General features: G+C 72.6%; 38 protein-coding genes and 1 pseudogene. 26 read left to right on the top strand and 13 right to left on the bottom strand.

Translation table 11 applies throughout. From position 1 onward, the window contains the following. Positions 1-103: 103 nt before the first annotated feature. The gene (locus V5O40_RS19620) at positions 104-859 is read right to left on the bottom strand and encodes an anti-sigma factor (RefSeq protein ID WP_332906823.1); all 756 of its coding nucleotides are present in this window, start codon (positions 857-859) and stop codon (positions 104-106) included. Continuing rightward, positions 813-1,415 carry an RNA polymerase sigma factor gene (locus V5O40_RS19625; protein WP_332906858.1) on the bottom strand — a complete coding sequence of 201 codons (603 nt, stop codon included), beginning with the start codon at positions 1,413-1,415 and terminating at the stop codon, positions 813-815. The genes V5O40_RS19620 and V5O40_RS19625 overlap by 47 nt, the downstream gene beginning before the upstream one ends. A gap of 230 nt (positions 1,416-1,645) precedes the next feature. On the opposite strand from V5O40_RS19625, the gene V5O40_RS19630 reads away from it, so the two are divergent. The 14 genes from V5O40_RS19630 (at position 1,646) to V5O40_RS19695 (ending at position 20,077) form a co-directional block, all read left to right on the top strand. Beyond that, on the top strand, positions 1,646-2,476 hold the full coding sequence (locus tag V5O40_RS19630; RefSeq protein ID WP_281580252.1) for a DUF4397 domain-containing protein: 831 nt from the start codon (positions 1,646-1,648) through the stop codon (positions 2,474-2,476). After that, on the top strand, positions 2,473-3,123 hold the full coding sequence (locus V5O40_RS19635) for a class F sortase (protein WP_332906824.1): 651 nt from the start codon (positions 2,473-2,475) through the stop codon (positions 3,121-3,123). The genes V5O40_RS19630 and V5O40_RS19635 overlap by 4 nt, the downstream gene beginning before the upstream one ends. A 60-nt stretch (positions 3,124-3,183) precedes the next feature. Beyond that, positions 3,184-4,359, top strand: coding sequence for a cysteine desulfurase family protein (locus V5O40_RS19640; protein WP_332906825.1), 1,176 nt, complete (start codon positions 3,184-3,186; stop codon positions 4,357-4,359). A 48-nt stretch (positions 4,360-4,407) separates the two neighbouring features. Beyond that, positions 4,408-5,481, top strand: a complete 1,074-nt coding sequence (gene mnmA / locus V5O40_RS19645; protein WP_332906826.1) for a tRNA 2-thiouridine(34) synthase MnmA — start codon at positions 4,408-4,410, stop codon at positions 5,479-5,481. Between the two features lie 109 nt (positions 5,482-5,590). Continuing rightward, positions 5,591-6,589, top strand: coding sequence for a uroporphyrinogen decarboxylase/cobalamine-independent methonine synthase family protein (locus V5O40_RS19650; protein WP_332906827.1), 999 nt, complete (start codon positions 5,591-5,593; stop codon positions 6,587-6,589). 36 nt (positions 6,590-6,625) lie between these two features. Then, complete coding sequence (locus tag V5O40_RS19655) at positions 6,626-6,994, top strand: VOC family protein (protein ID WP_332906828.1); 369 nt, start codon at positions 6,626-6,628, stop codon at positions 6,992-6,994. Positions 6,995-7,096: 102 nt separating this feature from the next. Then, positions 7,097-8,122: an ADP-ribosylglycohydrolase family protein gene (locus tag V5O40_RS19660; protein ID WP_332906829.1), complete on the top strand. Its 1,026-nt coding sequence runs from the start codon at positions 7,097-7,099 to the stop codon at positions 8,120-8,122. Positions 8,123-8,164: 42 nt separating this feature from the next. After that, positions 8,165-10,297, top strand: a complete 2,133-nt coding sequence (gene ligA / locus V5O40_RS19665) for an NAD-dependent DNA ligase LigA (protein ID WP_332906830.1) — start codon at positions 8,165-8,167, stop codon at positions 10,295-10,297. Positions 10,298-10,441: 144 nt separating this feature from the next. Continuing rightward, on the top strand, positions 10,442-12,880 hold the full coding sequence (locus V5O40_RS19670) for a putative bifunctional diguanylate cyclase/phosphodiesterase (protein WP_332906831.1): 2,439 nt from the start codon (positions 10,442-10,444) through the stop codon (positions 12,878-12,880). 158 nt (positions 12,881-13,038) lie between these two features. After that, complete coding sequence (gene gatC / locus V5O40_RS19675; RefSeq protein ID WP_088995614.1) at positions 13,039-13,344, top strand: Asp-tRNA(Asn)/Glu-tRNA(Gln) amidotransferase subunit GatC; 306 nt, start codon at positions 13,039-13,041, stop codon at positions 13,342-13,344. Next, a complete protein-coding gene (gatA, locus tag V5O40_RS19680; protein WP_332906832.1) occupies positions 13,341-14,816 on the top strand; it encodes an Asp-tRNA(Asn)/Glu-tRNA(Gln) amidotransferase subunit GatA in 1,476 nt (491 codons plus the stop codon). The genes gatC and gatA overlap by 4 nt, the downstream gene beginning before the upstream one ends. A gap of 219 nt (positions 14,817-15,035) precedes the next feature. Further along, on the top strand, positions 15,036-15,962 hold the full coding sequence (locus V5O40_RS19685) for a putative Ig domain-containing protein (protein WP_332906833.1): 927 nt from the start codon (positions 15,036-15,038) through the stop codon (positions 15,960-15,962). Between the two features lie 109 nt (positions 15,963-16,071). Continuing rightward, positions 16,072-17,571, top strand: a complete 1,500-nt coding sequence (gene gatB / locus V5O40_RS19690; RefSeq protein ID WP_332906834.1) for an Asp-tRNA(Asn)/Glu-tRNA(Gln) amidotransferase subunit GatB — start codon at positions 16,072-16,074, stop codon at positions 17,569-17,571. 148 nt (positions 17,572-17,719) lie between these two features. Next, entirely contained in the window at positions 17,720-20,077 is a 2,358-nt protein-coding gene (locus tag V5O40_RS19695) for a transketolase-like TK C-terminal-containing protein (protein WP_332906835.1), read from the top strand. Between the two features lie 170 nt (positions 20,078-20,247). On the opposite strand, the gene V5O40_RS19700 is transcribed toward V5O40_RS19695, so the two are convergent. Together V5O40_RS19700 and V5O40_RS19705 are read right to left on the bottom strand one after the other, a co-directional pair. Then, the gene (locus V5O40_RS19700) at positions 20,248-21,867 is read right to left on the bottom strand and encodes a metallophosphoesterase family protein (protein WP_332906836.1); all 1,620 of its coding nucleotides are present in this window, start codon (positions 21,865-21,867) and stop codon (positions 20,248-20,250) included. Positions 21,868-21,933: 66 nt separating this feature from the next. Continuing rightward, positions 21,934-23,157, bottom strand: coding sequence for a PQQ-dependent sugar dehydrogenase (locus tag V5O40_RS19705; RefSeq protein WP_332906837.1), 1,224 nt, complete (start codon positions 23,155-23,157; stop codon positions 21,934-21,936). Positions 23,158-23,195: 38 nt separating this feature from the next. On the opposite strand from V5O40_RS19705, the gene V5O40_RS19710 reads away from it, so the two are divergent. Continuing rightward, positions 23,196-24,122 carry a 2-hydroxyacid dehydrogenase gene (locus V5O40_RS19710; RefSeq protein ID WP_332906838.1) on the top strand — a complete coding sequence of 309 codons (927 nt, stop codon included), beginning with the start codon at positions 23,196-23,198 and terminating at the stop codon, positions 24,120-24,122. On the opposite strand, the gene V5O40_RS19715 is transcribed toward V5O40_RS19710, so the two are convergent. After that, positions 24,116-24,493, bottom strand: coding sequence for a PH domain-containing protein (locus V5O40_RS19715; RefSeq protein WP_332906839.1), 378 nt, complete (start codon positions 24,491-24,493; stop codon positions 24,116-24,118). The two genes, V5O40_RS19710 and V5O40_RS19715, sit on opposite strands and share 7 nt — an antisense overlap. 303 nt (positions 24,494-24,796) lie before the next feature. On the opposite strand from V5O40_RS19715, the gene V5O40_RS19720 reads away from it, so the two are divergent. Then, positions 24,797-26,983, top strand: a complete 2,187-nt coding sequence (locus tag V5O40_RS19720) for a bifunctional diguanylate cyclase/phosphodiesterase (protein WP_332906840.1) — start codon at positions 24,797-24,799, stop codon at positions 26,981-26,983. A 22-nt stretch (positions 26,984-27,005) separates the two neighbouring features. Here the strand turns inward: V5O40_RS19720 and V5O40_RS19725 are convergent, their stop codons facing one another. Beyond that, the gene (locus V5O40_RS19725) at positions 27,006-28,028 is read right to left on the bottom strand and encodes a LacI family DNA-binding transcriptional regulator (RefSeq protein ID WP_332906841.1); all 1,023 of its coding nucleotides are present in this window, start codon (positions 28,026-28,028) and stop codon (positions 27,006-27,008) included. 397 nt (positions 28,029-28,425) lie between these two features. On the opposite strand from V5O40_RS19725, the pseudogene V5O40_RS19730 reads away from it, so the two are divergent. Both V5O40_RS19730 and V5O40_RS19735 read left to right on the top strand, forming a co-directional pair. After that, positions 28,426-28,518 (top strand): annotated as a pseudogene (locus tag V5O40_RS19730) (carbohydrate ABC transporter permease); the annotation flags it as partial. Further along, positions 28,515-30,980 (top strand): glycoside hydrolase family 2 protein, encoded by a 2,466-nt coding sequence (locus V5O40_RS19735; RefSeq protein WP_332906842.1) that lies wholly within the window; start codon positions 28,515-28,517, stop codon positions 30,978-30,980. The pseudogene V5O40_RS19730 and the gene V5O40_RS19735, both read left to right, overlap by 4 nt. Positions 30,981-31,127: 147 nt before the next feature. Here the strand turns inward: V5O40_RS19735 and V5O40_RS19740 are convergent, their stop codons facing one another. Beyond that, on the bottom strand, positions 31,128-31,586 hold the full coding sequence (locus tag V5O40_RS19740; protein ID WP_332906843.1) for a DUF2690 domain-containing protein: 459 nt from the start codon (positions 31,584-31,586) through the stop codon (positions 31,128-31,130). A gap of 140 nt (positions 31,587-31,726) precedes the next feature. Here V5O40_RS19740 and V5O40_RS19745 point away from each other — a divergent pair, with 140 nt between their 5' ends. From V5O40_RS19745 to V5O40_RS19765, 5 genes are all read left to right on the top strand, one after another. Continuing rightward, the gene (locus V5O40_RS19745; protein WP_332906844.1) at positions 31,727-32,677 is read left to right on the top strand and encodes a helix-turn-helix domain-containing protein; all 951 of its coding nucleotides are present in this window, start codon (positions 31,727-31,729) and stop codon (positions 32,675-32,677) included. 187 nt (positions 32,678-32,864) lie between these two features. Beyond that, entirely contained in the window at positions 32,865-33,488 is a 624-nt protein-coding gene (locus V5O40_RS19750) for a hypothetical protein (RefSeq protein ID WP_332906845.1), read from the top strand. Between the two features lie 192 nt (positions 33,489-33,680). Continuing rightward, on the top strand, positions 33,681-34,742 hold the full coding sequence (locus V5O40_RS19755; RefSeq protein WP_332906846.1) for an AbfB domain-containing protein: 1,062 nt from the start codon (positions 33,681-33,683) through the stop codon (positions 34,740-34,742). 140 nt (positions 34,743-34,882) lie between these two features. Beyond that, positions 34,883-35,254, top strand: a complete 372-nt coding sequence (locus V5O40_RS19760) for a YciI family protein (RefSeq protein ID WP_332906847.1) — start codon at positions 34,883-34,885, stop codon at positions 35,252-35,254. Further along, positions 35,242-36,489 carry an RNA polymerase sigma factor gene (locus V5O40_RS19765; RefSeq protein WP_332906848.1) on the top strand — a complete coding sequence of 416 codons (1,248 nt, stop codon included), beginning with the start codon at positions 35,242-35,244 and terminating at the stop codon, positions 36,487-36,489. The genes V5O40_RS19760 and V5O40_RS19765 overlap by 13 nt, the downstream gene beginning before the upstream one ends. Before the next feature lie 31 nt (positions 36,490-36,520). Here V5O40_RS19765 and V5O40_RS19770 read toward each other — a convergent pair whose 3' ends face one another. Genes V5O40_RS19770 through V5O40_RS19780 form a run of 3 tightly spaced genes read right to left on the bottom strand, consistent with a single transcriptional unit; the run spans position 36,521 to position 37,898 of the window. After that, complete coding sequence (locus tag V5O40_RS19770) at positions 36,521-37,117, bottom strand: maleylpyruvate isomerase family mycothiol-dependent enzyme (RefSeq protein WP_332906849.1); 597 nt, start codon at positions 37,115-37,117, stop codon at positions 36,521-36,523. Further along, entirely contained in the window at positions 37,114-37,554 is a 441-nt protein-coding gene (locus V5O40_RS19775) for an SRPBCC family protein (RefSeq protein ID WP_332906850.1), read from the bottom strand. Before V5O40_RS19775 ends, V5O40_RS19770 begins: the two co-directional genes overlap by 4 nt. Continuing rightward, positions 37,551-37,898 carry an ArsR/SmtB family transcription factor gene (locus tag V5O40_RS19780; protein ID WP_332906851.1) on the bottom strand — a complete coding sequence of 116 codons (348 nt, stop codon included), beginning with the start codon at positions 37,896-37,898 and terminating at the stop codon, positions 37,551-37,553. The genes V5O40_RS19775 and V5O40_RS19780 overlap by 4 nt, the downstream gene beginning before the upstream one ends. A gap of 213 nt (positions 37,899-38,111) precedes the next feature. Here V5O40_RS19780 and V5O40_RS19785 point away from each other — a divergent pair, with 213 nt between their 5' ends. Both V5O40_RS19785 and V5O40_RS19790 read left to right on the top strand, forming a co-directional pair. After that, entirely contained in the window at positions 38,112-38,516 is a 405-nt protein-coding gene (locus tag V5O40_RS19785) for an AraC family transcriptional regulator (protein WP_332906852.1), read from the top strand. A 35-nt stretch (positions 38,517-38,551) separates the two neighbouring features. After that, positions 38,552-38,971 carry a VOC family protein gene (locus V5O40_RS19790; protein WP_332906853.1) on the top strand — a complete coding sequence of 140 codons (420 nt, stop codon included), beginning with the start codon at positions 38,552-38,554 and terminating at the stop codon, positions 38,969-38,971. Between the two features lie 70 nt (positions 38,972-39,041). Here the strand turns inward: V5O40_RS19790 and V5O40_RS19795 are convergent, their stop codons facing one another. The 3 genes from V5O40_RS19795 to V5O40_RS19805 form a co-directional block, all read right to left on the bottom strand. Then, on the bottom strand, positions 39,042-40,286 hold the full coding sequence (locus tag V5O40_RS19795; protein WP_332906854.1) for an endonuclease/exonuclease/phosphatase family protein: 1,245 nt from the start codon (positions 40,284-40,286) through the stop codon (positions 39,042-39,044). A gap of 226 nt (positions 40,287-40,512) precedes the next feature. Then, positions 40,513-41,733 (bottom strand): TolB family protein, encoded by a 1,221-nt coding sequence (locus V5O40_RS19800; RefSeq protein WP_332906855.1) that lies wholly within the window; start codon positions 41,731-41,733, stop codon positions 40,513-40,515. 523 nt (positions 41,734-42,256) lie between these two features. After that, positions 42,257-46,633, bottom strand: a complete 4,377-nt coding sequence (locus V5O40_RS19805; protein ID WP_408631910.1) for a S8 family serine peptidase — start codon at positions 46,631-46,633, stop codon at positions 42,257-42,259. A 289-nt stretch (positions 46,634-46,922) separates the two neighbouring features. On the opposite strand from V5O40_RS19805, the gene V5O40_RS19810 reads away from it, so the two are divergent. Continuing rightward, the gene (locus V5O40_RS19810) at positions 46,923-47,138 is read left to right on the top strand and encodes a hypothetical protein (RefSeq protein ID WP_332906857.1); all 216 of its coding nucleotides are present in this window, start codon (positions 46,923-46,925) and stop codon (positions 47,136-47,138) included. Positions 47,139-47,196: the final 58 nt, after the last annotated feature.

Below are 47,196 nucleotides of genomic sequence, written 5' to 3' on the forward strand. Positions count from 1 at the left end.
CCCCCCCCAACCCCCCCCCCCCCCGCCGCGGGGGCCCGCGGCTGTGTCGTCGGTGGCACACGGGAGCTGCTCGGCGGGCCGGGGAGCTGAACCGGCCCGCCGATCAGCCCGTCAGGGAGCCCCGCAGGAGGCTGTCGCCGGAGTGGGCGGTGTCGTTGTCGAACTCCTCGGCCGAGACGTCGACGACCGAGTACTGCCCCAGGTCCACGTTCGGCGGCAACGGCAGCAGCACGTCGGAGCCGTCGCCGAGCACACCGACCGAGAACATCTCCATGTTCCGCGGATTGATGAGCCAGACCTCGTAGTACCCCGGTACGGCCGGGAGATTCGCCACGTGCAGATGCAACTCGCCGCTGCCCAGCACCCGCGCGTCACCCCGGGCCGTCGGCGGAGTCGAACCGTACGCCGCCAGGGGCGCGCTGGCCAGCACCGTCGGCTCGGCGGGCGTACCGCCGTCGCGCAGCACGGCGGCGGTGCCGATCACCGCGACGGTGGCGGCGGCGACCGCCGTGACCGCCGTGGTGGCCAGCCGGGACCAGCGGCCGCGCCGGGACCGGCGCGGCACCGACGGAGTGTCGGTGGTGACCGGGTCGGTCCCGCCCGGCCGCTGCCGGTCGGCGAGGCGGGGCAGTTCCTCCGCCGCCGTGATCTCGGCCATGATGCCCTGCCAGAGGTGCTCCGGCGGGTCGGGCAGATCACGCAGTTCCTGACCGGCGGCACCGAGGCCGGCGACGTGGCGCAGGCTGTCCAACTCGGCCCGGCAGTGCGGGCAGGCGTCGAGATGGGTGCGGTCGGAGACGTCCACCTCACTCTCACCGAGCGCCAGAAATACCAGCCGGTCGTGCTCCAGGTGCTGCACCGTCCACCTCCCATCTGCGCTTCAGACTCGCCATGCCCCGCCGGATGTGACTCTTGACCGTGCCGAGCGGCACTCCGGTCATCGTCGCGATCTGCTGGTGGGTCAGGTCGTCGAAGAAGGCCAATTCCAGCATGCGCCGCTGCTCGTCCGGCAGCCGCGCCAGTTCGTCGGCCACCACCAGCCGGTCGACCACGGTGTCCGGGTCGCTGCCGGCGGGTGCCGGCTCGGGCAGTTGGCGCACGGTGTCGACCACCCGGTTCTCCCGGGCGGCGGACCGGAGCCGGTCGATCACCTTGCGCCGGCCGATGCCGAGCAACCAGCCGACGAGCGAGCCCTTCGCCGGATCGAAGGTCTCCCGGCCGAGCCAGGCGGCGACGAACGTGGCCTGGGTCGCGTCCTCCGCGTCGCTGCGGTTGACAAGCGTGCTGGTGGCCAGGTGGAGAACTGCCCGACCGTAACGGTCGTACGCCTCACGCAGTGCCAGCTCGTCGCCGGCCCGGAAACGCTGGGCCAGCTCGTCCTCGGGTGTGCCCGGTTGCTGCCGGATCCCGGTCACGGGACGGTTCGCCTGGTTGGGGGCATGCCCGACTGTAGCTCGCACCGGCGCCGTCCCCTCTGTCAGCCCAGCGTCTTGTCGACCTCACTACGTCGGGCCGGTGCCTGGCGGATGCGGTTGCCGCCGCAGAAAGAAAGTCGCCGCCGCCCGCATCCGGCCGGCGAGCTGCCGGCGTAACTCGGGGTGCACAGCAAGCATGACGAAGTGGCACGAAACATCAGGAGGCAGACATGCAGTTCGCGTACCTTCGTCGCGTCGCCGCCGGTGGCGCGGTCGCCGCGCTGACCTTCGTCGGCGCCGGCATCGCGACGGCGACCCCGGCGTACGCCGCCGACTCGAAGGTCTCCGTCGTGCACGGCATCCCGGACACCCCGGTCGACGTCTACGTCAACGGGGAGAAGACCCTGGAGAACTTCGAGCCCGGTGACGTGGCCGGTCCGCTGGACCTGCCCGAGGGGCAGTACGACCTCGCGCTGACCAGGCCGGGTGAGCCGATCGGCGACGCCATCCTCACCGCCGACGACGCCGAGGTGCCCGGTGGGGCGAACATCAGCATCGCCGCCCACCTCAACGCCGACGGCGAGCCGACCATCACCCCCTTCGTCAACGACACCGCGAAGGTCGACGCCGGCAAGGCCCGGCTGATCGTCCGGCACACGGCCGCCGCCCCGGCCGTGGACGTGCGGGCCGGCGGCAGCCCGGTCTTCGAGGGCCTGACCAACCCGAACGAGGCCAAGGGCGACGTGGACGCCGGCAGCGTCTCGGCGGACGTGGTGCTCGCCGGCACCGACACCGTGGTGATCGGGCCGGCCGACCTCAACCTGCGCGAGGGCACGGCGACGATCGTCTACGCCATCGGCTCCGCCGAGGCGGAGAACCTCTCCGTCGTCGCGCAGACCATCGACGGCCTGCACTCGGCGCCGTCCGGCGTGCCGAGCGGCACCGGCGGGCAGGCCGACACCGGTCTCGGCACCTGGTGGTACGCCCTGGCGGGAACCGGCCTCCTGCTGCTGGTCGCGGGCGGGGCGCGGGCGGCTGTCGTCCGGTCGGGTCGCCGGTGACCGTCGGCAACCGTGCGGCGCTGGCGGCGGTGGCCGCCGGCGCCGCCGCGCTCGCCGTCGCGGCGGTCGTGGCGGTCGTGTCCAGGCCGGCGGGAAGCGTCGGCACCGAGCGGGCCGCCGCCCTGGCCAGCCCCACCCCGTCGCGCACCGGACCGGCCGTGGCGGTGGTCCCCGGCGCGCTGCCGGGCGACGCCGAACCGGTGCGCCCGGTCCGGTTGCGCATCCCGGCGATCGGGGTCACCGCGCGGGTCGACCCGGTCGGCGTGAACGAGCGCACCCAGGAGTTCGACGTGCCGCCAAGCGTCGACGAGATCGGCTGGTACCGCTACGGCCCCGGGCTGGAGGCCGAGTCCGGCTCGGTGGTGATCGCCGGGCACGTCGACAGCGCCGATCAGGGCAAGGGTGCCTTCTACCGGCTGCGGGAACTGGCACCGGGGGACACCGTGACGGCCACCGGTGAGGACGGGACCGAGCGGACCTACCGGGTGGTGGCCCGGGAGGAGTACGACAAGACGAAGATTCCGCTGGAGCGGTACTTCGCCCGCGACGGGCGTCCCCGCCTGACCCTCATCACCTGTGGCGGGCCGTTCGACGCCGAGGCTCGCCGCTACCGGGACAACATCGTGGTGACCGCCGCCCCGGTTTGACGTCCCGTCAGGCAATCCGGTCTGCGCTCGGCATCGGAGTGGTCGTTAGGCTGAATCGTGATGGCTTACCTGGATCATGCCGCGACCACTCCGATGCTCGACGAGGCGTTGGAGGCGTACGTCGCGACCGCCCGCGAGGTCGGCAACGCGTCTTCCCTGCACGCGTCCGGCCGGCGCGCCCGTCGCCGGGTGGAGGAGTCGCGGGAGCGGGTGGCCGCCGTACTCGGGGCCCGACCGTCCGAGGTGATCTTCACCGGTGGTGGTACCGAGAGTGACAACCTCGCGGTGAAGGGCATCTTCTGGGCCCGCCGGGCCGCCGAGGCCGGGCGGCGCCGGGTGATCTCCAGCGCCGTCGAACACCACGCCGTTCTCGACGCGGTGGAGTGGCTGGACCGGCACGAGGGTGCCGAGGTGGGCTGGCTGTCCGTCGACGGGTCCGGCCGGTTGCACCCGGACGCACTCCGCACCGAGCTGGCCGAACACGGCGACCGCGCGGCGCTGGTCACCGCCATGTGGGCCAACAACGAGGTGGGCACCGTCCAGCGGATCGCCGAGCTGGCCGCCGTGGCCGCCGAGTACGGGGTGCCGTTCCACACCGACGCCATCCAGGCGGTCGGGCAGGTGCCCGTCGACTTCGCCGCCAGCGGCGTCGCCGCGCTCACCGTGACCGGTCACAAGCTCGGCGGCCCGGTCGGCGTCGGCGCGTTGCTGCTCGGTCGGGACGTGGCGGCGGTACCGCTGCTGCACGGCGGTGGACAGGAACGGGACGTGCGTTCCGGCACCCTCGACGCGGCCGGCATCGTCGCCTTCGCGGTCGCCGTCGAAGCGGCCGTCAAGGGCCAGCAGGAGTACGCGGCCGGGTTGGCCGCGCTCCGTGACGACCTGGTGCGGCGGGTCCGTCAGGCGGTCCCCGAGGTGGTCTTCAACGGTGATCCGACCGATCGGTTGCCCGGCAACGCGCACTTCTCCTTCCCCGGCTGCGAGGGGGACGCGCTGCTGCTCCTGCTGGACGCCCAGGGCATCGCCTGTTCGACCGGCTCGGCGTGCTCGGCGGGGGTGGCGCAGCCCTCCCACGTGCTGCTGGCGATGGGCGCGGACGACGACCGGGCCCGCTCGTCGCTGCGCTTCTCCCTCGGCCACACCAGCACCACCGCCGACGTCGACGCGCTCATCGCCGCCCTACCGGGGGCTGTGGAACGGGCCCGGCGGGCGGCGGCGCCGCGTACGCCCCGTTGAGCCGGTGCCGGGCGGGGATAGGCTCGACGGGAAGGGAGAGTGGTCCGGGTGAGGGTGTTGGCGGCGATGTCCGGCGGCGTGGATTCCGCCGTGGCGGCGGCGCGGGCGGTGCGGGCCGGGCATGACGTGATCGGCGTGCACCTGGCGTTGGCGCGCAACCCGCAGACCTACCGCACGGGGGCCCGGGGCTGCTGCACGCTGGAGGACTCGCGGGACGCCCGGCGCGCCGCCGACGTGCTCGGGATCCCGTTCTACGTCTGGGACATGGCCGACCGCTTCCACGCCGACGTGGTCGACGACTTCGTCGCCGAGTACGCGGCGGGGCGTACCCCCAACCCGTGCCTGCGCTGCAACGAGAAGATCAAGTTCGCCGCGGTGCTGGACCGGGCGGTGGCCCTGGGATTCGACGCGGTGGTCACCGGTCACCACGCCCGGCTCGGCCCCGACGGCCTGCTGCGCCGCAGTGTCGACGCGGCCAAGGACCAGTCGTACGTGCTGGCCGTGCTCACCCGTGAGCAGTTGGACCGTTCGATGTTCCCGCTGGGCGACTCGACGAAGGCGCAGGTCCGCCAGGAGGCCGCCGAGCGCGGGCTCGCCGTCGCCGACAAGCCGGACTCGCACGACATCTGCTTCATCGCCGACGGCGACACCCGGGGTTTCCTGGCCCAGCGCCTCGGCGAGACGCCCGGCGACGTGGTCGACGCCACCACCGGTGCGGTGGTGGGGCAGCACGCCGGCGCGTACGCGTACACCGTCGGCCAGCGGCGCGGTCTGCACCTGGACCGGCCGGCCCCGGACGGCCGGCCCCGCTACGTGCTCTCCATCACGCCGACGACGAACACCGTCACCGTCGGCCCGGCGGAGGCGCTGGAGGTCGGCACGGTGCGGGCCGCCCGCCCGGTCTGGACCGGAGGGCCGCGACCCGACGGCCCGATCGAGTGCGAGGTGCAGTTGCGCGCCCACGGCGTGGTGGTGCCCGCCGCCGTCACGGTCGACGCCGACACCCTGCACGCCGACCTGCACCGCCCGGTGCGCGGCGTCGCCGCCGGCCAAGCCATCGTCGCCTACCGCCCCGACCCCGCCGGCGACATCGTCCTCGGCTCCGCCACCATCACCGACTGACCGCCATCTCTGGCGTTGATCAAGAAGTTTGCGTCAGCCGCAAGCCGGAATCGTGACCGGAACTTCTTGATCAACAGGTGGCTGAGGTGTCCACGGGTAGGCTGCGGCGGTGAGTGATCTGGGGTTGCCGTGGACGGTGGGTGCGGCGACGGGGCTGGGGTCGTTGCCGGGAACCGACATCGCCGAGGCGCAGCGGATCGTCCTCGGTGAGCTGCCCGCCCTTCCTCATCTGCCGGAGCTGCCGGCCCGGGGGCCGGGTGCGGACCTGGTCGGGCGCACCGGCGGTCTGCTGGTGGAGTTGCCGATCGAGCTGTACGCGGCGCGGTGGCGGGTGGCTCCGCGTCCCGGCCGCGACCTGCGCCGGGCCCGCGACCTGATGGAACGCGACCTGGACCAGCTCGCCGAGCAGGCCGAGGAGTACGCCGGCCCACTCAAGATCCAGGCGGCCGGACCGCTGACCCTGGCCGCCTCGATCGAGCTGCCGATCGGCGGTCGGATGCTGCGCGACCCCGGCGCGCTGCGGGACCTGACCGGCTCGCTGGCCGAAGGGCTGCGCGGCCACGTGGAGGCGGTGAGCCGTCGGCTGCCGCGCGCCTCGGTGCTGCTGCAACTGGACGAGCCGGGCCTGCCGGCGGTGCTGGCCGGCCGGGTTCCCACCGAGAGCGGCCTCGGTGCCTACCGGGCGGTGGAGTCGGGCGACGCCCGTACGTTGCTGAGCACGGTGATCGAGGCGGTCGGGGTGCCGACCGTGGTGCACTGCTGCGCCCCGGACGTGCCGCTGGAGCTGCTCCGCTCCGCCGGAGCGATCGGTGCCGCGCTCGACCTGAGCCTGCTCACCGACCTCGACCCGCTCGGTGAGGCGCTCGACGCCGGGTTCGGGCTGCTGGCCGGTGCCGCGCCGACGACGCCGAACGGTCGGGCACCGACCTCGGCCGACCTGGCCGACCGGGTTCGCACCCTCTGGGACCGCCTCGGGTTCCCGCGCCGCAGGCTCGCCGAGCAGGTGGTGGTGACCCCCGCCTGTGGCCTGGCCGGTGCCGACGCCGCATACGCTCGGGCGGTTCTGGCGGCCTGTCGGGACGCCGGCCGCCGGCTGTCCGAGCAGTGAGGTTTTCCGTCGTACCCACCGGGCACGATGCTCGCCATGATTGGACAGCTGCGTTCGACGGTGATCGACTGTCCCGACCCACGCGCGTTGGCCGGCTTCTACTCGGAGCTGCTCGGCCTGCCGCTGATCGGGGACAACTCCGACGATGACGAGTGGGTGGTGCTCGGCGGGCCGCCCGGCCACCAACCCCGGCTGGCCTTCCAGCGGGCCCTAGACCTGCGCCCGCCGGCCTGGCCGGATCCGGCGCGGCCCCAGCAGTTCCACCTCGACGTGACGGTCGACGACATCGAGGCGGCGGAGCAGGCGGCCCTGGCCCTGGGCGCCCGCCGGCTACCCGGCGAGGGCGAGGGCTTCCGGGTCTACGCCGACCCGGCCGGACACCCCTTCTGCCTCTGCTGGGACTGACCGCCCGGCCTGCCGTGCCGACCTCGGTCGGACCGGCAGGCCGACGGTGGTGGTCCGACCGGGTGCTGCGCGGACTTGCCGGCGGCGGGCATCATCACGGTCATGATCAGCCCTGCGCCGCAGCGCGTCGCCGGCTCGCTCTTCGGGCTCGCCTTCGGTGACGCCCTCGGCAAGCCCACCGAGTTCCTCACCGTCGCCGAGATCGACAGGCGCTACGGGCCCACCGGTCCGCGTGAGCTGGTCGGTGACCCGGCGCTGGTCACCGACGACACCCAGATGGCGTTGGCGGTGGGTTGGGCGCTGCACGACGCGCCGGCGTACACCGCCGAGGCCGTGGAGCCGCTGCTGCGCCGCCGGTTCCTGGACTGGGCGGCCAGCCCGGACAACAACCGCGCGCCGGGGATGACCTGCCTGCGGGCCTGCGCCGAACTGTCCCGGGACCTGCCCTGGCAGCAGGCCACCGAGGCCGGCTCGAAGGGGTGTGGCGCGAACATGCGGGTCACCCCGGTCGGGCTGCTCGACGTCGACCTGGACACCCTGGCCGGGCTGGCCCAGCTCCAGGCCGGCCTGACCCACGGACACCCGACCGGGCTGGCGGCGAGCGAGCTGACCGCGTACGCCGTGCGGCTGCTCGTCGACGGCGCTCCGCTGACCGACCTCCCCGGCCTGCTCACCGCCCGGGGTCGGCAGCAGCGCACGGTCTACCGGGCCGACTGGCTCGGTGAGCTGTGGCAACGGCCGGGCGAGCGGACGCCGCAGGAGTTCATCGCCCGCGGTTGGGACGAGTGCCTCCGGGCGCTGGGTCGACTCGACGCGGCCCTGGCCGCCCCGGATGACGGCGACGATCCGTGCCGGGTCACCGGTGCGGGCTGGATCGCGGAGGAGGCGCTCACGGCGGCCCTGTACTGCGCACTCCGGCATCCGGACGCCCCGGTCGACGCGCTGGCCCGGGGTGCGCGGAGCGCCGGAGACTCCGACTCGATCGCCGCCCTCGCCGGAGCCTTCGTCGGCGCGGCCCACGGGATGGCCGGTTGGCCGGCGGACTGGGCCGGCCGGATCGAGTACGCCGATCAACTCGCCGCGCTGGCCGCACGGTTGTCCCACCCGGGGGATACCGTGCGGGGGTAGCACGATCACGGGAGGTCGACAGCGGTGTCCGGAGGCGGCAGGGTGTCCGAGGAAGCGGTTCCCCAGCAGGTCGATGCGGCGCAGGAGGCCGCCGGTCCCGAGCCGACGCCGCAGGCGCGGGAGCGGCACACCACGCTCAGCCAGGAACTGACCGAGCACCAGTACCGCTACTACGTGCTCGACGCCCCGACCGTCTCCGACGCCGACTTCGACCGCCAACTACGCGAGCTGGAGGCGCTGGAGGCGGAGTTCCCGGCGCTGCGCACCCCGGATTCACCGACCCAGCGGGTCGGTGGCACGTTCTCCACCGACTTCACACCGGTCGCGCACGCCGAACGGATGATGTCGCTGGACAACGCCTTCGCCGACGAGGAGCTGGCCGCCTGGGCGGAGCGGGTCGAGCGGGACGCCGGTGGTCCGGCACCTTATCTGTGCGAGCTGAAGGTCGACGGGCTGGCGATCAACCTCACCTACGAAGGCGGCCGGCTGGTTCGCGCGGCCACCCGCGGCGACGGCCGCACCGGCGAGGACGTCACCGCGAACGTACGCAGCATCCGGGACGTGCCGGGTCGGCTGACCGAGTCGGCGGAGTTCGGACCGGCCCCCGAGTTCATCGAGGTGCGGGGCGAGATCTACTTTCCGGTGGCCGCCTTCGCCGATCTCAACGCCGGTCTGGTCGAGCAGGGCAAGGCGCCCTTCGCCAACCCGCGAAACGCCGCGGCCGGCAGTCTGCGGCAGAAGGATCCACGGATCACCGCCTCCCGCCCGCTGCGCCTGGTGGTGCACGGCATCGGCGCCCGCCGCGGCTTCCAGCCGGCCACCCAGTCCGAGTCGTACGCGGCGTTGCAGGGCTGGGGGCTGCCCACCAGCGACCGCTGGCGGGTGGTGCCCGACCTGGCCGGCGTCCGGGACTACATCGCGCACTACGCGGCGCACCGGCACGACGTCGAGCACGAGATCGACGGCGTGGTGGTGAAGGTCGACCCGGTGCCCATCCAGGGACGGCTGGGTTCCACCAGCCGGGCGCCACGTTGGGCGATCGCCTTCAAGTACCCGCCGGAGGAGGTCAACACCACCCTGCTCGACATCGAGGTCGAGGTCGGGCGGACCGGTCGGGTCACGCCTCGGGCGGTGCTCCAGCCGGTCCGGGTGGCCGGCTCCACCGTCGAGTACGCGACCCTGCACAACGCCCGCGAGGTCGAGCGCAAAGGGGTCCTGATCGGCGACACGGTGGTGATCCGCAAGGCCGGTGACGTGATCCCCGAGGTGCTCGGTCCGGTGGTCGACCTGCGTCCGCCGGACGCCCGACCGTTCGTCATGCCGACCACCTGCCCGGCCTGCGGGACGCCGCTCGCGCCCGCCAAGGAGGGCGACGTCGACATCCGCTGCCCCAACTCGCGCAGTTGCCCCGCGCAGCTGCGGGAGCGGGTGTTCCACCTGGCCGGGCGGGGCGCCTTCGACATCGAGGCCCTCGGCTACAAGAGCGGTGCCGCGCTGCTCGACGCGCAGATCATCACCGACGAGGGTGACCTCTTCTCGCTCGACGCCGAGCGGCTGGCCCGTGCGCCGTTCTTCGTCAACAAGGACGGCAGCCTCGGCAGCAACGCCGTCAAGCTGCTCGACAATCTCGCCACGGCCCGGGAGCGCGACCTGTGGCGGGTGCTGGTGGCCCTGTCGATCCGGCACGTCGGGCCGACCGCCGCGCAGGCCTTGGCCCGACACTTCCGGTCCATCGAGGCGGTCGACCGGGCGACCGAGGAGGAACTCTCCTCAGTCGACGGTGTCGGCCCGACCATCGCCGCCAGCATCCGCGAGTGGTTCGCCGTCGACTGGCACCGGGAGGTGGTCCGCAAGTGGGCCGAGGCGGGGGTCCGCATGGCGGAGGAGGCGGTGCAGGAGGGGCCACGTCCGCTGGAGGGGGTGACCGTGGTGGTGACCGGCACCCTCGGCGGCTTTTCGCGGGACCAGGCGGCGGAGGCGATTCAGTCCCGGGGCGGCAAGGTCAGCGGCTCGGTGTCGAAGAAGACCGGCTTCGTGGTGGTGGGCGACAACCCCGGCTCCAAGGCGGACAAGGCGGCGAGCCTGAAGGTGCCCGTGCTCGACGAGGAGGGCTTCCGGGTGCTCCTCGACGCCGGCCCCGAGGCGGCCCGGCAGGTGGCCCGGGTGGAGGAGTGACGATCTTTACGGCACTGTGCCGGATACCAACTTAATCACGACTACGACCGGTTCGTGACTGTCGCGCCGGGTTGATGGGCGGTGGGGCGTTTCATTGGGGCACGGCGCGTGAGACCACGGGCCGGTCTCGTGCCGGGAGGTGTGATGGAGTCGCCCGATCCGCGCAACCTCGTCCCGCCCGGGCGTACCGCGCAGTTCTCCACCTTCGTCGCGGCCGTACTCGCGGTGGCCGTGCTCGTCTCGGCCGGCGGGCTGGTGTCGTTCGTCTCGACCCTGCCCGACCTGCCGGCGGCGTTCTGGACGATGGCGGTGCTCGCCGTGGCCTGCGACGCGCGGCCCTTCCTGCCGCCCGGGCGGGGGCAGTCCTCCTCGGCCGTTTTCCCCTCGACCTGCTTCACCTTCGCGATCCTGCTCGGCTGGGGGCTCGGCCCCGCGGTCGCGGTGCAGGCGGTCGCCGTGGTGGTGTCCGGGGTCAGGATGCGGCACGCGCCCTGGCGGACGGCCTTCAACGCGGGGCAGTACGCCTGCTCGCTGGCGGCGGCGTACGCGATCACCCGGCTCGGCCCCGGCGGCATCTACGACGGCGCGGCGCTGGGCTGGACCGACATCGTCGCGATCGGCGGCGCCGGAGTCGCCTGGTTCGCGGTCAACTACGGGCTGGTCACCACGGCGGTGCGGCTGCGCTTCGGGGAGCGGTGGTGGCCCAACGCGTGGCACGGCCTGCCCTTCGAGCTGCTCTCCACCGGCTCGTTGCTGCTGCTCGCGCCGGTGCTGGTCACCGCCGCCAGGGCCAGCGCCGCCCTGGTGCCGCTGGTGCTGGTGCCGCTGTTCGCGGTCTACCGGATGGCCCGGCTCACCGTGGAGCAGCATCAGTTGGCCGCACTCGACCCGCTCACCGGCCTGCCCAACCGCAAGGCACTGCTGGCGGAGGTCAACGAACAGGTGCACCGGCACGCGGAGCGCGCCGCCCGGGGAGAGCCCGCGACGCGCCTCGCCCTGCTGCTCATCGACCTGGACCGGTTCAAGAACGTCAACGACGCGCTCGGCCACGCGGTCGGTGACCGGCTGCTGGTGGAGGTGAGCGCCCGGTTGACAAGCGTGGTCGCGCCGCCGCAGATGGTCGCGCGGCTCGGCGGCGACGAGTTCGCGATCGTGATGACCGGGCTCAGCGAGGTCGGCGAGGCCCGTTCGTTGGCCGACCAGGTCGTCCAGGCGCTCGCCGAACCGGTGTCGCTGGACGGGCTGCCGCTGGACGTCGGCGGGTCCATCGGCATCGCCCTGTTTCCGGATCACGGGGAGGACTTCGCCACCCTGATGCGGCACGCGGACGTGGCGATGTACGACGCGAAGCACCGCAACGACACCGTCGCCGTCTACACCGCCGAGTCCGACCACAACTCCGCCGAGCGGCTGGGGCTGCTGGCCGACCTGCGCCGGGTGCTGGAGGTCGGCGCGTCGGTGCGGCACGACGGGTCCGCGTCGGCCGGCCCGACCGCCGTGCGCGGCGGCGACGGCGCGGTGCTGCCCACCTCCGTGCCGGCGGAGGAGCCGGCCGGCACCCGATGGTGGGATCGGCGGCGACGCCGCCCCCGGGTGGTGCGGCACGACGACGAGCTGATCGCCCGGATCATCACCGGGGCCGACCCGACCCTGCGCCGGGCGGCCCGCGACGCCGATCCGGACGCCGCGACGGCCGGCGGGGCGGTGTGGTCCGGGGCACGCGCCGGTGACCAGTCGGACCTCGGCGATGGGACGGAATCCACCGCCGAGAATCGTTCCGGTGCCGAGCCGGGCACGGACGCGGGCGAGATCACGATGTATTACCAGCCGCAGGTCGCCATCGCCACCGGTGAGGTGGTCGGGGTGGAGGCGCTGCTGCGCTGGCGGCATCCGCGCCGGGGGATGGTCGACCCGGAGGAGCTGATCCGGGTCGCCGAACAGAGCGCGGTGATGCGGCTGCTCACCCGCCGGGTCGTCGACGACGTGGTGGAGCAACTCGCCAAGTGGTCCGCGGCCGGCCTCGGACTGCGGGCGGCGTTGAACGTCAGCGTGCGGGACCTGCACACCGGTGAGATCGCCGACCAGATCGCCGACCGGCTCACCCGCTACGGGGTGGCACCGGAGCGGCTGCAACTGGAGATCACCGAGGGTGCGCTGATGGCCGACCCACGTCGGGTGCTGACCACCATCACCCGGCTGCACCGGATCGGGGTGGGCATCGCGCTCGACGACTTCGGTACCGGTTACTCGTCCCTCCAGCACCTGCGCCGACTGCCGCTGTCGGAGGTGAAGGTGGACCGCTCGTTCGTCCTCGGCATGACCGAGGACGCCGACGACGCGGCGATCGTCCGCTCCACCATCGAACTGGCCAAGGCGCTGGGGCTCCGGGTGGTGGCCGAGGGCGTGGAGGACGAGCGGACCTGGCGGATGCTGCACGCGGCCGGCTGCGACGCCGCCCAGGGCTGGTTCTACGCCCGGCCGATGCCGGCGGAGGAACTGGCCGCCTGGCTGGCCCGGTACCGTCCGCTGCGCCCACTCGGCGGCCACGACGAGGCGGACATTCCCCGACGGCACGCCCGCTGATCCGGCCGGGCCGGGACCGGCCGCATCGGGTGCTCGGGGAGGCGGCAACGGCCGGCCGGGCGGGAAACAATAGACTCGCTGCGGTCACCGCGTGTCGCGTACCCGGCAGCGGTGGGCGCAGGTCCGGCAGACGCAGCACAGCCACGAAGGGGGCACCGATGGCCGCCATCTCCCGCGAGGAGGTCGCGCACCTGGCGCGACTGTCGCGGCTCGCCGTGACGGAGGAGGAGCTGGACACCTTCGCCGGTCAGCTCGACGTGATCCTCCAAGCGGTCGCGCAGGTGGGCGAGGTCGCCGCCGCGGACATCCCGCCGACCTCCCACTCGGTGCCGCTGACGAACGTGCTCCGCGAGGACGTCGTGACGCCGTGCCTGACCCCGGAGGAAGCGTTGTCGGGTGCCCCCGACGCGGAGGAGCAGCGGTTCCGCGTACCGCGGATCCTGGACGAGGATGTGGCCTCATGACCGACGTCACCGCAATGACCGCGACGCAGATCGCCGGGCTCGTCGCCACCGGTGCCGCCTCCGCCGTCGAGGTCACCCAGGCCCACCTGGACCGGATCGCCGCCGTCGACGGCCGGGTCAACGCCTTCCTGCACGTCGACACCGAGGGCGCGCTGGCCGCCGCCCGCGACGTCGACGCCCGCCGGGCGGCCGGCGAGGAACTGGGGCCGCTGGCCGGTGTGCCGGTCGCAGTCAAGGACGTCCTCACCACCAAGGGGGTGCCGACCACGGTCGGCTCGAAGATCCTTGAGGGCTGGCGTCCGCCGTACGACTCGACGATCGTGCAGCGGCTGCGCGCCGCCGGCACGGTGATGCTGGGCAAGACCAACATGGACGAGTTCGCGATGGGCTCCTCCACGGAGTACTCGGCGTACGGGCCGAGCCGCAACCCGTGGGACACCGACCGCATCCCGGGTGGCTCCGGCGGGGGAAGTGCGGCGGCGCTCGCCGCGTACGAGGCGCCGCTGGCGATCGGCTCGGACACCGGCGGTTCGATCCGCCAGCCGGGCGCGGTCACCGGCACCGTCGGCGCGAAGCCCACCTACGGCGGCACCTCCCGGTACGGGCTGGTGGCCTTCTCCTCCTCGCTGGACACCCCGGGCCCGTGCGCGCGTACCGTGCTCGACGCGGCGCTGCTGCACGCGGCGATCGGCGGGCACGACCCGCGTGACTCCACCTCCATCCCGGCCCCGGTGCCGGACGTGGTGGCCGCGGCGAAGCTCGGCGCGACCGGTGACCTGAGCGGGGTACGGCTCGGCATCGTCACCGAGTTCGGCGGCGAGGGCGCGGAGCCGGGCGTGATGGCCGCCTTCAACGAGGCCGTCGACACGCTCACCAAGCTCGGCGCGGAGATCGTCGAGATCTCCTGCCCGCACTTCCGCTACGCCCTGCCGGCGTACTACCTGATCGCGCCCAGCGAGTGCTCCTCGAACCTGGCCCGCTTCGACGGTGTCCGGTTCGGGTTGCGGACCGGCGACGACGGCAACCGGTCGCTGGAGGAGGTCATGTCGCTGACCCGGGAGGCCGGCTTCGGCCCCGAGGTCAAGCGGCGCATCATGCTCGGCACGTACGCGCTCTCCTCGGGCTACTACGACGCCTACTACGGGCAGGCGCAGAAGGTGCGTACGCTGATCACCCGCGACTTCACCGCCGCGTTCGAGCGGGTCGACGCGCTGATCTCGCCGACCACCCCGTTCGTCGCCTTCCCGCTCGGCGCGCGCACCTCCGACCCGTACCAGATGTACCTGGCCGACCTGTTCACCATCCCGAGCAACCTGTACGGCGGGCCGGGCATCTCGGTGCCGTGCGGGCTCTCCGAGGGGCTGCCGGTCGGCCTGCAGGTGATGGCACCGACCCTGGCCGACGACCGGATGTACCGGGTCGCCGCCGCGCTGGAGAGCGCGGTCGGCACGCTCACGCCACCGACCATGTGAACGATCGTGCGCAGGCGGCCGACCGTCGCCCGCGCACGGCCTCGTCGCCCGCCCGGTGCGGCCACCCGGCCGCGCCGGGCGCGGTTGCGTCGGCGCGACACACTGGTCACCGATCGGGTAATTGCCGATCGTCAACCCTCCTGTTTGGATGACCAAGAGTCGGGTGGACCGGCTGGTCGCTGGCGAACGCGAGCCGTTCTGATCAGAGCTGGATGTGCGATGAAGACACTGCGCCCGGTCATGGCCCTGACGATGGTGGTCGCGTTGCTGCTGGGCACCGCGTCCCCGGCCGCGGCGGTGGCCGTCACCATCACCTCGGGCGCGCCCCGGTCGCCGATGGTCCTGGGGCAGGTGTACGCGATCCACACCGTCGAGGCGACGGGTGGCACGGAGCCGTACCGGTTGTCGGTGAGTGCGGGGAGCCTGCCGCCGGGCATGCTGCTGGTCGGTAACTCGCTCGGGGGTTCGCCGACCACGGCGGGCACCTACACCTTCACCCTGCGGATGACCGACGCGGCCGGCCAGTTCGCCGAGCGGACGGCCACGATCGAGGTACGCGAACCCACGGTCGAGATCACCTCGGGCGCGCCTCGGTCGCCGATGGTGCTGGGGCAGGTGTACGCGATCCACACCGTCGAGGCGGCGGGTGGCACGGAGCCGTACCGGTTGTCGGTGCGTGCGGGGAGCCTGCCGCCCGGCATGCTGCTGGTCGGTAACTCGCTCGGGGGGTCGCCGACCACGGCCGGCACCTACTCCGCCACCCTGCGGATGACCGACAGGAACGGCTTCTTCGGCGAGCAGGACATCACCATCGTCGTCGCCGAGGCCACGACCCCGACCCCCACGGCGACCCCGACCGGTCCGAGCCCGACACCGACCGGTCCGAGCGCCACCCCGACCGCTCCGAGCCCCACCCCGACCGCGCCCACCGCCACCCCGACCCCGGTCGACCCGACCCCGACGCGGTCGGCGAGCCCCGCGCCGCCCGCCCCGTCGCCGTCGAGGACGAGCGGGGCGTGGCTGCCGGTCACCGGCTCGAACTCGACACTCGTGCTGCTGTCGCTGGGCGTGCTGGCGTTCTCCATCGGCGGGATCCTGCTCGTGGTGACCTTCAACCGTCGTCGGCGGTTCAGCACACCCGAGTGACATCCGGGTGACGCCCGGCCGAGGCGTGCCCGGTCGAGCGGTTAGGCTTGGCGGCGTTGTGTCCGGATGCCGCCGTGGGCCGGCTACCGCCTGCAAAGCTGGAGTTCTCATGACCACGACGCTGCCCGCGTACGACGAGGTCGTCGCGCGCTACGAGCCGGTGATCGGCCTGGAGACCCACGTCGAGCTGGGCACGAACACCAAGATGTGGTGCGGCTGCCCGACCGACTTCGGTGGCGAGCCGAACACCCGGGTCTGCCCGGTCTGCCTCGGCCTGCCCGGCTCCCTGCCGGTGGCGAACAAGGCGGCCATCGAGGCGACCGTACGGATCGGCCTGGCGCTGAACTGCTCCATCGCGCAGTGGTGCCGGTTCGCCCGGAAGAACTACTTCTACCCGGACATGCCGAAGAACTTCCAGATCAGCCAGTACGACGAGCCGCTCTGCTTCGACGGCCACCTGGACGTCGAGGTCAACGGCGAGCTGGTGCGCATCGGCATCGAGCGGGTGCACCTGGAGGAGGACACCGGCAAGACGCTGCACGTCGGCGGCGCCACCGGGCGCATCCACGGCGCCACCGAGTCGCTCGTCGACTACAACCGGGCCGGCATTCCGCTTGTCGAGATCGTCACCAAGCCGATCCCCGGTACCGGTGCGCTCGCCCCCGAGGTGGCCCGCGCGTACGTCACCGAGCTGCGTGACGTGATCCGCTCGCTGGGCGTCTCCGACGTGCGGATGGAGGAGGGCTCGCTGCGCTGTGACGTCAACACCTCGCTGAACCTGCCCGGCGAGGAGTGGGGCACCCGCACCGAGACCAAGAACGTCAACTCGCTGCGCTCGGTCGAGCGGGCGGTCCGCTCGGAGATGCTGCGCCAGGCGTCCGTACTGGAGGCCGGCGGTCGGATCACCCAGGAGACCCGGCACTTCCACGAGGACACCGGGGACACCACCCCGGGCCGGTCCAAGGAGACCGCCACCGACTACCGCTACTTCCCCGAGCCGGATCTGGTGCCGATCGCGCCGGACCCGGCCTGGGTGGCCGAGCTGAAGGCCGCCCTGCCGGAGCTGCCCCGGCTGCACCGCCGTCGCCTCCAGGAGGCGTGGGGCCTGTCGGACGCGGACATGCAGTCGGTGCTCAACGCCGGTGCTGTCGAGCTGATCGAGGCCACCGTGGCGGCCGGTGCGACACCGGCCGCCGCTCGCAAGTGGTGGCTGGGCGAGCTGTCCCGGCGGGCCAACGAGACGGGTGTGGAACTGGCCGACATCGGGGCCACCCCGACCCAGGTCGCCGAGCTCCAGGGCCTGGTCGACGCCGGCAAGCTCAACGACAAGCTGGCCCGCACGGTGCTGGAGGGCGTGGTCGCCGGCGAGGGCTCGCCGACCGAGATCATGACCAACCGGAACCTGGAGGTCGTCTCCGACACCGGCGCCCTCACCGCCGCGGTGGACGACGCGATCGCCGCCAACCCGGCCATCGCCGACAAGGTCCGCAGCGGCAAGGTGGCCGCCGCCGGCGCCCTGGTCGGCGCGGTCATGAAAACCACCCGAGGCCAGGCCGACGCCCAAACCGTCCGCACCCTGATCCTGGCCCGCCTAACCCCCAACCCCTAACCCCCACCCCACCCCACCCCGACCCGACCCGCGTTGATCATGAGGTTGGCGGCAGTTGTTGATCATCCCGCCGCCGCTAACCTCATGATCAACGCTTGCGCCACCCCGAATGAGGGCGTCAATGGAGATGCCTGGATGGAGTTCCAGCGTGGACGAGCACGATCTTGATGTTCTGGATGAGATTCAGCGGCGGGTGTTGTGGCTCGCGACGCGGATCGTGGACGCGGCGAACCATGACCGGGGTGCTGGGGACGGGGTGAAGGTCGGCGGGCACCAGGCGTCCAGCGCGTCGCTGGTCACCGCGATGACGGCGCTGTGGTTCGCCCACCTGGACGCCGAGGACCGGGTGGCGGTCAAGCCGCACGCCTCGCCGGTCTTCCACGCCATCCAGTACCTGCTGGGCAACCTGGACCGGTCGTACCTGCCCCGGCTGCGGGCGCGGGGCGGACTCCAGTCGTACCCGTCGCGGACCAAGGACCCGGACGCGGTGGACTTCTCCACCGGGTCGGTGGGGCTCGGCGCCGCCGCGCCGCTGTTCGCGGCGGTGACCCGGCGCTACGTCGACGCCCACTTCGGGGCGCGACCGCACTCCCGGTTCGTCGCCCTGATCGGTGACGCCGAGCTGGACGAGGGCAACATCTGGGAGGCCGTCGCCGACCCGGCCACCACCGGGCTCGGCAACGTCATGTGGGTGGTCGACTTCAACCGGCAGTCGCTCGACCGGGTCGTGCCCGGGGTGCGGATCGACCAGTGGCGCGGCCAGTTCGAGGCCGCCGGCTGGCACGTCGTCGAGGTGAAGTACGGTCGCCGGCTCGCCGAGGCGTACGACCGGCCGGGCGGGGCGGCGTTGCGCGACTGGATCGACGCGATGCCGAACGAGCAGTACCAGTCGCTGTTCGGGCTGACCGGGCCGGCGCTGCGCAAGCAGTTCCTGGACGGTGCCCCCGAGGGCATCGCCGCGTTGATCGCCGACGTCTCCGACGCCGATCTCGGCCCACTCGTCACCGACCTGGGCGGGCACGACCTGGCGGCGCTGCTGGACGCGTACGCCCAGTGCGACGCGGTGACCGACCGGCCGAGCGTGGTGTTCGCGTACACCGTCAAGGGGTGGGGGCTGCCGATCGCCGGCAACCCGCGCAACCACTCCGCCCTGCTGACCGGCGAACAGGTCGACGCGTTGCGCGCCGCGCAGGGGTTGACCCGGAACACCGAGTGGGACCGGCTCGATCCGGCGTCGCCGGCCGGGATCCGGGCCGGGCAGCGTCGGGAGGCGCTGTCCCGCGCGCCCCGCGAGCGTGCGCTGGGGGTCGCTGTGCCCCAGGCCACGAACGTACGCGCCAACAAGCCGATCTCCACCCAGGAGGTCTTCGGCCGGGTGCTGGTCGACCTGGCCCGTGACCCGCAGGTGGGCCGGTATCTCGTCACCACCGCGCCGGACGTGGCCACCTCCACCAACCTGGCCGGGTTCATCAACAAGACCGGCGTGTTCGCACCGACCGCCCAGCGTTCCTGGTCGGAGGACCGGATGCTGCGCTGGACGGAGAGCCCCGAGGGTCAGCACATCGAGCTGGGCATCTCCGAGATGAACCTGTTCCTGCTGCTCGGCCAGCTCGGCCTGGCGTGGGACCTGTCCGGGCAGCCGCTGCTGCCGGTCGGCACCGTCTACGACCCGTTCGTGCTGCGCGGGCTCGACGCGTTCCTGTACGGCACCTACTCCGGTGCCCGCTTCGTGGTCGCGGGTACCCCGTCCGGGGTCACCCTCGCGCCGGAGGGCGGCGCCCACCAGTCGACCATCACCGCGAGCGTGGGCCTGGAACTGCCCGGGGTGACCTTCGTCGAGCCGGCGTACGCGGCAAGCCTCGACTGGCTGCTCTGCGACGCGTTCGGGCACATCGCCGGTACGACCCCGGCGGCACCGACGGCGGTGCCGGCCGAGGACGGCGCGTACTACTTCCGGCTCAGCACCCGGCCGGTGGACCAGGCACCGTTCGAGGCGGCCCGGAACCGGCTCGGTGACGCGGTACTGCGCCGGCAGGTGCTCGCCGGGGCGTACCGGCTGGTCGACGCCCACCAGGCGTACCCGCACCTGGCCGACGCGCCGACCGTGCAACTGGCCGCCTCCGGGGCGGTGCTGCCCGAGGTGCTGGCCGCCGCGGCGGAACTGGCCGACGAGGGGGTCGCCGCCCACGTGGTGGACGTGACCAGCCTGGATCGCCTCTACCGGGCCTGGCAACGCACGCTGCGTCAGGGCGTACGCACGGCGACCGTGCCGAGCGTGCCGGGCGCGCTGCGGTCCGCCTTCGCCGACCGGGTGCCGGTGGTGACCGTGCACGACGCCGCCTCGCACGCCATGGCCTGGCTCGGCTCGGCGGTGGCCGCGCCGGCGGTTCCGCTCGGCGTCGACGAGTTCGGCCAGTCCGGCAGCGTCCACGACCTCTACGACCTGCACGACCTGCTCCCCGGCAGCATCGTCAACGCCGCCCTCGCCGCCCTCTCCCTCCGCTGACCCACCCCCACCCCACTACCCCCACCCGGCCCGGCCCGCCTCGCCTCACGTCGTTGATCAAGAAGTTTTCGCCGGGGAGAGCGCTTCACAGTGGCCAAAACTTCTTGATCATCTGGGCTGGGGCGGCCTGGGCCGGTGGGGGTGCAGGGGGTGGGGGGAGGGGGTGGGGGTCAGCGGGTGGGGGTTGGGGTGGGGGAGATGGTGGTGGTGGGGGTGGCTGTGGGGGTGGCGCCGAGGGGGGTGGTCACCGGCGGGGCGATGACGGTGCGTTCGAGGTTCACCTGGGCCTGGCCGGTGCCGCCCACGGTGATGTCGTCGTACGCCTGGAGCCGCTTCTCCTGGTCGAAGTAGAGCACCGTCATCGCCAGCGGGGTCGGCTCCTCCTGCTCCAGCCCCCGCAGCCCGGCACCGCCGGTGGAGCCCTGCACCATCAGCGTGGTGGGCTGCTGGCCGGCCACCTCCGGCAGCGTGTTGACCTGCCGATCGTGGGTGTGCCCGGCGAGCACCAGCGGGGTGGTGCCGGAGAGCGGGCCGGCGGCGGCCGGGTCGTGCACCAGCGCGATGTCGACCGGCCGGGGTGAGCTGCGGATCGTGGCGGCGAGCTTCTCACCGTTGGTGATCAACTCGTCGGCGGTGGATTGGTTCAGCCCGCCGCTGGCCGGCGAGGTGCTCTTGTCCGGGGTGAAGCGGGGATCACCGATCCCGGCGATGGTCAGCCCGGCGACGGTGGTCGTGGTGTTGTCCAGCACGACCGCGTTCGGTTGGCGGGCCACCGCCGCCGCCGTACGGCCCGAGTCGTGGTTGCCCCGGATGTACACGTACGGCTTCTCCAGCAGGCTGATCGAGCCGACGTAGGACGCCTCGGGCTCGCTGCCCCAGTCGGTGATGTCGCCGGTGTCGATCACCACGTCGATACCGAACTGCTCGGTCACGGTCCGGATGAGCTGCCAGGCGCTCGGGTTGAGGTGCAGATCGGAGATGTGCAGCACCCGCGTGGTGCCCGGGTCCGGCTCGTACACCGGCAGCGCCGACACCGTCGTGTAGAGCTGGGTGACGTTGCCGATGAGCCGTTGGAGCTGCTCGGCGTACCGGGTGTAGTCGTCAGCGATCTTGCGCACGTCGCCGACGATGGCCGGGGCGTTGACCAGCAGTCCCTCGTACCGGGGCTCCTCGATCGACTGGGGCCGGATGGTGGCGGCGGCGGTGCCCAGGCTGCCGGCCGTGATCAGCAGCGCGAGTCCGCCGGCCCAGGCCGCCCGGCGGGTGTCGCGGAACACCAGCAGCGCCAGCACCAGGGTGGCCAGGACGGCGGAGCCGACCGTGCGCAGGCCGAGCCGCAGCACCCCCTCCCGGACCTCGTCGACCGCCGACTGGGTGGCCCGGTTGAGGCTCGCCGGGTCGCCGATCAGCGCCTCCACCCGGCTCTGCTCCAACGCGCCCAGCTCGACGGTCAGCTGGGTCGGCCCGTCGTGACTGTCCAGCAGCAACGAGCCCAGCGGCGGAATGTCGACGGTGGTGCCGCCGTCGGTCGTCGGTGACACGGACAGCCGAGCGTGGAACGGACCGATCTCGGTGCCCACGTTGCCGCCCGCCACGACCCCGGCGAGCACCCCGACGAGCGTCACGACCAGGACGGCCAGGCCGACGGCGAAGCGGCGCAGGCCCCGGTGCCACCCAACGCCGGTACGCGCCGCGGCGGAGCGTCGCGTCAGTGGGAAGCGACGCGACCGATCAGGGGTGCTCTCCCCGTCCCGGTCGCGGCGCGGCTCGTCGTTCTGCTGACCGTCCATGATGAGATTCTGACCTGCCCGCCGAAAGATCTTGGCAAACCTGGAATGAGGCCGTGCGCCGGCGCCTCAGCTACGCCCGGCACCGCCACCGGCGAAGACGAGGCGCAGCAACCGGTCGTCCTCGGGCGCCGGCCGGCCCCGCCCGTCGTGGTTGGAGGTGCTGACCCAGAGCGAACCGTCCGGCGCGGCGGCGATCGCCCGGAGCCGCCCGTACCGCTCGGTCAGCAGGGCCTGCGGCTGGCCGAGGACCGTGCCGGTCTCGGTCAGCTCGACCAGCCAGAGTCGTTGACCGCGCAGGCAGGCGGTGGCGAGCATCCGTTCCACCGCGGCCAGGCCCGAGCAGGACGCCTCATCGGTCGACCACTGCACGATCGGGTCGACGTACCGGTCGTCGTCCTCGCGCCCCTCGACCTCGGGCCAGCCGTAGTTCTCGCCCTTGGTGATCTGGTTGATCTCGTCCCAGGTGTTCTGGCCGAACTCGACGGCGTACATCCGGTCGCCGGACCAGGCGATGCCCTGCACGTTGCGGTGGCCCAGCGACCAGACGGGGGAGTCCGGGAAGGGATTCCCCGGGGCCGGTTTCCCGTCCGGTGTGATCCGCAGGATCTTGCCGCCGAGCTGCTCGACGTCCTGCGACTGGTCGGTGTCCCCGGCGTCGCCGGTGCTGGCGTAGAGCTGCCCGTCGGGACCGAAGGCCAGGCCGCCGCCGTTGTGGATGCCCGCCTTGGGAATGCCGGTCAGGATCGGGGTCGGTTTCTCGCCGAGTCGCAGCCGGGCCACCCGGTTGTCCCGTTCGGCCGTGTAGTAGACGAAGACCGTCCGGTCCTGGGCGTACTCCGGAGAGACCGCGATGCCCAGCAGACCACCCTCACCCGAGGCGACCACGTCGTCGATGGTCTGCACCTCGGTGACCTTCAAACCGTCGGCGGTCGACTCCGGGCCGACCTGGACGATGCGGCCACTGTCGCGCTCGGTGACCAGGGCACCGCCGTCAGGCAGGAAGGCGATCCCCCACGGCACCCGCAGCCCCTGGGCGAGCACGGTGGCGACAACCTCCTGGCCGCCGTCGCCCGCGGTGACCGTCGGACTGGGCAGGTTCGGTGGCTCGCCGGCCGGGTCGGGTTCCGGGTCGCCGAGGCTGCAACCACCGGCGACGAGCAGCAGCGTCGCACAGGACGCCACGAGGGCGGCACGAACCTGACGGGCGCGGAGGTACGGGGGAGCGCTCACCCGCCCCAGAGTAGCCCGCCGAGGCCGACCCCGTGGATGCCGGCGTGGGTCGCCCCCCATCGGCTGTTCGGCCCGCGCCGACGCCTATCGTCGGCGAGGTGAAGGTTTGGATCCCGCACGAGGCCGGTCACGCCCTGCTCGGCGAGCTGCCGCCGGGGGTCGTCGTCGAGACGATGGAGGATCCGGCGAAGCTGCCGTCGCCGAGGGCCGGCGTCCGGTTCTGGGTACCGCCCTTCCTGGCCGGCGAGGAGGCCGTGGCCCTGCTGCGCGAGCTGCCCGACCTGGCGGTGGTGCAACTGCTCTCGGCCGGTGCCGACGCCTGGGCGGGTCGGGTGCCCGACGGTGTCACGCTCTGCGACGCCCGTGGGGTGCACGACCCGTCCACCGCCGAGTGGGTGGTCGCCGCGATCCTCGCCCAGCTGCGCGCCTTCCCGGCGATGGCCCGCGCGCAGGCCCGGCGGCGGTGGGCGTACGACGAGGTGGCCCCCACCGACGAGCTGGCCGGCAAACGGGTGCTGATCGTCGGCTCGGGATCGATCGGCACCGCGTTGCGGGCGCGGCTGACGCCGTTCGAGGTGGAGTTCCTGCTGGTGGCCCGCAGCGCTCGGCCCGAGCAGGGGGTGCACGGGGTCGACGAGTTGCCGCGACTGCTGCCGCGGGCCGACGTCGTGGTGCTGCTGGTGCCGCTGACCGAGCAGACCCGGGGGCTGGTCGACGAGACGTTCCTCGCGGCGATGCGGGACGGCGCCCTGCTGGTCAACGCGGCCCGGGGACCGGTGGCCCGGACCGACGCCCTCGTCGCCGAGCTGGCCACCGGACGGATCTCCGCCGCGCTGGACGTGACCGACCCGGAGCCGCTACCCGCCGACCATCCGCTCTGGGAGATGCCGAACGTGCTGATCACTCCGCACGTGGCCGGCTCGGTACGGGGTCTGCTGCCCCGGGCGTACCGGCTGGTCGGCCAGCAGATCCGACGGTTCGTGGCCGGTGAGCCACCTCGCAACGTCGTGGTGGACGGCTACTGATCCGCTTCGGCGACGTCGCGTCCGGCCGCCGCCACCAGCCTCGGCAGGTCCGCACTGCGCACGGCCGGGAGGACGAACCATCGGCCGTCGTCGAGCTGGGCCACCGCCCGTCCACGGGGGTCGGCCGCCAGCTCGACCACCTGGTCCCACGAGATCCGGCGCTCCCCGGCGAGCGCCCGTAGCCGTAGCCCCCGCACGTCGGCGTCGGTTCCGGCCCGCCAGGCCCAGACCGCCACCGCCAGCGGCACCAGCAGCACCGGCAGCAGGTAGGGACGGGAACTGGCCAGCGGCACGGCGCCGATGGTGGCGACGATCGCCCCGACCAGGATGGCCTGGTTGTGCCGGAAGCGTGCGGTGTCGGTGCGCGGCATGACCAGATGATCCCACCTCGGGTGGGACGGCCGGCGGTGGGCCGTCGGTCGGGAGCGTCGCGCCATCCGGCGACACCGTCGCGGATCCATCTCGACAGTCGGTTGTCGTGACCTGACTCACTGTCGACAGGCCGTCACTTCCCGCCGAACGACTCGTTCTCCGGGGGTGGGCGGTGGACCATGTCCGTCGTCCGCGCACCGCCCCCGTGCCCCCTCACGAAGGCGACCGCCGTGCCCGTCGCGTCTGTTTTCCGTAGCGCTCCGTCGTGTGCCAGTGCCCGGTCGATCCTGCCGGAGGCCTGCGTGCTCGCGGTCGTCGCTGTACTGATCGCCCTCGGTGTGGCCGGTCCGGTGCCCGCCCTCGCCGTGGTGGCGCTGGCCGGCGCGGCCGCGTCCACGCTGGCCGGCGTTCGGCTGTCCCGGCTGACCATCGGCCCCGATGCGCCGGCCGGACCACCGGCCGGCCGGCTGGCCCGCCGCCGGGCCGCGCGTCCCCGGCGGGCCGCCGCCCTGCTGCATGCCGCGGTGGTGGCCGCCGGCCTGACCGCGGCGGTGTTGCCGCTGGCCTCCGCCGGATACCGCCCGGCCGCCGCCGCGGCCGGGCTCGCCGGCACCACCGCGCTGCTCGGCGGTGGTCTGTGCAGCCTGTACCGGTCGCGTCGGTCGGTGCGGGGTCGGCTGCACCGGCTGCTCGACCAGGCCGCACCCGGTGTCTGCCTGGTCCTCACCGCCTGGCTGCTGCTGCCGTACGCCGCTGTGCCCGCCCCGATGCGCCTGGCGGTCGCGGTGGCCCTGGGTCTCCTCGCCGTCGACGCGTTGGCCGTCCTGACCGGGGCCGGCCGTGACAGCGGTACCGCCCGGTGTCGTGGTGGCTCCGCGCTGACCCTGTTCGCCCTGGTGCTGCTGGCCGGGTTGCCGGCCGGTCCGGCCGGCGGGCGGGTGGCGCTGCTGGCCGTGCCGCCACTCGTGGTCGGCGTGCTGCTGGTCGCCGCCGGAGTCCGGCAGGTGGCGCAGCCCGTGCCCGCCCGGCGGGCCGCACTGGTCTGGCCACGGGCGGTGCTCCCACCGGTCGCGGTGGCGTTCGCCGTTGTCCACCAGTTGCAGGCTGGTCTGCTGCCCGACCGCACGGCGGTGCTGCTCGCGCTCGCTGTGGTTCCGCCGCTCGTGGTGCGCCAACTGGTCAATACCGCGGCCGCGACGTCGACGGACGAGTCGGCCGCCGTTCCCGACCCGATGCCGGCACCGGCACCCGCCGGCCCCGATGGCGTGGCAGGCCGCGCCGGCCTGCTGCGGGCGCTGGCGGGCCGCCCCGAACCGGGCTGCGGCGCCCTGCTCGTGGTCGACCTGCACCTCACCGAACTGCCCGGTCGGCTGGTGCGCGACGACGTCGCCGCCGAGGCCGTCCGCCGGGCCCGAGCCGTGGTCGCCCACGACGGCGAGGTGTTCGACCTGACCGGTACGGGAATCGCGGTGGTCAGCGGGTCCGGACCGGTCCTCGCGTACGCGCTCGGCACCCGGCTGCTCACCGCGCTGAGCCGCCCCTACGAGGTTTCCGGGGCGGTGCTGCGGTCGCGACCCAGCATCGGGCTGACCGAGTTGGGCAGCGGGCAGCCGGAGGATCTGTTCCGCCAGGCGGACCTGGCCCGTCGGCGCGCGGCCCAGCTCGGCCGGGACCGGGTCGAGTGGTACGACGCCTACCTGGAGGAGCAGCTGGTCCGCCGGCTCGACCTGGAGCGGGAGCTGCCCGGGGCGGTCGCCCGGGGCGAGTTGGATCTGGTCTACCAGCCGGTGCTCGGCCTGGCCGACCGGGCTCCGGTCGGCACCGAGGCGTTGTTGCGGTGGCGCAACCCGATGCTGGGCACTGTTTTTCCAGCGGAACTGCTACCGGTGGCCGAGGATCTCGACATCGTGGGCGAGCTGGGCACCTGGGTGCTGGACCGGGCCTGTCGACAGTTGGCCGACTGGACGGTGGGCGGCCGGCGGATGTGGATGGCGGTGAACGTGACCACCCGGGAACTCACCTCGCCGGACTTCGTACCCCGGACGGCGGCGGTGCTGGAGGCGTACGGAGTGGGGCCGGACCAACTGGTGGTCGAGGTCGCCGAGCCGAAGGTGGCCGCCGAGTTGCCGACGGTGGTGGCCCGGCTCGCCGGGCTGCGCTCGATGGGCATCCGCACCGCGCTTGACGACTTCCGGGCCGAGCACGCCTCCCTCGCCCAACTCCGGCGACTACCGATCGACCTGCTCAAGGTCGGGCCGGAGGTGGCCACGGCCGGCGCTGACCCGCACCGGCCCCTGTTGGACGTGGTGGTCACGGTGGCCGAGCGGCTGGGTCTTGAGGTGGTGGCCGAGGAACTGGAGTCGGCCCACCAGGTCGAGGGGGCGCATCGGGCCGGCTGCCGGTACGGCCAGGGGTTCGAGCTGGCCCGGCCGGCGACCGCCGAGCGGGTCGAGGCGTACTTCGAGGAGTTCCCCTCGACGTCGTGTTGACCGGTGCGGCCGCTCCGCCGTCTCACCTGTTTCCGGGGGCGGGGCCGGTGCTGCCGCGTGGAGTCAGCTGCGGGGCCTCGTCCTCCAGCCCGCCCGTCGGGGATCCCTCGATCAGCTGCATCAGCTGGCGTGCCGCGTGTGCCCCGTAGGCCGGGATGTCCCGACTCAACGCGGTGAGTGGTGGATGCACCAGCCGACACAGCGGGGAGTCGTCCCACGCCACGATGGACAGATCGGCGGGAACCGCGAGACCCATCTCCTGGGCGACCGACAGCCCGGCGATCGCCATCACGTCGTTGTCGTAGATCATCGCGGTCGGGCGGACCCGGGAACTGAGCAGCCGCCGGGTGGCTCGGGCGCCCTCCTCGCCGGTGTAGTCGGAGGAGGCGGTGACCGCCTCGGCGAGACCGAGCCGCCGGCACACCTCGGTGAACGCCTGGGTACGGATCGCGGTGTGCTGCAGCTCGGGCAGGCCGCCGACCCGGGCGATCCGCCGGTGACCGAGGGCGTAGAGGTACTCCACCGTCTCCACGAGTGCCGCCGCGTCGTCCGACCAGACGCTCGGCAGCCCGCCGGTGCCGGTCGGACCGCCGATCACCACGGCCGGCAGACCCAGCTCCTCAAGCACCGGCACCCGCCCGTCGTCGGTCCGCAGGTCGCAGATCAGCACGCCGTCGACCCGCCGCTCGCCCCACCAGCGCCGGTACACCGCGATCTCGGCGTTCTGGTCGGCCACCACCTGCAGGGTCAGCGCGTACGACCGGGCGGACAGTTCCGCCTCGACGCCGCTGATCAGCTCCATGAAGAACGGCTCGATGCCGAGGGTTCGCGCCGGTCGGGCGAGGATCAGGCCGATGGCGCGGGCGGTCGCGCCGGACAGGGCGCGGGCGGCGCTGCTCGGGCTGAACCCGATCTCGGTGGCGATGGCGAGGATTCGTTGCCGGGTCGCCTCGGAGACGCCCGGCTGGCCGTTCAGCGCGTACGAGACAGCGCCCTTGGAGACCCCCGCCCGCCGGGCGACGTCCGCGATCGTGGGCCGCTTCACCGGCGTACGCCTCCTGAACCAGTTCGTCCCGCCGGCCGCGTCGATGGCGCGGGCGGCAGGGCACACGCTACCCGCCCGCCGGACCCGCCGGACGGTACGGGGCGGTCCGTCATCGGCCGGCATGCGAACTTGTGCGGTTCAGTCTACGGGTCGGCTCGCCGTTGGTCGCTCCTTCCGGTACTTGGAACTCCGCTCCATCGCCGGTAATGCCTGCTCTGATAGGCGATCTCAGATAGACGACCAGGCTGAAGGTTAACGGTGGTGCTCGATGTTGACCCGTCGTTGACAGGCCGACAACACCCTCGTACGGTGAGTTAACTTATCCGGTTCAGTCAACATTCCTCGATATCTGGAGCGTTCCAACGGTGTCGGAGGATGGGGTCATGAGACGGTCTACACCGCGGTGGCCACCATCCCATTGTTGATCATGCTTGTCGTCGGCGGTCGGCAGATCGTCCGGGGAATCATGGAAGGCGCGGTGAAATCGTGAGTGACGCGCGGGGGACCGGACAGATCCGGCTGGCGCTGCATGACGGGTGGACCGTGCGGGCGGTGCCCGGCCAGCGGGTGCCGCCCGAGGTCGACGGGGTGACGGTGCCGGCCACCGTGCCGGGCTGTGTGCACACCGACCTGCTGGCGGCCGGGCTGATCCCCGATCCGTACCTCGACGACAACGAGACCGCGCTGGCCTGGATCGGCCGCACCGACTGGGTGTACGAGACCACCTTCGCGCGGCCGCCCGACGAACCCGCCCGCCTCGACCTGGTCTGCGCCGGCCTGGACACGGTCGCCACGATCACGCTCAACGGCGTCGAGGTGGGCCACACCGAGAACATGCACCGGGGCCACCGCTTCGACGTCACGTCGCTGCTCCGCGCCGAGGACAACCACCTGGCCGTACGCTTCGGCTCCGCCTACCGGTACGCCGAGGCGCAGCGGGACCGGCTCGGTGACCGGCCCAACGCGTACCCGGAGCCGTTCCAGTTCATCCGCAAGATGGCCTGCAACTTCGGTTGGGACTGGGGACCGACCCTGGTCACCGCCGGCATCTGGCAGGAGATCGCCCTGCACGGCTGGTCGGTCGCCCGGTTGGCGGTGGTACGTCCACTGGTCACCGTCGACGGCGACGCCGGCCGGGTGGAGGTGCACGTCGACGTGGAACGGGTCGTCGACCGGCCGCTCACCGTACGGGCGCGGGTGGCGGGTCAACACGTCGAGGTGAGCATCCCGGCGGGGCAACGGTCCGCGGTGCTGGCCTTCACCGTCCACCGGCCGCAACTCTGGTGGCCCCGGGGCCACGGCGCACCGCACCGGCACGAGCTGACGGTCACCCTGCACGACGCCGACGGCGGCCCGCTCGACGAGTGGCGCCACCGGATCGGCTTCCGGTCGATCCGCCTGGACACCACCCCCGACGAGCACGGTGCCCCGTTCACGCTGTACGTCAACGAGGTGCCGGTCTTCGTCCGGGGCGTCAACTGGATCCCCGACGACGTCTTTCCCACCCGGGTCACCCGCGCCCGCCTGGCCCACCGCTTCGACCAGGCCGAAGCCGCGAACGTCAACCTGCTGCGCGTCTGGGGCGGCGGCCGGTACGAGTCGGAGGACTTCTACGACCTGGCCGACGAGCGCGGACTGCTGGTACAGCAGGACTTCCTCTTCGCCTGCGCCGCGTACCCGGAGGAGGAGCCGTTCGAAACCGAGGTGGCCGCCGAGGCCACCGAACAGGTGACCCGCCTCGCGCCGCATCCCTCGCTGGTGCTGTGGACCGGCAACAACGAGAACATCTGGGGCTGGCACGACTGGGACTGGCAGGCACCGCTGGCCGGGCGCAGCTGGGGGCGCGGCTACTACCTGGACCTGCTGCCCCGCGTCGTCGGCACCCTGGACCCGACCCGACCGTACTGGCCGGGCAGCCCCTGGTCGGGCAGCGAGGAGATCCACCCCAACGACCCGGCGTACGGGACCACGCACATCTGGGACGTGTGGAACACCGACGACTACGTCAAGTACCGGCGGTACCTGCCCCGGTTCGTCGCCGAGTTCGGCTACCAGGGACCACCCGCGTACGCGACGCTGCGCCGCGCCCTCTCCGACGAGCCCCTCGCGCCCGACTCGCCTGGCATGGCGCACCACCAGAAGGCCGCCGACGGGGACCACAAGCTGCGCCGAGGGCTGGCCGCGCACCTGCCCGAGCCGCGCGACTTCGACGACTGGCACTGGCTGACCCAGCTCAACCAGGCCCGGGCCATCGCCCTGGGGGTGGAACACTTCCGCTCCCACCGGGGCCGCTGCACGGGCACCATCCTCTGGCAGCTCAACGACTGCTGGCCGGTCACCTCCTGGGCCGCCGTCGACGGCGACGGCCGCCGCAAGCCACTCTGGTACGCACTACGCCGCTCCTACGCCGACCGGCTGCTCACCGTGCAGCCCCGTGACGGTGGCCTGGCCCTGGTCGCGGTCAACGACGCCGGGCTGCCGTGGCGGGCGTCGGCCACGGTCACCCGGCTCACCCTGGCCGGCGAGCCGAAGGCGAAGACCACGCTGGAACTGGACGTGCCCGCGTACTCGGCGGTGACCCTGGCGCTGCCGGACGAGCTGGCGCGGCCCGAGGACGCCGCCGACGAACTGCTCGTCGCCGACGCCGGTGACCCGACCGCACGGGCCTGGTGGTTCTTCGCCGAGGACCGTGACGTCCGGTGGCCGGCGGCGGCCTTCGACGCGACAGTGGAACCGACCGACGACGGCCAGCGGGTACGGGTCACCGCCCGCACGATCCTGCGCGACGTGACGCTGTACCCGGACCGTCTCGACCCGTCCGCCGAGGTCGACGCGGCGCTTGTCACCCTGCTCCCCGGCGAGTCGGCGACCTTCACCGTGCGATCGACAGCCCCTCTCGATCCGACCGCGCTCACCACCCGCCCGGTGCTGCGCTGCGTCAACGACCTGTAGGTGACGGCGCCTCAACGACGTCCTCGGCAGGGCAAGGACCTCGGCCCGGGTCCAACACCACCGGGCCGGCGCGTGGTCCCATGACGCGCCGGCCCGATGGCGGTACCTGCCGGTCCTGCTCGCACCGCAGGACCGGCCCGGCGGGTGTCAGGCGCAGAGCGGATCGCTCGTCAGCACCGTGCCGGAGGCGGTGATCACCTTGCCGATCGCGCAGACGGTCATGTTGTGGCCGTAGAGCTGGTCGCCGTAGTACTGCTGGCCGGTGCCGCCGTACCAGTCGGTGGTGGCGTGCGGGTTCGACCGGTAGACGTGGACCCGAACGGTGTTGTTCGGGCTGACCCGGTTGGAGATCCGACCCCAGTTGGTCTTGCAGGCTTCACTCCAGCGCAGCTCCACCACGGCGAGGGTGGTCGAGCCCTGCGTGATGTACTTCGGATGGGTCGTGGCGTTGCGGGCGTTGGCGGAGCAGCCCGTGTCGATCGGGTCGGTCCCGTCGCAGCCGTGACCGCTACAGGTGGCGGCGCTGGCGGGCGTCGCGACCAGGAGGCTGGCCGTGATGAGGGCCCCTGCGGCAGCGGCGGCCAACCGGCGGGCGTTCCGGACCATTGTGTCTCCTGACCTTTGATGAGCTGTGGCGGCCCCGGGATTCGGTTCCTCATCTCTACCGTCCGTCGACACTGATCTCTACGCTGTGTCGCGTCGGACAATGAATCCCGGTTGTGGTCAATCAATTCGAGGAGCGGCCCATGGCCCGGGCGGAACGCCCCCTGGACCCCACCGCCGATCCGCTTCAGGCGTTCGCCGCCGAGCTACGCAGGCTGCGGGACGCGGGTGGAAGACCCACCTACGAGGCCCTGGCCCGTAGGGCGCACCGTTCGGCCAGCTCGTTGTCCGAGGCCGCTGGTGGGCGGAAGCTGCCGACGTTGGACACCACCCTGGCGTACGTGCGTGCGCTCGGTGGCGACGAGGCGCAGTGGACCGAACGTTGGCGGATGGCCGCCGGCGCGACGACCGGTGGGGCGGCGGGTCCGCCGGCCGACGATCCGCCCGCTGTCACAGCTGCGGTGCCTCCGGGCGATGACGGGCCGCCGGAGGCGGGGGCGGGTGCTGGCGTACGGGAGCGTCCCAGTCGGCGTACCACCGGTGCTCTGGCCCTGGCGGCGGTGATGGTGGCGGGGTTCGCGACCCTGCCCTGGCTCACCGGGGGATTCCGGCCGGGTGCCGGGCCGGCAGCGACGGCACCGCCGGCGTCGCCGGCCGGGCCGCCGCAGCCGGTGCCGGGCACCGTGGAGGTCCGCGACGGTGCCGATCCGAAGGACGCCGGGTGCGCCGCCGATGCCGAGGTGACCACCTTGGACAGTGCCGCCGTGCTGCTCGACGAGAGGGTGATCGGCACGGTCGAGTTGCGCTATGCGCCGTCCTGCGGCGCGAGCTGGCCGCGATTCGTGCCGGTGCCGGCAGCGGTCGAGGTGCCTCGGCCCGCCCGGATCCAGCTCACCGTCGTCGACGGTGACGATGCTGGCCGGCAGGCCGACTTCGCGATGGACTACGCCGGCATCTCCACCTTCGGCAACCTGCTGACCAGCACACGGACCTGCGTCTGGGGGCAGGTGCGGCTTTCCGGCCAGGGGTGGGCCTCGCCCGTGGCGCGGACCGGTTGCTGGCGAGGTGCCACCCAGGTCCGGCCGATCCCCTGACCCGGATGCCCGGCGTCATGCCGGGTCTCCGGTCAGGTCGCGACGCCGCACCGTCCGTCCACCGGGCTCGCCGGGCGGTCCAGCTGCTCCGGCCCGCGCAGTGTCGGGGAAGAGATTCTTGCCTACGCCGGGATTCCGCGGCCGGCCAGAATGACAGGCATCGACACTTGTCACAGGAGGTCTGCCCATGAGTCCTGTTCGGCGTGCACTGCTCGCGATGGCACTGGCCGTCATCACGACGCTACTGGTGCCGGCCACTCCGGCCAGCGCCGGCGGCCGGCCGGTGACGATCTGCTTCAAGGTCGGCGAGTTCGGCGGTCGGCCCATCTTCGACTGTCACACGATCCTGCTGCCCGAGTTCAAGCCGACGCCGATCGGGCCGGTCGAGTGCCTGAGCTGCCCGCCGGTGTTCGACCTGTGGGACAGAGTCGATCCGGCGAAGCGATTCGAGTATCTGGACCGGCTGGGTCGAGGACTGTCGTTCCTGGGGGAGTCGGCCCAGGCGGTGGACCCGGTGAAGGCCGAGCAACTGCGTGACCTGGCGACGGAGAGTTTCTGGTCGGCGGCGAAGCTGCTCAGCGGTTCGGAGGTCAAGCTCGGCCAGGTCGGCTGGGCGGATCTGAAGAACGAGAAGTTCCACGGTGACCCGGATCCGCAGCCGATGCTCGTGGCGAGCGGCGAGAACCTGGCCGCCGGGCTCGCGCTGATGCAGAAGGCACTCGGCGACCCTGATCCGGAGCCCAACATCGAGGCGGCGTTGGCCCACTTTGACCAGGCGTACAAGGATCTCGGGGCGCTGTTCGCCAGGTGACCGACGACAACGGGTGCGGCGGTTCACTCCACAAGCCGCCGCACTCTCTGCTGGCCGCCGGGCTGAACTGATCACCCTGCCGGGTGCCGGCCCGGGTACTGGCATCAATCCGGCGAAGGTGAGAGTGTGTCCGCTGCGGCCCTTTGATCATGCCCGGGTCAGGCGTGTGCGCCGAACCAGCAGGAGAGAAGCATGTCCCAGCACGGTAACGGCCGGTCACCCCTACGCATAGGTGGCTGGCTTTCCGGGACGGTCACGCCGGGTTCGGGTGCGTCGTCGACCCGCCACCACCCAGGTGCGCCCGCCGACCCGGGCCGGGCCGTCGGCGATCACCCGGGGACCGGGAAACCCGCCTCCGAGCACCGCCACCACGACGAGACGCCATCCGCCGCCACGGGCAGGCGGGATGAGAGCGCGGGCCGGGCCGCCCCACGGCGTACCCAGTTGTTGGGCGGCGCCGCCCTCGTCGTCGTCACCGCGGTCGTCGGGGTGATGGCGCTGCGCGACGCGACGCCCCAGGAGCCGATCCGCAGCGAGTTCGTCGCCGGGATGCCCCGTCCCGACGGTGCCGCGACCGACGCCGCCGACGACGGGCCACCCGGCACGGACGGCACCGGCTCCGACGCGCAAAACGGTGGGGCGGCCTCGCCGGAGCCGTCCACCGACCCTGTCGTCCGTCCCCGCCTCAACCCGCGCGCCGACGGCAGCGACGCGGACGACGCCGGCTCGACCGGTCCCGGCCGCCCACCGGCCACCCCGGCCAAGAACCCACCACCGGCCCCGAGCACCCCCGCACCGCCTGCCGAACCGGCGCTGGTTCCCGGCGCCCGGATCGGTCTGGAAGCCGCCGGCTCGCCCGGTCACCGGGTACGGCACGCCAATTTTCAGGCCCGAGTCGATCCGGTGGACGCCGCGAGCAGCGCCGGCACGAGAGCCGACGCCGCGTTCACCGTCCGTCCCGGACTCGCCGGTGCCGGCTGTGTCTCCTTCGAGTCGGTCAACTTCCCCGGCCACTACCTACGACACTCCGGATTCCGGGTGTTCCTGCACCGCGCCGACGGCAGCGCCCTGTTCCGCGCCGACGCCACGTTCTGCCCGGTCACCGGCATCGGCGGCCGACACACGTCGCTGCGGTCGCACAACTTCCCGGATCGGTACCTGAGCCACCACCCCCACCAGCAGCTGCGGATCTCCCCGATCGGTGGTGGTGCCGGACCCTCGACGGCCAGCTTCCTGATCCGCCCCGCCCTGTAGCCGCCCCGCCGGGCGTCGACCGGCCGCGGTGAGCAGCGGTTGATCCGGTTCCCGCTGCCGCGAATTGGCGATTCGGGTGGTCGTCGTTCGTCATCTCGGTGCGGGCACCATGGCCCACACTGGGAGCGAAGGAGACGACCATGCGTTACGCGCTGCTGATTCACTACGGTGAGCCGGTCGAGGGTGAGTTGAGCGACGAGATCGTCGCCGAGGCGAAGGCGGCCTTCGACGCCTACGGTCAGGCGCTGCGTTCGGCCGGCGTGCTGCTGTCGGCCGACGTGTTGCAGCCGACCGCGGCGACGACGACCGTCACCCGTAGGGACGGTGGCCTGCGGGTGCAGGACGGCCCGTTCGCGGAGACCAAGGAGGCGCTGGCCGGGGTGTTCGTCCTCGACGTACCGGACCTCGACGCCGCGATCGGCTGGGCGGAGAAGTGCCCGGCCGCGCAGTGGGGTGTGGTGGAGGTACGTCCGAGCGCGACGGCGTTCGTCGACGGGGTATGGACGAGTTGACCGTCAGCGACGATGGGCGGGCAGCCGCGACTGTCGCGGCCCGCGACAGTTACGGGCGGCTGCTCGCCCTGTTGTCCGCGTCGACCGGCGACCTCGCCGCCGCCGAGGACGCCCTGGCCGACGCCTTCGAGCGAGCCCTGCGTACCTGGCCCGACCAGGGCGTGCCGGAGACTCCTGACGGATGGCTGCTGACCGTGGCGCGCAACCGGCTCCGGGACCTGTGGCGGTCGGCGGGCTGGCAGCGCACCGTTGCGCTCGACGTCGAGCGGGACGCCCCCGTACATCTCGACGCCCTCGACCTCGACGCCATCCCGGACCGGCGGCTGGAGCTGATGCTCGTGTGCGCGCACCCGGCGATCGAGCGGGCCGTGCACACCCCGCTCATGCTCAACACGGTGCTCGGCTTCACGGCCGCCCAGGTCGGCCGGGCCTTCTCGGTGCCGACGTCGACGATGGCGACCCGCCTGGTGCGGGCGAAGCGGCGCATCAAGGCCGCCCGGATCCCGTTCCGCCTCCCTGACCGCGGTGATCTGCCGGGGCGGATGACGGCGGTGCTGGAGGCGGTCTACGGGGCGTACGTCATCGACTGGACGACGACCGGCCCGGAGTCCCGGCAGGTACCCAGTGAGGCCCTGCACCTGGCCGAGGTGCTGACGACGCTGGTGCCCGACGACCCGGAGGCACACGGGCTCGCCGCCCTCGTCCAGCTCTCGTCCGCGCGTCTGGGCGCTCGCCTCGACGGCCACGGACGGTTCGTGCCGCTGGTTGAGCAGGAACCGTCGCACTGGGACGACCGCCTGATCCATCGGGCGCACGAGCACCTGCGCGCCGCACACGCGCGCGGGCAGGTCGGCCGCTTCCAACTTGAGGCCGCCGTCCAGGCCGTGCACTGCGCCCGCCGCGAGACCGGCGCCACCGACTGGCCGGCGCTGTTGGATCTGCACCGCGCCCTGCATGCGGTCGCGCCGTCGCTCGGCGGCGCGGTCGCCTACGCCGTCGCCACCGCCGAGGTCGAGGGCCCGGCGGCCGGGCTGGCCCGGCTCGACCGGCTGCTGCGTGGTGTGAGCGACCGCGCCCGACGGTTCCAACCGGCCCGGGCCGCCCGCGCCCACCTGCTCGAACGGCTCGGCCAGCGCGGAGAGGCGGCTGCCGCCTACGCCAGCGCGATCGACCTCACCCACGATCCCGCCGAGCGGGAACACCTACGGCAACGCCTTATGCTCCTGCACGGTTGAACCGGCAGGCGACCCCGGATGGCCGCCGCGGTCACCTGCGGGGGAGGGTGTGGCCGTCGGGCAGCGCGCGACCGCTCAGAAGTGCCACAAGCGCGCCGCTGTCGGCACGGACAAGCCGTCCTTCTCCCGTGCTCCAGGCGATGTCCGTGGCTTCGAGCCGGACACCTGCCACGTCCACCCCGAACAGGGTGCCGTTGGTGGCGGTGAGGTGGTCGAGGACGGTGGTCACCGCCTCCCGTGGCGCGACGGTCGGCCGGTCGAGCGCGATCGTCACATCCAGCGAGTGGATGACGGCGTGGCTCAGCGCACCTGCCGCGCCACCGCCCGGCGGCTGCCACGCGTGCAGCGCTGGCGATCGAAGCTGACCGAGAAGGTCGACGAGTGGCAGCGCGGCGTCCCGCGTCGCCACGCTGTCGGAGAGCACCGTGAAGTCGCCGCCCGCCGCCGCCAGCTCGGCGCCGAACTGCTCAGGGGTCAGCCGCACCGGCATCGTCACATGGGCGATCACCTGGCGTACCAGCCATTTCTCGCACAGCGAGGGTGCGTCCCACACCGCGACAGGTGCGGCCGCTAGAAGCTCGGCGAGCCGCTCGTAGGTCGGTGCCACCCAGGACTGCGGATCGGTCACTGTCGGTCTCCCTGCATGAGGTGCGCGAGGTGGTTCTCCAACTTGTCGAGGGAGGTGAGGAAGCCGGCTCGCGCCTCGGGCCGGCGCATCGCCTCGGGCACGCGCCGTTGATGTATGACGACGGATGTGGTGCCGTCGCCGAGGTCATCGAGCGTGCTGGTGGTGTGCATCCCGCTGGCCGGCTCGATCCAGGCCAGCCGCTCGGGCGGTACGACCTCGGTGAACGTGGCGACCATCCGGTGGTGGCTGCCGGATGTGCCGATCATCAGGGTCTCGAAGCGGCCACCCGGCCAAAGCTCGACGACGATGCCGTCGACGGGCGTGTCCATGCCCCGCGGGCCCCAGAACCGCGCGAGTTCGCTGGGCTCGGTGAGACAGCGCCACACCAGCTCACGTGGTGCCCGCAGCACCCGCCGGTGGACGAACTCGTCCTTCACGGGTTCTCACTCCGCTGCACGTGGGCGAGGTGCGTCTCCAGCCGGTCCATCCGGGCCGTCCAGGTGCGTCGGCTCTGCTCGATCCACGAGACGGCCACCGCCAGAGCCGCCGGTTCGAGCCGGCACGGTCGGGTCTGCCGGTGCCGGCCTCGGCTGACCAGACCGGATCGCTCAAGGACTCCGATGTGCTGTGACACGGCCTGCATGCTCATCTCGTAACGCTCCGCCAGCTCCTTGACGGTCGCCTCGCCCGCGCTGAGCCGGGCGACGATGTCGCGCCTGGTGCGGTCGCTGAGGGCGGTGAACACCGCGTCCAGCCGCTGATCCTCGATGGTGGTTGCCATGGCACTTACTCAAGCATCTGCTTTATCAAGCGTCAACTAGAGAATTCATGCTGTTCGGCGGGGAGCTTCACCCGGCGTCGGGCTGCGCTCATCGGCTGCACGGCGGCGACGGCGTACGCCTGCTCGCCGAAGCCTCCGACCTGCACATGATCGAGCGATGGGAAGATGAACGGAAGCGCCCGATGGTGGCACGGTGGTCGGGGGAGGTGGCGGGTGAGCAGGGCGGTCGAGGAGACGAACCGGGCGATGCTGCGCGCCCGGGACGCCATGGACCGGGCGTACGCCCAACCGCTGGACATCCCCACCCTGGCGCGGATCGCGCACGTCTCCGAGGCGCACTTCATCCGCACCTTCCGGGCCACCTTCGGTGAGACGCCGCACCGCTATCTGCAACGGCGTCGGGTGGAGCGGGCCATGTACCTGCTGCTGCACAGCGACCAGGACGTGACGCAGGTGTGCGCGGCGGTCGGGTTCGGCAGTCTCGGCACGTTCAGCCGTACCTTCCGGCAAATTGTCGGTGAGTCGCCCACCGACTACCGCAAGCGGCGGACGGCGCCCGTCGCGCCGGTGCCGAGTTGCTTCACGAAGGCGTGGACCAGACCGAGCAGTTTTGGATAAGCAGCAGGTCACGGCGTTGCACTAGCGTTTCGGGCATGACGATGAACGCGATCAGCCGCTCCCAGATCTACGTCCTCGACCAGGACGAGGCGCTCGACTTCTACATCGGCAAGCTCGGCCTGGAGCTGAACACGGATCAGGACCTCGGCTTCATGCGCTGGCTCACGGTGAACATCCCCGGCGACCGGCAGCGGGAGATCCTGCTGGAGAAGCCGGGCCCGCCGAATCTCGACCCGGCCACCGCCGAGCAGGTCCGCGAACTGCTCACCAAGGGCGCCGCGGGTGGCTTCCTCTTCATGACCACCGACGACGCCCACAAGACGTACGAGGAGCTGGTCGCCAAGGGGGTCGACATCACCGACGAGCCGATGGAGCGGCCGTACGGCATCGACTTCGGCATCCGCGACCCGTTCGGCAACCGGATCCGCATCGGGCAGATGTTCGAGCGTTCGTGACGTACCGGGACGTCGGGCGAGGCGGCCAGCCCCGCCCGACGCATGACCTTGTTCGCTATGCCGGACGGAGCTACCGCCGCAGGTCGAGCCAGACCAGCCGGTGGTCGGAGGTGGGGAAGCCGCCCGGCAACGCCGGATCGTAGTCGCCGACCAGCCGGAACAGCGGGTCACCCGGCACCGGCCAGAAGATCCCGGTGGACCGGACCGGCAGCCCCCGACTCGGCAGCAGGTAGTCGACCCGCAGGTTGCCGGGGCTGGTGTCGGCGAAGTCGGCGGTGTCGAACCGCGGCGCCCCCCGGTGGTCGAGGTTGGCTCCGCCCTGTCGCTGGGCCGCCGCCGCGCCGCCCGCGCTGGCCGGCACCACCCGGTCGTTGACCCGGGGATGGTCGAGCAGTTGCCGCGCCGCGCCGGGCAGGCTGTCACCGTCGTACGGGTCGGAGTTCAGATCCCCGGCGATCACGAAGGCCGCACCCGGCCGCAGCCCGCCACGCCGCCCGGCGTCGTCGTAGATGTAGCCGGCCCGCCGCGGCGAGACGTAGTCGGCCCAGAAGCGGATCTCGTCGTGGTTGCGCCGGCCGTTGCGGTCCTCCGGCCCGTCGAAGACCGGCGGCGTGGGGTGGCTGGCCAGCAGGTGCACGGTACGACCGGGCAGCCGGACCGGCAGATCCCAGTGGCTCTTGGAGGACAGCCGCACGTCCGCCAGCTCGGCGGGCGAGTACCAGTCGGCCGGCTCGGGGGTGTTCGGGTCGTCGGGCAGCAGCGCACCGGGCATGTCCCGCCAGCGGAACGTCTGGAAGGTACGCACCCGGGCCAGGTCGATCGGGTACGCCGAGTAGACCGCCATGCCGTACTGGCCGGGGAAGAGCCCGAAGCCGTAGGCGTCGTCGGGCCCGCCGACGGTCCCGTCGTTGTTGAGGTCGTGTCCGGAGGGCACCCCGGTGTTCGACGGTGCCGCGTAGCGGTACGGGTAGCGGATCGCCCGGGTGCCGTTGCGCGGTACCGACAGGTAGTTGTCCTGGAACAGCGTAAGCGCCTGCCCGGACGGGTCGTGGTCGAACTCGTTGATCAGCAGCACGTCGGGGCGTACCCGCTGGATCACCTCGGCGACGTTGGCGGCCTGCGCGTTGTCCCGCCCGGACAGGTCGGCGACCAGCCCGCCGGCGACGCCCCGGTTCAGCGAGGCGTTGAAGGTCGCCACGCGCAGCGTGCTCGGTTGGCCCCTACCCGCGCTGGCCGGTGACGCCACCACGACCGCCGTCGTCGCGGCGAGCAGCGCCGCTGTCACCCCGGGGCAGACCGTTCGGCTCGCACCCATCGACACCCTCCCATTCCACGATCAACGATCGCCACGCTACCGGGACCAGCATGACGCCGGAGTGAACCGTGGTCGACGATCAACCGCTGCTCAGGATGATCCTGTTCCGTGCAGCGCGGCCGAACCGCCTCGTGGTACCTGCTGGCGGCCAGTGACAGCCCGGCGGTGAACGTCGGCACGTTCACGCCTCTCACTGAGCTCAGGAAATCGGCCGGACCTTTGCCGGTCAGCAGGTGCGCATGCAGCGCAGGTAGAGGTGTTGGCGACCATCGCCCGGGTCGACGCCCAGGTCCGTGGCGTTGGACATGAAGACGATACGGCTGCCGTTACCCGAGGGGGCTCCGAAGAAGCTCTCGTTGTTGCCGGTGGTGCCGTTGCTGGTGGTGCTGACCGCGGTCGTCCTGCCGGTGTGCAGGTCTCGCACGAAGACGTCACTGCCGTTGCCGTTGACATCGCGGGCGACGAGGTCCGAGGCCGACGAGTAGTACGTCACGTAACGGCCACCGGCCGCGATCCGCCCCCAGCTGCTGTAGCTGTTGCCCGCGCCGGTGCCCCGGCGGTTGGCGGTGGCCAGGGTGGTGGTGTCGGCGATCAGGTCGCGGACATAGACGTCGCCGGTGCCGTTGGTGTCGGCCGGTACGTACGGATCGTACGATTCCCAGGTCACCTTGGTGCCGTCCCTGCTGATGCTCGGGTTCGTCCCGTCGGGGAGCGTGTCTCCGGTGGTCGGCACGTTGGCCCGGACCGTGGCACCGGACGAGCGGTCGTGGACGAAGATGCCGGTGTGGGTCCCGCCGTCGCCGATCCAGTCGCCGGAGCCGCTGAACACCACCCGCTTCCCGTCGCCCGAGATGGCGGCCTGGAACACCGAGAGGTTTGTGCCGCCATCGGCTTGCCGGCTGACCCGGGTGGTCCTGCCGGTCTGCATGTCGCGGACGAACGCGGCCTGGCCGGAGAGCGGAACCCCCTGGTCGTCCATTCCGGCGAATGCGGTCACGACAAAGGCAACGTAGCGGCCGTTGTCGGAGATCGTGGCACCGCTGCTGATGCCCCGGATCTCCCTGCCGCCAGCGAACACGCTGGCCCGGGTGGTCTCGCCGGTCTGTCGGTCGTGCACGAACACGTCTCGATCGTTGTTGGTGTCGTCGGGCACGAGGTTCGACGCGGACGAGGTGAATGCCACGTACCGGCCGTTCCCGGAGATCACCGCGGTGTACTCGGCCCAGTCGTTGGCCGGCTCCCCGTCCGGGCCACCGCTGACCAGCGTGGTGACGCCGGTCTGAGTGTCCCGGACGAAGATGTCCGTCTTGTCGTTGACGTCACCGGGAACGAGGTTGTCCGAGGTCGAGGCGAAGGCGACATACCGGCCGTCAGCGGAGATGTCCGAGCCACCGACCCCGCCGTTGCCGGGCGATCCGTCCGGCGCGACATCGACCAGAGTGATCATGGCCGGCTCGGCGGCGTGAGCGGGCGCGGACGCGAAAAACAGGACAAGGGCGCCTGCGGCGGCCGTACACGCGTTGGCTCTCAACGACTTGAGCATGACCGGGACTGCTACCGCTCCACACTCGACAACGATGTCCCGCGGCGATGCTCTGGTTCTGATCTTGGTGGGGGCCGGCGCCACCCCAGGGCCGCGCGCGCCCAGCTATATGCGGTTCTCGCACTCGGAGGCCGGGGGGTGGGCCCGAGGGTGGGGGCGGGGGGCTCCCCGCGGTCGCGCCCGCCCCCGCCCGCCCCCCCCCCCCGCGGGGGGGGCGGCGCGGCGGGGGGCCCCCCCCCCGGCGGCCCCGCCGCCGGGGGGGGGGCGCGCCCCCGCGCGGCGTGGGCCCCCCCCCCCACGACCGCCGGATGCAGCAGTACCCCTGAAACTGCCGGGACTTCCGGGCGAGGCGTTGCCAGGGGTGATGGCGGGGGTCGGGAGCGGGGCGCCGGCCCTCACGGGCCGGGGCCCCGCCGTGTTGGTCGGGTCAGATGCCGGTGGCTCTGGTGCAGGTGGAGGCGGGTTCCAGGGCGAAGTCGAGCGTGCCGACGATGCCCGCCTCGACGCGGTGGCGCTGCACCTGCGGCACCCAGCCGTCCTTGGCCACGATCACCTCGTAGCGGCCCTTCGGCAGCCACCAGGCGTAGCGGCCGTCGGCGCCGGCCGTGAGGGTCGTCCCGGTACCGGCCGAGATCAGATTCACCCGTACCGTCGCCGGGATGCCGACCGTGACTCCGCCGCAGGTGGTTCCGGTGACGGTGCCCCGGATCTTGCCCCAGCTGGCCGGCGGCGACACGTTCATCTCCACCGCCACCGGAGTCACCGGGTAGGGGCTGTCCGAGGCGATGGCGACCTCGCCCGCGTACCGGCCGGGTTGGGCGACGCCCGCCGCCTCGGTGGCGGTGAGGGTGACGGTCACCGTCCTCGACTGGCCCGGCGCGAGGGTGAACGTGGTCGGGGACGTGTCCAGCCAGGGCAGGTCCGCCTCGGCCGCGCAGAGTTCCAGACCACCGAGCCGCTCACTGTCCGCGCTGCCCACGAAGGAGGTGGGCGAACCACCGATCTTGTACGCGCCGCAGGCGGCGGCCCCGCGGTACCGGCTGAACCGGACGTTGGGCAGGTCCCGCCAGGCCCCGGCGACCGGGTCGAAGCCGACGGTGCGGTTGGTGACCGCCGTCGAGCCGTCGGTCACCCCGCCGGCCAGCACCAGCAGCCCGCCGGCGGCCGCGTACTGCGAACCCCACAGCTCCAGCGGCAGCTCCGGCAACGGACTCCAGCTGTCGGCGGCGGGGTCGTACCGGTAGGCGTCGGTGTACTCGGTGCTGCCCGTACCACCGGCGCAGTAGACCGAGGCGCCGATACCGCCGCAGGCCAGCCACGACACCGGGTGCGGGTAGGCGGCACCGGTGCTGAACGAGCCAGCCACCGGGTCGAACACCACGAGCCCGTCGCTGTCGGTGCAGGTGGCGTCGGCGCAGCCGCCCACCAGGTACACCTTCCCGCCGATCACGGCCGAGCCGGCCGCCGCGACCGGTGCCGGGTTGGTGACTCCCGGCAGGGTGCTCCACGTCCCGGCGGCCGGGTCGAAGACGTCGACCGTGGCCACGGTGGCGTCGTCCGCGCCCCAACCGCCGATCACGTAGAGCTTGCCGCCGACCGCCACCGCGGCGGGCTTGGAGCGCACCGTCGGCAGGTCGGGCAGCCCGGTCCAGGCGCCGGTGCCTGGGTCGTACACCCATGCCTTGCGCTCGGTGCCGGTGCCACCGCCACCGCCGACCGAGTAGATCTTCCCCTCCAGCCAGGCGGCGGCGTTGTCGAAGATCGCCGCCGGGAGCTTGGCGATCTCGGTCCACGCCTCGTCCTCGGCGACCGCGGCCGGCGGTGCCGCCCCGCCGTACGCGGTGCCGGTGCGCGCCTTGCTGATCCCCTTCACCTTCTGCTCCCGCAGCGGTGCGCCGTCGCGCCGGAGCAGGTCGAACTGGCCGGCGCGTTCCAGCAGGTCCACGCTGGCCGGGGCGGTGCCGGTGTTGCTGACCGTCACCCGGGTGGTGCGGGTGCTGCCGTACGGCTGATGTGACTCGATCGATGTCGGGCTGACCGTCAGCCGGCCGGCGGCGAGGGCGAAGTTTGCCCGTTTCACCCGGTCGGCGGTGACCGCCACCTGCTTGGTGACCGGTGCGTACGGGGTGCGCTCGGCGGTGAACGGATGGGTGCCGGTGAGCCCGGAGAACAGCCAGTAGAAGCCGTCCGGCTCGGCCGGATCCTGCGGCGTGGCCGCCGAGACCGCCCGGTCCTCGGGCCGGTGGTCGCTGGTCACCGTCACGCCGTTGAGCGGGTCACCGGTGTTGCGGTCGGTGGTGGTGCCGACCACCAGCCCACCGGGTACGGGCGAGCACTCCCGGTTGACCACCGACACGTCGTCGACCTGCCACCACCAGGCGAAGGTGCCCTTGAAGCGGAAGCGGACAAGTGCGGACGCGGCGTTCGCGGCCGGGTCGAGCGGTACCTCCTCGACCCGGGGACCACGGCGGCTGGCGGTCTGGTGCCAGACGTTGGTCCAGGTCTGTCCGCCGTCGGTGGAGACGTCGATGTCGGCGGTGTCGCTGATGCCGACGGCGCGCCAGTCGCTGCGGAACCGCAGCACCGGTGCGGCGGTCGTGGACAGGTCGATCGGCGGTGCGATCAGGTCGGTGTCCTGGGTGTTGCCGGAACCGAGGGCGTCGCTGTCGATGATGGCGAAGCCGCCGGTGCCGCCGGTGAGGTTGCCCCGGGAGCGGGGATCGTCGAAGACCCAGCCACCGGAGGCGGTGCGGTTCTCCACCCGCCAGCCGGGCGGTGCGCTCGTCGAGTCGAAGCTCTCGGTGAGCAGCGCCGTGCCGAACTGTGCCGTGTAGCCGGCGGCGGTGCACGCGGCGTCCACGGGTACCGCCACGTTGACCGTGGTGGCGTCGTCGCCCACGGCCACCTCGCGGGTGACGACGCGGTAGCCCGGATAGTGGGCGGTCACGGTCAGCCGGTACCCGGTGTTGCCGGGCAGGGTGACGGAGTAGCGGCCGGTCACCGGGTCGGTGAAGACCGGGTCGCCGGGCCGGCCCGCCACCTCGATCCTGGCGTACAACGGCCAGCCGTGCCCGGAACCGTCGGTGACCTTTCCGCTCACCGTGACCGCCGGGGTGGCCAGCAGGGCGAAGTCCCGGTCGACGGTGCCGCCGTCGGGCACCGTGACGGTCGCCGACTGGCTGGCGTAACCGAAGGCGCTCACCGAGAGGGTGATCTCGCCGGCCGGGACAGTGAGCGTGTACCGGCCGTCGGAGCCGGTGGTGGTGCTGCGGGTGCCGTCGGTCACCGTCGCGCCGGCCAGCGGGTCGTCGTCGCCCGAGTCGGTGACCACCCCGGTGACCCGGCCCACCGCTCCACGCGGTGCGTCCCGCACCGCCGCGTACGCGTCGAGCCGCCCCTCACCGAAGACGTTGTTGTCCGCCGGGGTGCCGCCGCAGGTGGTGGCGTCGACGTCGCGGGCCGTACCGTCCAGCAGCTCCTCGGTCGCGGCGAGGTCCCCGCGCAGGCCCGGTGCCGCCGCCCAGAGCAGTGCCACCGTCCCGGAGACGTGCGGCGCGGCCATCGACGTGCCGTTGAACGAGGCGTATCCGCCGTTGCGGACGCTGGAGCGGACGTTGCTGCCGGGCGCGGCGATGTTCGGCTTCAGCGGGTCGGTGCCGGAGCCGCGCCCGGAGAACCCGGCGATCACGTTGTTCACGTCGTACGCGCCGACGGCGTACGCGTTGGTGTAGTCGCCGGGTGAGCCGGCGCTGCCACAGGCCGGTCCGTCGTTGCCGGAGGAGAAGACCGGGAACATGCCGGCGGCCCGCCAGGCGGCGACTGTCTGCTGGTACCAGGGGTCGCCCCCGTCGCCGCCCCAGGAGTTGTTCACGATGTCGGGCCGCAGGTCCGGCCGGGGGTTCTGGCCGTTGGCGTCGGTGGGGGCGAGCACCCACTGGCCGGCGGCCAGCAGCGAGGCGTCGGAGCAGTTGTTCGACTCGCAGCCCTTGGCGGCGATCCACTTCGCACCGGGGGCGACGCCGATCTGGTTGCCCGCACCGTCGTCGCCGACCATGGTGCCCATGGTGTGCGTGCCGTGGTCGTTGTTGTCGCAGGGCGCGGTGCCGGTGCACACGCCGGCCGGGTCGAACCAGTTGTACGCGTGCTCGAAGCTGCCACCGCCGAGGTTGCCCCGGTAGGAGGCGACGAGGGCGGCGTGGTCGTAGCGCACGCCACTGTCGATGTTCGCCACCACGACGCCCTCGCCGCGGGTACCGAACTCGTCCCACACCCGAGGTGCGCCGATGTTGGTGAGGCCCCATTCGACCGCGGCGGTGCGCGCCCGAGTGGTCTCGGTCTCGGTGGGCCGGATCAGGGGGTAGCTGCGGCTCGGCTCGATCCGGGCCACCTCGGGTCGGCGGGCGATCTCGTCGAGCAGCGCCTTGTCGCCCTCGACCCGCACCGCGTTGGCGATCCAGTACGCGGTGTGCGGCACCTTGCGCTCGTCGAGCAGCGTCCGCAGGTCGCGTTGGGTACGGCTGGCCGTGGTGGTGAGCAGGCGGTGCACCTCGCCCGCCCGGGCGTCGGGGTCACGCAACCGGGCGGCCTGCGCCAACGGCGCGGTGTCGGCCAGATAGACCAGGAACGGTGCGGTCGACGTGGTGCCGAGCTGGTCGAGCAGCGCCGGGTCGACGGCGGCCCGGTGCGGTGCCGTCGGTTGGGCCGGCGCGGCGAGCGCCGGCTGACCGGTGACGCCCAGCACGGCGGCGGTCAGCACCGCCACTGCCCGCCAGCGTGGCGACCGGGTGGATGGTCGTGTGAACAATGGTCCTCCCCACGTCGTCGGTCCCGATCCGTTCGGGCCCGCACACCCGCGCGCCGCGACGCGGCGGCGCGGAGCGGCCGGGGCGATGTGGGTGGCCGGTGGTGGTGCCTCCGCCCGCTGAGAGTCATGCTCTTGCCCCGACCGGCGGTGATCAATGGAACGCGTCGGTCAGTACTCGGTCAGTGACGAGGCGCGATCCTGACCGTTAGGCTGAATCCGGGTGCCATCGGTGACCGTCACTGGCGATCGGTGGGAGTCGCAGGTCCGGGGTGCCCTGGGGGGAGGCGTCGTGTCCGGTACAGAATTTCCGATCCTGGTCTGCGTCAGCTCCGATGCCACCGTCCGGCAGCGGGTGGTGCAGCGGCTGGAGGGTGTCGGGCCGGTGGTGATCTGTGCGGACCTCGCCCAACTGCGGGCGATGTTCCCCGCTCCACCGACGGAGTCGGGCGGGTCGGCCGGCGAGCCGGCCGAGCGCCCCCCGGAACGTCCGGCGACCAGGGGGTAACTGGTGGTAGATAGGGCCGGGCACCAGGTCACCTGGCGCGGTGCACCCCTGGTGCGGA

This window comes from Micromonospora palythoicola, from assembly GCF_036689795.1.
GTDB classification, from domain to species: domain Bacteria; phylum Actinomycetota; class Actinomycetes; order Mycobacteriales; family Micromonosporaceae; genus Micromonospora; species Micromonospora palythoicola.

Bases quoted from the DNA above. Each gene is read 5' to 3' on its own strand.
- V5O40_RS19655 (WP_332906828.1), top strand. From the start codon at position 6,626: ATGATTGGACAGCTGCGTTCGACGGTGATCGACTGTCCCGACCCACGC.
- V5O40_RS19640 (WP_332906825.1), top strand. From the start codon at position 3,184: ATGGCTTACCTGGATCATGCCGCGACCACTCCGATGCTCGACGAGGCG.
- V5O40_RS19745 (WP_332906844.1), top strand. From the start codon at position 31,727: ATGGCCCGGGCGGAACGCCCCCTGGACCCCACCGCCGATCCGCTTCAG.
- V5O40_RS19670 (WP_332906831.1), top strand. From the start codon at position 10,442: ATGGAGTCGCCCGATCCGCGCAACCTCGTCCCGCCCGGGCGTACCGCG.
- V5O40_RS19750 (WP_332906845.1), top strand. From the start codon at position 32,865: ATGAGTCCTGTTCGGCGTGCACTGCTCGCGATGGCACTGGCCGTCATC.
- V5O40_RS19765 (WP_332906848.1), top strand. From the start codon at position 35,242: ATGGACGAGTTGACCGTCAGCGACGATGGGCGGGCAGCCGCGACTGTC.
- V5O40_RS19700 (WP_332906836.1), bottom strand. From the start codon at position 21,867: ATGGACGGTCAGCAGAACGACGAGCCGCGCCGCGACCGGGACGGGGAG.
- V5O40_RS19705 (WP_332906837.1), bottom strand. From the start codon at position 23,157: ATGGGGGGCGACCCACGCCGGCATCCACGGGGTCGGCCTCGGCGGGCT.
- V5O40_RS19780 (WP_332906851.1), bottom strand. From the start codon at position 37,898: ATGGCAACCACCATCGAGGATCAGCGGCTGGACGCGGTGTTCACCGCC.
- V5O40_RS19660 (WP_332906829.1), top strand. From the start codon at position 7,097: ATGATCAGCCCTGCGCCGCAGCGCGTCGCCGGCTCGCTCTTCGGGCTC.
- V5O40_RS19755 (WP_332906846.1), top strand. From the start codon at position 33,681: ATGTCCCAGCACGGTAACGGCCGGTCACCCCTACGCATAGGTGGCTGG.
- V5O40_RS19630 (WP_281580252.1), top strand. From the start codon at position 1,646: ATGCAGTTCGCGTACCTTCGTCGCGTCGCCGCCGGTGGCGCGGTCGCC.
- V5O40_RS19685 (WP_332906833.1), top strand. From the start codon at position 15,036: ATGAAGACACTGCGCCCGGTCATGGCCCTGACGATGGTGGTCGCGTTG.
- V5O40_RS19715 (WP_332906839.1), bottom strand. From the start codon at position 24,493: ATGCCGCGCACCGACACCGCACGCTTCCGGCACAACCAGGCCATCCTG.
- V5O40_RS19760 (WP_332906847.1), top strand. From the start codon at position 34,883: ATGCGTTACGCGCTGCTGATTCACTACGGTGAGCCGGTCGAGGGTGAG.
- gatC (WP_088995614.1), top strand. From the start codon at position 13,039: ATGGCCGCCATCTCCCGCGAGGAGGTCGCGCACCTGGCGCGACTGTCG.
- V5O40_RS19740 (WP_332906843.1), bottom strand. From the start codon at position 31,586: ATGGTCCGGAACGCCCGCCGGTTGGCCGCCGCTGCCGCAGGGGCCCTC.
- gatB (WP_332906834.1), top strand. From the start codon at position 16,072: ATGACCACGACGCTGCCCGCGTACGACGAGGTCGTCGCGCGCTACGAG.
- V5O40_RS19795 (WP_332906854.1), bottom strand. From the start codon at position 40,286: ATGGGTGCGAGCCGAACGGTCTGCCCCGGGGTGACAGCGGCGCTGCTC.
- V5O40_RS19790 (WP_332906853.1), top strand. From the start codon at position 38,552: ATGACGATGAACGCGATCAGCCGCTCCCAGATCTACGTCCTCGACCAG.
- gatA (WP_332906832.1), top strand. From the start codon at position 13,341: ATGACCGACGTCACCGCAATGACCGCGACGCAGATCGCCGGGCTCGTC.
- V5O40_RS19800 (WP_332906855.1), bottom strand. From the start codon at position 41,733: ATGATCACTCTGGTCGATGTCGCGCCGGACGGATCGCCCGGCAACGGC.